The organism is Nocardioides furvisabuli (genome assembly GCF_021083185.1).
Lineage (GTDB): Bacteria > Actinomycetota > Actinomycetes > Propionibacteriales > Nocardioidaceae > Nocardioides > Nocardioides furvisabuli.
Genome location: NZ_JAIGQB010000003.1, coordinates 57,672 through 113,038, shown reverse-complemented (window position 1 = coordinate 113,038; position 55,367 = coordinate 57,672). Strand labels below are relative to the sequence as shown.

The window sequence follows — 55,367 nt, the reverse complement described above, 5'->3', positions numbered from 1 at the left end:
TAGGAGGGGATCACCTGGAAGGCCAGCGCGTCTGCGTCGCGCGAGGCGCCGATCGGGACCACCGCGTCCACCCCGCCGACGTCGTCGATGGCCTGGCCGATCGCGGCCTGCTCGGCGAGCAGGCCGTCCTCGGCGACCGGCGCGGGGAGGTCGGCGACGACGAGCAGGGGACCGTTGAAGCCCTCGCCGAACTTGTCCGCCTGCACCTCGTGGGCGAGGAATCCGGGCGAGTCCTCCGGCTGGGTGGAGCCGTCGGGCAGCCCGAGCCGCATCTGCGTGGCGGGCGCGGCCAGCACCAGCAGGGCGACGACGCCGAGGGCGAGCACGGTCAGCGCGTGACGCGTGGTCATCGGCTCGTCCCGCTCGGTGATCGCGGCGTCGTCCGGAGCCTCGTCACCGGCCGCCAGTCGGGCGCGCTCGCGCTTGCGCAGGATGCGCGGGCCGACGAGGCCGAGGACGGCCGGGGTGAGGGTGACGGCCATGAGGATCGCGACGAGGACGGCGACGGCGCCGACGGTGCCCATCAGCCCGAGGAACCCGACGCCGGTGACGTTGAGGGCCAGCAGCGCGACGATCACGGTCACGCCCGCGAAGACGACCGCGTTGCCCGACGTCCCGTTGGCCAGGCCGACCGAGTCGTGCAGGTCGGCTCCCTGCATCAGCTGGCGGCGGTGCCGGTTGATGATGAAGAGGGAGTAGTCGATGCCGACCGCGAGGCCGAGCATCACGCCGAGGACCGGCGTGACGGAGACGAACTCCACCAGCCCGGAGAACGACAGCGACGCCAGGGACGCCACGCCCACGCCGAGCAGCGCGGTGACGAGGGGGAGCGCCGCGCCCAGCACGGTGCCGAGCACCACGAAGAGCGCGATGGCCGCGATGACGACACCGGCGATCTCCCCCGGGCCGAGGATCGACGGCACGGTCTGGGCGATCTCCTGCGACGGGTGGAGCTCGACGCCCGCGATGTCGGCGCCGGTGGTGAGGTCCTCGATCTCGGTCTTCACCTCGGCGGTGAGCTCGTTGATCGGCACCGTGAAGGTCACGTTGGCCACGGCGGCCGAGCCGTCCTGCGACACCGTCCGGTAGCCGGCAGAGAGCTCGGACAGCACCACGCCCACCTCGAGCGGGGCGGACTCCTGCTCGACCCGCTCGCGCTGCCGGTCGATCTCGGCCTGGCCCTCGTCGAGCTGCTGCTCCGCCTCCGCGAGCTGGTCGCGGATCGAGCGCAGGGTGCCGTCCTCGCGTGCCTGGGCCCGCTGGTCGGTGATCGCCTCGCGGCCGGCGTCGACCTGGGCCTGCGCCGCGTCGAGCTGGGCCAGTCCGTCCTCCAGCTGCCGCTGGCCGTCGGCCACCTGCTCGGCGGAGGAGTCGAGCTGCTCCTGGGTGGCGAAGGGGTCGGTCACGTCGGAGACGTCGTCGACCTCGCCGATCCGGTCGATGAGCGCGGTGATCTCGCGCTGCTGCGCGTCGGTGAAGGCCGAGCCGTCGCTCGTCTCGGCGACGATCGTGCCGTTGCCGCCGCCGGCGCCCTCGAAGTCGCGCTCGAGCTGGCCGGAGACCCGCGTGGTGGGGGTGTCGGGCAGCGTGATCGACGACGACAGGGTGCCGGCGAAGGACACGTACGTCACCGCGGTGACCACCAGGACGCCCAGCCAGGCGCCGATCACGGTCCAGCGGCGCCGCGCGGCGAAGCGACCGATGCGGAAGAGGAGCTCAGCCATGTCGGGGGACGGCCTTTCGGGTATGGGTCTGCGAGGTCGAGGGCGGTCAGCCGGCGTGCCCGGCGCGGAGCCGGTGCAGCAGGCGGTCGAGCAGCCGGTCCCAGGTGGCTCGGGCAGCGGGCGACACCCGGGTGGGAGGTGCGGTCTGCTCCTCGAGCCAGTGCCGCGCGATGGTCGCGAGGCCGCTGGTGAGAAGGGTCAGGGTGAGCTCGAGGTCGAGCGGGTCGAGTCCCGGTGCGCGCTCGAGAAGTCGCTCGCGCAACCGGCCGGCGACGTGCTCGAAGGCGGTGCGCGAGATCGCGTCCGCACGCTCGTCGGCCACGTCGGGACCGCCGAGCACCTGATGGATGCTGACGATCGCGGTCGGCAGGTCGACGTCGCGGGTCGCCTCGCACACCGCGTCGAGCGCGGCCGGGCCACCGGCGGGTCCCGGGGGCAGGTCGGTGGTGCCGCGGTCGACGCCCTCGAGGAGGTCGGTGGTGACCTCGGTGAGGATCTGCTCGCACACCGCGACGAGTAGCTGGTCGAGGCCGGCGAAGTGGTTGAAGACCGTACGCCGCGAGACGCCCGCGAGCGTGGCGACCCGGTCGACGGTGAACCCGTCGGCGCCGTGCTCGGTCGCCAGCTCGCGGGCCGCGTCGACGAGGGCGCGGTGCCGCTGCTCGCGCAGAGGGACATGCTGGTCGGCCGGGCTCACAGAGGAAGTGTTGCACTCAGTGCAAAAGGCTCCCGGGGGTGGGTCAACCCTCCAGCAGCTCGCGCATCGTGGCGATCTCCTCGGTCTGGGAGTCGACGACCTGACCGGCCAGGTCGACGGCCGGCTCGAAGCGGCCGCCCTCCTGCTCGGAGCGGGCCATCTCGATGGCGCCCTCGTGGTGCTCGATCATCATCTCGAGCCACCTCTGCTGGAAGTCCGCGTCAGCGGATCCCTCGAGGTCGTCCATGTCCTCGGCACCCATCATCCCGGGCATGTCGGACCCGCGGTCCTCCATGTCGTCCATGGTGTCCGACATGTCGCCCATGTCGTGGCCGGCGTTGGCGTGGTCGCGCATCGTCTCGGGGACGGGCTCGTCCCAGTCGGTCAGCCAGTCGGCCATCGTCTCGATCTCGGGTCCCTGGGCGGCCCGGATCTCCTCGGCCAGCGCCTGGACGTCGGGGTCGAGCGGGCGCTCGAGGGTCAGGTCGACCATCGAGAGCGCCTGGGCGTGGTGCTGGATCATGTCGGTCGCGAAGGCGACGTCGGCGTCGTTGTGCTCGGTGGGGCTTGTCTCGACGGTCCGGGTCGTATCGGTGTCCTCGCCGCAGGCAGTGGCGCCGAGGGCGAGGGCAAGGCCGAGGGACAGGGCGCCCAGGGTGCGGGGCATGGTGCGGGTGGTCGTGCTCATGTCAGGGGTTCTCCAGGTCTGGTGGGTCGAGATGGCAGGCGGCAGCGGCAGCCGCACGTGCGCCCGGTGGGGGCGCAGGGCAGCCGTGGCGGAGCCGATCAGCACCTGATGACGGAGAACTGCCACGCTGGCGGTGGGCCGGTGGCACGCATCCACGACCTGACGCTCGCGGCGGGCGCGAGGGACTCGAAGGCCCCGACCAGCCTGACCGGGCGCGCGGCGCGCAGCAGCAGGCCAGCGAGCAGCAGGGCGGCGACGGCCAGCATGGCGGCGCACAGCATGAGCAGGTGGTCGGCGTGCTGGCCCGACCCGTGGTCCGAGGTCGCCCCGACCGGGGCGCTCGTCGCGGGCTCGTGAGCATGGCCGTGACCGGCACCGTGGTCCCCGTGCGCCGCGGCGGCGTACGCCTCCGACGACGGGCCCTGGAGGGTGAGCGCGTGCATCCCGAGGATGCCGACCACGAGCGCTGCGACCAGCGCCGCGAGGGCGGTGCGGTGGGTGGCGGGGGTCGGGCGGCTCATCGACCCCGATGCTACGGGCGCCGCTCCAGCCGGGCCCGTCAGGCCAGACCGGGGCAGCCCCTCATGCGGCCGCGGGCGGGGCTGAGGCCGAACCACGTCGACAAGCGCTCGCTCATCCAGCGGATCTCGCGCACCTGCTCGGTGCGGATGGTGCGCGCGAGGTCGGCCACCTCGTCGTGCTCGGCGGCCCCGTGGACCAGCAGGCGTTGCGACATCATCACCGCGGCCATGTGGTGGCCGACCATGTCCTCGAGGAAGGTCCGGTCGAGCCGGTCGCCGCTGAGCCCCGAGAGGTCGCGCATCATCGGCTCGTACGCCGTGTCCGACGGCTCGTCGGCGTACCACTCGTCGAGCCAGGTCTCCATCTGCTCGACCTGCGCGGTCTGGGAGGAGACGATCCGCGCTCCGAGCGCGCGCATCGCCGGGCGCTCGGACCGGGCCAGCTCACCGGCCATCTCGATCGCCTCGCGGTGGTGGGCGACCATCTCGCGGAGGAAGCCGGCCTCGTCGTCGGTGCTCCACGCGCTGGTCATCCCGCCGCCCATCGACCACGCCCCGGCGTCCCGGTGCGGCATCCAGCCGTCGTCGTCGCGGAGGAGCGCCACCCCTGCGACCACGAGCGCGAGCACCGCGACGGCGGCGACGACACCGCTCCACATCCGTCCCACGACGCACCTCCAACAGGTGCTTCCAGCCTGCGCACGGGAACGGGGCGTCGCCAGTGCCGAAGGGCCCGACGAAGCTGTCGGTCGGCCCGCGGCGTACCGAACCCGGAGCTCTGCCGGCCGCACCACGACGGGGGACGACCTGTTCCGTCCGGTCACGGTGACCTTCTCCCGGCCGGTCGCACGCGACGATCTGTGGGGCGACTCTCGGCCGAGGCCCTCGACTCGTCCGGACGCTTCCTCGGCGACGGCTCCCACCGGGTCACCGTCGACCGCTTCGCCTCCGCGCTGGCCGCCGATCTGCCGGGTCCGCGCACGGTCACGGCCGGTGCCGCGTCGCAGCGGGTCACCGGAACGATCTCCGGTGGCGCGCGCGTGGTCGTGGTCCAGGTCCACGCCCCCGCCACCACGCTGCTGACCGAGGCCTCGAGCGGCCCGGGCTCGCTGATGGTGCGCCGGGGCTATCGTCCGACGGGATCGACCTCGTCCTTCCGTCGCCCGCCCGCCGAGCTGCGACGGATGTGGCGTGAGGTCGTGCTCCACGAGGTCGGCCATAGGGTCGGGCTCAGCCACGTCGGCGACCGGCGGCTCGTGATGTACCCCTCGGTCGGTGGCGGCACGAACCGCTTCCGCCACCGCTTCAACAGGGGCGACCTGACCGGCCTGGTGAAGCTCGGCACCGGTACGGGCGGATGCACCGGCGAGCTGACCCGCGGCTCAGCCGGACGTGCCCAGCACGGCCGCGACGATGTCGTCGAGGGTCTGGCCCTCGACGGTCTCGCCGTCGACGAGGACGGCGGGGATCGAGGCGATTCCGTCCTGCATCGCGGTCTCCGTCGCCTCGCTCACCCACGACTCGAACGCCATCGACTCGATCCCGGGTCGCACGCGTGCCTCGTCGGCGCCGGCCTCGACGGCCAGGGCCACGAGGTCGTCGCTGTCGGGGAAGGGACCGGTCTCCGAGGGCTGGTCGTCGAAAAGGAGGGCGCGGAGCTCGGCGGCGACCTCGGGGCCTTCCGCGTCCAGCACCACCGCGAGCGCGTTGGCCGACTCCGGCGAGTAGTCGCTGATGCGCTCGAGGAAGCCGAGCGGCCGGTACTCGACCGTCACGTCTCCCGCGTCGATCGCGGCGTCGAGCCGGTCGCCGACCTCGTGCTGGAGCTGCCCGCAGAAGGGACAGAGGAAGTCCTCGTAGATCACGACGGACCGCGGTGCGCCGGGGTCCCCCAGGGTCAGGCCGAAGTCCGTGCTCGCCCCTGCCGGTGGTCCGTCCACCGGTCCATCCACGACCGGGGGCTCGACCGTCGGCGACGCGCTCGCGGCCGGGTCGGTCGCGGTGTCCTCGTTGCCCGCCGTCAGCACGGCGTACACGCCGATCGGTAGGACGATCAGCAGGACGAGGCCCACCACCGCTCCGATGGCGAGACCCCTGACGCTGATGCCGTGTCCGGGTGCCCCCCTGCGGTCCGGCTCGGGGTGGCCATTCGGCACGGCCGGAGGGATCTCGTCGGGGGGTGTCATGGGTCGTCCTCACTCCAGGGTGGAGCCCGGACGTTAGCCCCTCGAGGTGCCCGACACACGCAGATCGGGCCGGCCCCAGAGGGACCGGCCCGACCAGTCGGCGGTGGCGGTGGGATTTGAACCCACGGTGGGTTTGACCCCACACAACATTTCGAGTGTTGCACCTTCGGCCGCTCGGACACGCCACCGCGCGGAACATTACCGGAGCCTCGCCGCCAGCTGGAAACCGGCGTCGTCCCATGGATCGGTCCACGGATCGGCGGGGTGCCATGGTCAGGGACGGCGTACGGCGGTAACTTTCGCCGCACGCTTGTGCTCGCGCCTCTGCGAGAGGGAAGGAGCGTGGCTGACCATGACCGTCGTACGCCGTGTCCGGGATGTTGCGAGGTCTGCGCTGCCCAGGTCGGTGGGGGAGCGGCTGCCGGCCGCGCCGCCGCCGGAGGTGACCGAGCTCCTCCACGACAAGCGCTTCCAGCGCGCCGTCGCGGAGGCGGCCGACGAGCAGGGACGACCCGAGGAGGAGGTGTGGTCCGAGGTCAAGGGCTACCTCCACGAGATGTCCGCGGCCCACGACGACCGCACCTCCCAGGGCTGGGCGCGGATGGGCGACTGGTTCCTCCGGGCCTACGACGTGCTGGTCGACGAGGACGACATGCAGGAGCTCAAGCGGCTCGACCGCTCGCACAGCCTCGCGCTCGCCTTCAGCCACCGCTCCTACCTCGACGGCATGGTGATCCCGAACGCCCTGTCGTCCCGGCGGTTCTCGCCCACCTACACCTTCGGCGGCGCCAACCTCAACCTGCCGATCATCGGCACCGTGGCCAGTCGGACCGGCCTGATCTTCATCCGACGCTCGACGCAGGAGATCCCGGTCTACCGCCTCGCGCTGCGCTCCTACATCCGCCAGATGGTGACGAACAAGCGCAACATGGCGTGGTCGATCGAGGGCGGCCGCACGCGCACCGGCAAGCTGCGTCCGCCGGTGCACGGGATCCTCAAGTACCTCACGGACACCGTGGACGGCGACGAGGCCCCGGACGTGCAGGTCGTGCCCGTCTCGGTGGTCTACGACCAGCTGCACGAGGTGTCGCTGATGACCGCGGAGGCCCGCGGTGCCAGCAAGACGCCGGAGGACTGGCGCTGGCTGGTCCGCTTCGCGCGTCTCCAGCGCAACCGCCTCGGCCGCGCCTACCTGACCGTCGGCGAGCCGTTTTCGCTGCGCGAGAAGATGGACGAGCTGGCCGCCGAGGGCGTGACCGGGCACCAGGCCGTCGAGCGCGTCGCCCTCGACATCTCCCACCGCCTCAACCGCGCCACGCCGGTGACGGTCACCGCCATCGTGTCACTGGCGCTGCTGGGTGCCGACCGGGCGCTGACCGTCGAGGAGGTGCTCGAGACCGTCGAGCCGCTGGCGGCCTACATCGACGCGCGCAACTGGCCCGTCGCCGGTGCCGCCGACCTGCGGGACCGCTCGACCATCCGCCGCGCGCTCGCCGAGCTGGCACGCAGCGGGGTGCTGACGGCGTACGACCAGGGCACCGAGCCGGTCTGGAAGATCGGCGACGACCAGCACCTGGTGGCCGCGTTCTACCGCAACACCGTCATCCACATCCTCGTCGAGCGGGCGATCGGCGAGCTCGCGCTGCTCACCGTCTCCGAGCTCGAGCCGGACGCCGAGCTGCCGCAGGGCGGCACGCTCCAGGTGGGCTGGGAGGAGGCCAAGCGGATGCGCGACCTGCTGAAGTTCGAGTTCTTCTTCCCGAGCCGCGCGGGCTTCGAGGACGACCTGCGCGCCGAGCTCCGGCTCCTCGTGGGCGAAGGCACCGGATCAGGTCCTGGCGACATGTCCCCCGAGCGCGCCCGCGAGCTGCTCGTCGGCGCGCGCCCGCACCTCGCGCACCTGGTGCTGCGACCCTTCCTCGACGCCTACCTCGTGCTCGCCGACCGGCTCGCCGACCGCGGCGACAGCCCCGTCGACGAGGACGACCTGCTCGCCGACGCACTGGCCGTGGGACGCCAGTGGGCGCTGCAGCGCCGGGTCGCGAGCGCGGAGTCGATCTCGCTGGAGCTCTTCCGCACCGCGATGGCGCTCGCGCGCCACAAAGGCCTGCTCGAGGGCGGCCCGGGCACCGGATCGGCGCGCGAGGCCTTCGCCGCGGAGCTGCGCGAGGCGGTCCGCCGGGTCAACGTGATCGGCGAGATCGCCGGCGAGCCGGTGCAGGTCGTGCTGCCGCAGCCACAGACCCAGCCCGAGACCCAGCCCGAGGCGCAGGCCCACGCCGACGCAGCGTCGCAGGACAGCCGGTGAGCGGGCTCTCGGCCGCAGCGCAGGAGGCGATCGAGGCGATCGAGGCCGGTCCCCAGGGACCGACCGTGGGCGCCTTCTTCGACCTCGACGGCACCCTCGTCGCGGGTTACACCGCGGCCACCTTCTACGGCGACCGGCTCAAGGGCCGCGACGTGTCGCCGGCCGAGTTCCTCCGCACCGTCGTGACCGCGGTCGACGGCGAGCTCGGCGGCGACCCCACCCGCATCGCCCACGTCGCCTTCTCCGCCATGCGCGGGGAGTCCGAGGAGGCCTTCGCCGACCTCGGCGAACGACTGTTCCGGTCCAAGATCGCCGGCACCATCCGCCGCGAGTCCCGCGCGCTCGTGATGGCCCACCAGCGCGCCGGCCACACGGTCGCGGTGGCGTCCGCGGCGACGAAGTACCAGATCGCGCCGGTCGCCCGGGACCTCGGCGTCGAGCACCTCGTCTGCACCCAGCTCGTCGTCGAGGACGGCCAGTTCACCGGCGCCACCGACGGACCGATGCTGTGGGGCCGCCACAAGGCGAGCGGCGTACGCGCCTTCGCGCGCGAGCACGGCGTCGACCTCGCCGATTCCTACGCCTACGGCAACGGCTACGAGGACGTCGCGTTCCTCTCCTCCGTCGGGCACCCCACCGCGCTCAACCCGCACCGTGACCTCCGCGCCGCTGCTGCCCGCCTGGGCTGGCCGGTGCTCGACCTCTCAGACCCGGTCGGCGGCTCGCTCGTCGCGGCCGGTCGCACGGTGGCCGCCCTGGCCGGCATGAACACCGGCGTGGTCGCCGGGCTGGCCTACGGGCTGGCCCGTCGCGACGCCCACGAGGGCCGCAACCTCGCTGTCAGGCTGGCCACCTCGCTGCCGATGGCGCTCGCGGGCGTGGAGGTCGATGTGCAGAACCGCGAGCGGCTCTGGACCCACCGCCCCGCCATCTTCGTCGCCAACCACCAGAGCGCGCTCGACATCCCGGTCCTGGGCAATCTTCTCGAGCGCGACTTCACCATCGTGGCCAAGAAGGAGGCCCGCTGGGACCCGCGGACCTTCGTCGGCTCGCTCGTCATCGACCCGGCCTGGATCGACCGGTCCGACTCCGCTTCGGCCCGCGCGACCCTCGACGGGGTCGTCGAGCGGATCCACGGCGGCACGTCGCTGATGATCTTCCCCGAGGGCACGCGCTCGGCGACGCCGGTGCTCGGACCCTTCCGCAAGGGCGCCTTCCACCTCGCCGCCCAGGCGGGGGTGCCGGTGGTGCCCATCGTGCTGCGCAACACCGGCGAGCTGATGCGGCGCAGCTCCCTGGTGCTCAACCCCGGCGTCGTCGACGTGTGCGTGCTGGAGCCCGAGACCGACTGGAGCGTCGACGACATGAGCGAGCGCATCGCCGCACTGCACGCGAAGTTCGAGCAGACGCTCGCGAGGTGGCCGGCATGAGCGCCGGTGAGGACCTCGAGCGCTGGGGCGGGGCGGCCGCCTGGTCGGCCGGCGCCGAGCTGACGCCGATGCAGACCCTGCTCTGGCGCGCCGAGCGCCACCCCGTGCAGTCGTCCACCACGACCGTGGTGATCGACCTGGACCGGGCGCCGGACTGGAAGCGCTTCGTTGCCGCGACCGAGTGGGGCACCGGGCTCGTACGCCGCCTGCGCCAGCGCGTCGTGGACCCGGTCGTGCCGACCGCGCCGCCGACGTGGGCCGACGACCCGACCTTCGACCTGGGCTACCACCTGCGTCGCGAGCGGGTCTCGAGCCGCGAGGAGATGCTCGCCCAGGCCGCCCAGGTCGCGCTGCGCCCCTTCGACCGCTCCCGCCCGCTGTGGGAGGGCGTGCTCTACGAGGGCGTGCCCGTCGAGGGCGGTGAGGGGGCGGCGTACGTCCTCAAGATCCATCACGCGCTCGCTGACCCGCTCGGGACCGTGCAGCTGCTGTCGATGCTCCAGTCGGGACGACGTGCCCACACCGCGCGCAAGCCGCTCGGCGACGAGGTGGCCGCGCCGGTGGGCGTCGACGGGGTCGAGCTGGCCGTGGCCGGCCTGCGGGCCGACGTCTCGACCCTGCCGGACCTGGCCCGCACGAGCGTGCGGACCCTCGGCCACGCGGCCGTCCGGCCCCAGGCGGTCGTTGCCTCGGCGCTGCGCTACGGCGCGTCGGTGCGCCGGCTGCTGACACAGACCGCCCGTCCCTCGCCCCAGCTGTCGCCGCGCACCGGCAAGAGGTGGACCTTCCTCACCTTCGAGGCGCCGCTCGCTCCGCTGCGCGCCGTCGCCCGGCAGGGCGGTGGCACCCTCGACGACGCCGCGGTGGCGATGGTGCTCGGCGGGCTGCGCCGCTACCACGCACGGCGGGGCAGCGACGTGCGCGAGCTCCCGGTCGGCGTACGCGTCTCCCTCGACCGTGCCGACGACCTCGGCAACCGCTTCGCGCAGGCGCTGATCTCGGGTCCGCTCTCCATCGAGGATCCCGTCGACCGGGTGGCAGCGGTGCGCGGTGAGGTGCTCTCGTTGCACACCGAGCGTGCGCTGGAGGTGCTCGACGCCGCGGCGCCCGTGGTGAACCGGATGCCCGCCTTCGTCGGCGCCTCGGCGCTGCGCACCGCCGTCCCGCCCGACGCCTTCGTGCTGACCCTGCCGGGACCGCCGCGCCAGCGCTTCATGGCCGGGGCCGAGGTGCAGGGGATGTACGTCCTCGGGCCGCTGCCCGGTGCCGCGCTGACCGTCTGCCTGGTGACCGTCGGCGACACCGCCTGCATCGGCGTCAACGTCGACGCCAGCGCGGTCGCCGACCTCCGCAGCCTCGAGGAGTGCCTGGCCGAGGGCGTGGAGGAGCTCACCTCGGCGGGCGGGTAGCCCGCGCCCTCGTCCGCCTATGGTGGGCGAGGTGAAGATCCGTGCGCGCCAGGCGCAGCTCCGCGAGTCCATGTGGTTCGTCCCGGGCGTCATGGTGGTGGCGGCCATCGGGCTCGCCCAGGGCGTCATCGTCCTGGACCTGTGGCTCGACGCGCGCACCGTCGATGTGCTCCCCGAGTCCTTCCTCATCGGGGTCGAGGGCAGTCGGGGCATCCTCGTCGCGATCGGTGGGTCGGTCCTCGCCGTGGCCGCCACCACCTTCTCGATCACGATGTCGGTGATCGCGACCGCGTCGTCGACCTACGGCCCGCGGCTGGTGCGCAACTTCATGTCCGACCGCAGCAACCAGCGGGTGCTGGGGCTCTTCGTCGGCACGTTCGTCTACTGCCTGATGGTGCTGCGACGCGTGCAGGACTCGTCCGACGGCATCACCTTCGTGCCGCACGTCGCGGTCTACGGCGCCCTCCTGCTCGCCCTGGCCAGCGTCGCCGCGCTGGTCTTCTTCCTGCACCACATCTCCGACGTGATCCAGGTCCCGACGCTCGTGCGACGGGTCCGGGCCGAGCTCGAGGCCGCCGTCGACGACCTCTACGGGGACGTCGGTCTCGAGCGGGTCCCCGCCGACGCGCTGGCCGTCGCGTCCGCCGACGTCCTCGCGCCGCGCACGGGCTACGTCACCTTCGTCGACGCGTCGGCCCTGGTCCGGGCCGCAACCGGTGTCGGGGTGGCCGAGCTCGTCGCCACACCCGGCACCCACGTGATGGCGGGTGAGCCGCTGGCGCGGGTCAGCGGGGACGCGGAGGAGATGAGCCGGATCGTGTGCGCCCACGTGCGCGTGGGTGACACGAGGACACCGACGCAGGACATCGAGCTCGCCGTGCAACAGATGGTCGAGATGGCCGTGCGCGCGGTGTCGCCGTCGACCAACGACCCCTACACCGCGCGCAACGTCGTGGAGGAGCTCGCCTCCGGGATGGCCCGGGCCATGCGCCACCCGGCACCGGGCGACGGGTGGGTCGACGACCGGGGCGTCGTCCGCCTGGTCTGGCGCCTGCCCTCGGGCGCTGAGCTGGTCGACCTGGTCTTCGACGACCTCAGGCTCTACGCCGCCGGCGACCCGGAGGTCGTGCGCGCCTCGCTGCGCCTGGCGGGGCGCGTCGTGCGGCTCGCCGCACCGGAGACCGTCGAGCGGGTCCGCGTCCAGGTCGACGAGCTGCTGGCTGCCAGCGAGCGTGAGGGCACGTCGGCCTTCGACCTCGAGCGCCTGCGCGCCAGCCGCGATCAGCTCGGGATCGGGTCGCCCGACGTCGGCCCGATGTAGCAGAGCATCCGGTGGTCGGTGCCCGCCTCGATGTTGCGGAAGCCGTGCCGCTCGTAGAAGCGCCGGGTGTCGGCGTCGACCTCGTCGACGTTGATGTGCATCTCGGGGGAGCCCAGGTCCTGCACGATCCGTCGCGACAGGTCCAGCACCTGCGTGCCGATGCCGCGGTCACGCAGGTCGGGCACGACGTAGAGCTCCTCGAGCTGCGACACCGGTCCGTCGAACCAGATGGCCGGTCGCAGGCTCAGCAGGGCGAAGCCCACGGCCTCCCCGTCGTCGTCGCCGAGGACCGCGACCATCGGCTCGAGACCCAGCAGCCGCGCAAACCGCGCGGCAAGCACCTCCACCTCGTCGGTCTCGGTGTCGAACTCGGTGTTGAAGTCCCACAGGAGCCGGGCGAGCACGGGGGCGTCGTCGGGCGTGGCGCGTCGGACCTCGGTCATGGCTCCTCCCGGGGGTCAGCGATGGCGGGCGAAGAAGGTGTCGAGCAGGGCCGTCGACTCGGCGGCCAGCACGCCCGCCACGACCTCGGGTCGGTGGTTGAGGCGACGGTCGCGGACCACGTCCCAGAGCGAGCCGACCGCGCCCAGCTGGTCGTCGTAGGCACCAAAGACGAGGCGGTCGACCCGCGCGAGCACGAGCGCGCCGGCGCACATGGTGCAGGGCTCGAGCGTGACGACGAGGGTGCAGCCGGTGAGCCGCCACTCGCCGCGCGCGGCCGCGGCGGCACGCAGCGCCACGACCTCGGCATGGCCGGTGGGGTCGCCCTCGGCCTCGCGGGTGTTGCGGCCGGTGCCGATGACGGTGCCGTCGGCGTCGAGGACGACCGCACCGACGGGTACGTCGTCGCCGGCGAGCGCGGTGCGCGCCTCGGTGAGGGCCAGGCGCATGGCGCCGTCCCAGGTGTCCACGCGCGTCATGCCGAGGTGAGGCCCACGGCGTCGTCGAAGAGCTCACCGAAGCCGAGGCGGCGGGCGATGTCGGAGAGCACCTCGTCAGGGTAGGCCTCGACGTCGTCGAGCAGCGCGCCCATGTCGATGGCGTGCAGGCCGAGGTCGGCGAGGAGGTCGAGGTCGCCGGCCGGCTCCTGGATGTCGTCGTCCTCCGGTGGCGGGAGGCCGAGGAAGTCCATCGCCGACTGGGCCAGCTCCCACTCGTCGGCGGCGGTGACGTCGGAGAGCAGCACCCGGGTCGTGGTGTGGTCGACCCGCACGAGCACGAAGAAGTCCTCGTCGACAGCGACCATGCCGACCGCCCCGGACTCGCCCGAGACGTGGCGCAGCGCGTGGCTCAACGCCTCGATGGTCTCGAAGGCAGGGGGGGCGATGTCCTGCACCTGCCAGGCGCCGTCCTCGACGAACGCGGCCAGCGCGAAGTCGATCTCGCCGCTCTGCTCGGACATGACCGGCCTCCCCACCGTCAATCGGACATCCAATGTCGCAGAAACCACAGGGTCCGCCAACCCTCTCGCGGGAGCGATCCGCCGGGACCCGGACCCACTAGGGTGAGCGCCATGCGCCTGCACGTGGTGAACCACCCCCTCGTCTCCCACAAGCTCACCGTCCTCCGCGACGAGAACACCGACTCGCCGACCTTCCGTCGGCTGACCGATGAGCTCGTGACGCTCCTGGCCTACGAGGCGACCCGCGAGGTGCGCGTCGACCCGATGGACATCACCACACCGGTCGGTCCGACCACGGGCGTCTACCTCGCCCAGCCCAAGCCGATGGTCGTCCCGATCCTGCGCGCCGGGCTCGGCATGCTCGACGGCATGATGCGGCTGCTGCCGACGGCCGAGGTCGGATTCCTCGGCATGGTGCGCAACGAGGAGACCCTCGAGGCGTCCACGTACGCCGAGCGCCTGCCCGAGGACCTCTCCGGGCGCCAGTGCTACGTCCTCGACCCCATGCTCGCCACCGGCGGCACCCTCGCCGCGGCGATCCGCTTCCTCACCGACCGCGGTGCCGACGACATCACCGCGATCTGCCTGCTCGTCGCCCCCGAGGGCGTGGCCAACCTCGAGAAGGGCCTCGAGGGCCTCGACGTCCCGGTCACAGTCGTCACGGCCGCGCAGGACGAGAAGCTGAACGAGAAGGGCTACATCGTCCCGGGCCTCGGCGACGCCGGCGACCGGCTGTACGGCGTCGCGCACTGACCCTTCTTCGGTGGTCGAGTAGCCGAGCGAGGAACGAGCGAGGCGTGTCGAGACCCTGCCCCGCTGTCGGACCCCTTCTCTAGACTCGAACGCATGATCGAGAGACTGGAAGCGGGAGCATGGGCCGGGGCAGACGCCCTTGGTCCCGCAGCACTGCTCGCCTCGATCCGTTCGGCCCGGTCTGCTGAGGATGCTGCCGCGGCGGAGCAGCTCGACCTCGCTGCACGCTGGGCTGACCTCCACCCACCGGAGTCGATCCACACTGCAGCCTCGTTCACGGTGGCGGGGTGTGAGCACGAGGAGCCGATCGCCGGACCCGGCACTCCGCTGGTCGCGGAGTTCTGTGTCGCCGAGCTCGGCACTGTCCTGGGCATCACGAGCGTGTCGGCGAAGAAGCTCATCGGTCACGCCCTCGAGCTCCGCCACCGCCTCCCTAGGTTGTGGGCGCAGGTGCACGCCGGACGGGTTCCTGCTTGGCGCGCCCGGGCGGTTGCGGAGGTCACGATCCACTCCACCCCGGCCCTCACCCGGGAAGCAGCCGCGTTCGTCGACAGCCAGGTCGCCGCGGTCGCAGGTCGGATCGGTCCCGCGCAGCTCGACCGGCTGGTCGCCGAGACCATCAAGAGGTTCGACCTCGCCGGTCAGGATCCGGCAGCTGACCCGGAGGACGGGTATCTCCATGTCGACCCGCGCCACGTCACGATCCACGACCAGGACGTCCACTTCGCCGGCACCGTGCGGCTCGAGGCCGAGGTCGACCTCGCCGACGGCCTCGACCTCCACCAGGCCCTCGCCCACCGAGCCGCCACCCTCAAGGCCCTCGGCTCTGTGGAGTCGTTGGATGCACGTCGCGCGAAGGCGCTCGGTGACCTGGCCCGGACGCAAACCGCGCTCGACCTCTTCCAGCACGGACACACCAACCGCTCGGACGACGGGCAGGCTCTGCCGGTCGCGCGGGAAGTCGTGCTCCACGCCCACGTCGACGCCACCCTGTCCGGCGACACCACGATCTTCGGACCGACCGGGCGTCTCGAGGAGGGACAGCGGCTCCTCCTGATCGACCAGCTCAAGGGCTGGTGCGGCGACTCCCGCACCACGATCACCGTCAAGCCGGTCATCGACCTCAACGTCGAGAAGGCCGCGCCGGGCTACGCGATCCCCGACCGGATCCGTGAGCACGTCATCCTCCGCGACCGCACCTGTGTTTTCCCGTGGTGCGATCGCCCCGCCAGGGGATGCGACGTCGACCACGTCACCGAGTACGACCATCACGCCGACGCAGCAGGCCGACCCCAACCCGGACCGACGCACACCGACAACCTCGCTGCGTTGTGCCGGTTCCACCACCGGCTGAAGACCCACTCCGCCTGGCAATACCGGATGGTCGCGCCGGGAGTGTTCGAGTGGACCAGCCCCCACGGTCATCGCTACCGCCGCGACCGCACCGGCACCATCGCACTCGACCCGCCCGACCCCGGTCCACCCGGCATCCCGTCACCGCGAAGATGACCCCGCCCCACACCCCCGCCGCTCCAGCATCGGCGGGCCACAGGCGCGTCTGCAGAACGAAGAACGCTCCCGCCGCGCTGGTCGAGCGGCGGAGGTGGAGCTGCCGCGGCGGGGCCGCGGCACACGACCCGCGGCGCGTGCTACTTTTCTGCCGACTGATCTCCTGACCAGTCCCGGACGAGACGCGCCGTACCCGGTCTGCACGACGACGCCCCGAACAAGGAGGCGTCCCGCTCATGACTTCCCAGACCTCGATCGAGGCACTCGGCGCAGGGCGTGCCCGACGCGCCGTTCGCCACGTCCCAGCGCCGCGCGCATCGACCACCCGCATGCGAGTGCTCACGCGAACCGAGCCACGCGGCCATTACTCCTGCCCACCCACCATGGGAGAGGACGTCCAACCATGAGCACCACCCCGCGCGACCTGATCGAGGGCCGGCCCGTCCTGATCGTCATCGACATCCAGGGCGGGGAGCCGCCTTCCGGCGAGTCAGCCATCCCGTTCATGCCGGGCTACGCAGAGGCCATGGAACGCGTGCCCGCCCTCGTTCGCGCCGCCCGGGAAGGCGGCGTTCCGGTGATCTTCTTCCAGGAAGCCCACCGCCGCGACCTCGTCGATTTCGGTCGGGAGCTCGACGGAGCGGAAGGCGTCCACCTCCTCGAGGGCGATCCCGGGACCGAGCTGGCCACCAACCTCGGTGTCCGAGCCGATGACTACGTCATCCGCAAGCGCCGCTATTCGTGCTTCTTCGGCACCGAGCTCGAGATCCTGCTCAAGGGGCTACGCGCCGACACCCTGTTCCTCGTCGGCGGACACACCGACGTGTGCGTGCACTACACGTTCGTGGACGCACACCAGCACGACTACTTCTGTCGCGTGATCGAGGACTGCGTCGCCGGCTCGAGCCTCGAGGCGCACGACGCGGCACTGCAAGCCATGGAGTACCTGCAGGCCGGCGCTCGCCGCGAAGCGGAGGAAGTCATCGACGCGTTCGGCGCCTACTCCGGCGGCGGGGCCTGACCCTCCCCGAGAGCACCGCAGGCCATCGTCTGGTCGGGAGCGCTGTTCGCCCCACCTCAGATGCGCTTCTCGCACTCCCGGAGCTTCTCGCCCTGGCACACGTCGAACCCGCCCGTGCGCCCCTGCACGATGTCCCTGCCCGGGCCGCCGATGAGGCGGTCATCGCCGAGGCTGCCGGTGAGGGTGTCGTTGCCGGGGCCGCCGTGGATCGTGGCCCTCTGCGTGCCGCACCTTGGCGTGGTCCACGTGCCGAGGCCGCGGTAGCGCACGTCGGCGTAAAGATCGTCTCGGCCCTTCCTGCCACTGATGGTCGTCCGGCACGCGATGACACCGATCCTGTTCGCGCGGTTGGTGCCGATGACGTCGGCGCGCTTGGCGCTCACGACGAGGTCGTCGAAACCGCGTACGCGGATCGAGCTCTCCTTGCCGGCCTTGGTGGCCGTCACCCGCGAACGGCTCAGGTCGGCGCGCACGCGACCGTGGCTGGTGAGCTCGAGCAGCAGCTGGTTGCGACCACCGTCGCCCTTGATCCGCGTCGCCTTCCCGCCCAGGCTGTTGGACTCGTAGGAGTCCTTGCCGCTGCGAAGCGCGATGTTGCGGTCGTACGTCGTCGGTGCGTTGACCTTGACGTGCTCGGCGCCGCTGGTGCCGCGGAACGTGAACATGCCGCGCTCGGCCGTCGTGGTGAAGACCAGCCGGTCGAACTGGCCGGTCCAGGTGAGGGCGGTGTCGTTCCCGGTCACGGTGCCGCTGGCCTTCATGGTGACGTCGCCGGTGGCGGACTCGACGCCCAGGATGCCGCCCGTGCCCACGGACAGGGTGCCCGGAGCGGTCTGGATGCCGCTCCAGACGACCTCGCCGAAGGCGAGGTCGATGGTGTCGGCATTCGGCTGGCCCGCCATGCCGGAGAAGACGGTGCCGAAGCCGCTGGAGCGGATGACGTCCGCCTCGGTGTCGGTGCCGTCGACGGTGCCCGCGTGGATCGTGGATCCGCCGCGGCTGGAGTCGATGAACGTGTCGGCCCCCGCGCCGAGGACGGCGCCGACGCCGCTGTTGGTGAACCGGGGGTCCTCGCCGGTCACGCACACCGCGTCATCGCCGCCGAGCGCGTCGACATGTGTCGCGTCGTTCGTGACGATGACGTCCGCGCCCTCCGTGCCCACGATCTGGGCGCCGGGCGTCCCGACGATGGTCGCCGCCTGTCCCTGACATGTCCCACCCGCTGCGGTGGCCGTGCTGATCGGTGCGAGCAGGGCCGCGCCCAGGAGCGTGGCGGCGGTCAGACTGATGGTCCTCATGGTTCCCCTTGATCGTGGACGAACCCGTGTGACCAGCCATCGGCCCCGAAAGTTGTCGTCACGCACCTCGGCCCCGCGAGGAGACCTCACGGGGCCGAGTGGCGGTGGATCAGGTCAGCCGTTGACGGCGTTCTTGAACGCTGCAGCCGGCTTGAAGGCCGGCGCCTTGCTGGCGGCGATCTCCATGGTCTCGCCGGTCTGCGGGTTGCGGCCCGTGCGCGCCGAGCGCTCACGGGACTCGAAGGTCCCGAAGCCCGGCACGGTCACCTTGTCGCCACCGGCGACGGCGGTGGTGATGGAGGTGATGACGGCCTCGAGTGCCTTGTCGGCCTGGGCGTTGGTCAGCTCGGCGTGCGAGGCGATGGCGTCACGCAGTTCGGTCTTGTTCACGTTGAGCTCCTGCTCGTCGATGTCGGACAGCGGCCATTCAACACCGCTCCCCGCCCGTGGTCGCGCCCGCCTGGCCCCAACGGGTGGGCGCGCTCGCGACGCGCGCCACCTGAGACACGGGTGACAAGAGCCTTCGTTTCGGTACGTTGTGCCCCGGCCCGCACGCCGCTCCGGCCCCGACCAGGTCCCGAGCCCCCACCCAGGAGGCAGCAGTGCGCATCGGCATCCCACGTGAGTCACGACCCGGCGAGACCCTCGTCGCCGCGACGGCGAAGACGGCGGCACAGCTGGTGTCGCTGGGCTACGACGTCGTGGTCGAGCAGGGCGCCGGCGTTGCCGCCGACCAGCCAGACACCGCGTACGCCGACGCCGACATCCACGTCGGCACGGCGGACGAGGTCTGGGCGAGCGACGTCGTGGTGAAGGTCAACGCCCCCACCGACGACGAGGTCGCCCGGCTGCGTCCCGGCGCGACCGTGATCGCACTGATGGCCCCGGCTCGCAGCCCCGAGCTCGTCGAGCGGCTGTCCGCTGCGGGCGTGACCGCGCTCGCGATGGACGCGGTGCCGCGCATCTCCCGGGCGCAGTCGATGGACGTGCTGTCGTCGATGGCCAACGTCGCGGGCTACCGCGCCGTCATCGAGGCGGCCCACGAGTTCGGCCGGCTCTTCACCGGCCAGGTCACCGCAGCCGGCAAGGTGCCGCCGGCGCGCGTCTTCGTCGTCGGCGCCGGTGTCGCCGGGCTCGCCGCCATCGGCGCCGCGGGTTCTCTGGGCGCGGTCGTGCGCGCGTTCGACGTACGCCCCGAGGTGGCCGAGCAGGTCGAGTCGATGGGCGCGCAGTTCGTCACCGTCGACATGGAGCAGGAGGTCTCCTCCGACGGCTACGCCAAGGAGATGACCGCCGAGCAGGAGGCCGCCACCGCGGCGATGTACGACGAGGAGGCGCGCGCCGCCGACATCGTCATCACCACCGCCCTGATCCCCGGCCGCCCCGCCCCGCAGCTCATCAGCGCCGAGACCGTCGCGGCGATGAAGCCCGGATCGGTCATCGTGGACATGGCGGCCGCCAACGGCGGCAACGTCGAGACGACGGTCACGGACGAGCGCGTGGTCACCGCCAACGGCGTGACCGTGCTGGGCTACACCGATCTCGCCGGCCGCCTCGCGGCGCAGACCAGCCAGCTCTACGGCACCAACGTCGTCAACCTGCTCAAGCTGCTCACCCCCGCCAAGGACGGCGAGCTCACCCTCGACATGGACGACGTGGTCCAGCGCGGCATCACGGTCACCCGCGACGGGGACACGATGTGGCCCCCGCCGCCGGTCCAGGTGTCTGCCGCCCCGGCCGGGGCGACGAAGGTGATGCCGGTCGAGGAGGCGCCGGCGCCCCCGCCCGACCCCCGGCGCAAGTGGTACGCAGCCGGTCTCGGGGCCGCGGCCTTCGCAGTGGTGGCCGCGCTGGCCCCGGGCAGCTTCCTGGGCCACTTCACGGTCTTCGCCCTCGCCGTCGTGGTCGGCTACTACGTGATCTCCAACGTCTCGCACGCCCTGCACACACCGCTCATGGCGGAGACCAACGCCATCTCCGGGATCATCCTGGTCGGCGGGATCCTGCAGGTCGGCAGCGACAACCTCGCCGTGATGCTGCTCGCGCTCGTCGCGGTCTTCGTGGCGAGCATCAACATCTTCGGAGGCTTCCTCGTGACGCTGCGCATGCTCGAGATGTTCAGGAAGGACTGACGTGAGCGACTTCCTGGCCTCCGACAACCTCTTCGGCTTCGTCACCGGTGCCTACCTCGTCGCCGGGCTGCTCTTCATCGCCGCGCTGGCGGGCCTGTCCAGGCACGAGACCGCCAAGGTCGGCAACATCGCCGGCATGGGCGGCATGGCGCTCGCACTGGTGGCCACCCTCCTCCTGGCGGCCCAGAAGGCCGAGCTCCTCGACGAGCGCAGCTTCGCCGTCACCCTCCTGCTGGTGCTGCTGATGATGGGCGCCGGCGCGGCGGTGGGAGCCTGGCGCGCCCGCACCGTCGAGATGACCGGTATGCCCGAGCTCGTCGCGATGCTCCACAGCTTCGTCGGTCTCGCTGCCGTGCTGGTCGGCATCAACTCCTACCTGGAGTACGAGGGCTTCGCCGACGGCGTGCACGACGTCGAGGTCTTCATCGGGGTCTTCATCGGCGCGGTCACCTTCACCGGCTCGATCGTGGCCTGGGCCAAGCTGAGCGGACGGATGTCCTCCTCCCCGCTGGTCCTGCCCCGCCGCCACCAGCTCAACCTCGCGGTCATCGTCGTCTCGGTGCTGCTGATGGTGTGGTTCGTCGCGCTCGACGGCGAGCTGGCGCTGGGCCTGGTGCCGCTGCTGGCGATGACGGCCCTCGCGCTGTTCCTCGGCTTCCACCTCGTCGCCGCGATCGGCGGTGGCGACATGCCGGTCGTGGTGTCGATGCTCAACAGCTACAGCGGGTGGGCAGCCGCAGCGGCGGGCTTCATGCTCGGCAACGACCTGCTGATCATCACCGGTGCCCTCGTGGGCTCCTCGGGTGCGATCCTCAGCTACATCATGTGCAAGGCGATGAACCGCTCCTTCGTGAGCGTCATCGCCGGCGGCTTCGGCTCCGACGGCGCCGTCAGCGGGGAGGACCGCGACTACGGCGAGCACCGCGAGATCCAGGTCGCCGACGTCGCCGAGATGCTGGCCGGCGCCTCGTCGGTCGTCATCACCCCGGGATACGGCATGGCGGTCGCGCAGGCGCAGTACCCCGTCGCGGAGATGACCAGGCGGCTGCGCGAGAAGGGCGTCGACGTCCGCTTCGGCATCCACCCGGTCGCCGGCCGGCTCCCCGGTCACATGAACGTGCTGCTCGCGGAGGCCAGGGTGCCCTACGACATCGTGCTCGAGATGGACGAGATCAACGACGACCTCCCCGAGGTGGACGTCGTGCTCGTGATCGGCGCCAACGACACCGTCAACCCCGCCGCGATGGAGGAGCCGGGCTCGCCGATCGCCGGGATGCCGGTCATCGAGGTCTGGAGAGCGCGCGACGTGGTCGTCTTCAAGCGGTCGATGGCCACCGGCTACGCCGGCGTGCAGAACCCGCTCTTCTTCAAGGACAACGCGCAGATGCTCTTCGGCGACGCCAAGGACAAGGTCAACGAGATCGTCGCCGCGCTCGGCTGAGGCTCACTCGCCGGCAATGGCCCGTAGCGCGTCGAGGTGGGCGCGGTACGCCGTGCGCCCGGCGCGCGTGAGGCTCAGCCACGTGCGCGGGCGCTTGCCGACGTAGCCCTTGCGGACCTTGACGTAGCCGGCCGCCTCGAGCTGCGCGACCTGCCGGGACAGCACGGAGTCGGAGACCTCGACGGTGTCGCGCACCAGGGCGAACTCCGCCTCGTCGACGCTGGCGAGCGCCGCGACGATGCTGAAGCGCACGGGTGCGTGGATGACCTCGTCGAGGCCGTGGCGCGCGTGGCTCGAACCGGCGCTCACCGCCGACCGCCGGTGGCGACGACGGCCCCGGCGACCCCCGGCGGCACCGCGACCAGCGAGCTGATGGCCACCACGACGAGGACCCCGGGATCACCGACGTGCTCGAGCCAGTTGAGCCAGCCGAGGACGGGGATGATGACGAGGATCGCGCCACCCAGGCCGAGATAGCCCAGGATCCGGGCGTTGCGCGGCACCGTTCGCGCGACCCGCGCCTGCCACGTCGCGAGGGCGAGCAGGACCAGGACGTAGCCGGCCACCACCACGTCGTCCCACGGTGAGACCTTCACGAGTCGCCCGAGCACGACGTAGGCCGCCAGCACCACCCCGGCTGCCGCGGTGGCCGTGCCGTGGACCCGGCGGTCGTGCGGGTTGTCGAGCGTCGCGGCGCCCCTGAGGGCCTCGTCGGCCTGGCGCGGGCTGATGTCCATGTGTTCTCCCCGGTGTGGTGGACTCCTGTATGGGAGAAAGTACTTTCCAACATGGAAAGTGTCAATGCTGCCGGGTCAGCCCTTCGTGCCACCGGCGGTGAGGCCGGCGACGAGGTGGCGCTGGGCGAAGAAGAACACGATCGCGGCCGGCACGGTGATGAGCACCGCACCCGCGGTGAGCAGCTCCCACCGCGGGCTGAACTGCGGGACGAACTGCTGGAGCCCGGCGCCGAGCGTGTAGTGGTCGCTGCCCTGCATGAAGGCGATGGCGTACGCCACCTCGCCCCACGCGGTGAGGAACGTGTAGAACGCCGTCACCGCCAGGCCCGGACGCGCCAGCGGCAGGATGATCCGCCAGAAGGTGCTGAAGGGGCCGAGCCCGTCCAGCGCGGCGGCCTCGTCGAGCTCGCGGGGGATGGTGTCGAAGTAGCCCCGCAGCATCCACGCGCAGAACGGCACGGCCACCGTGCAGTAGGCGATGATCAACGACAGCTTGGTGTCGATGAGCCCGAGGTTGGCCATGATCGTGTAGATCGGCACGATCAGGATCGCCACCGGGAACATCTGCGTGAGCAGGAAGACCCACATCAGGCCGCGCCTGCCGGGGAAGTTGAAGCGGCTCAGCGCGTAGCCCGCTGTCGCCGACATCGCGATGCCGATGACCATCGTGAAGGCCGCCACGACCACCGAGTTGGCGAACCAGGTCGGGAAGTCGGTCTCGGTCAGCAGGCGGCGGTAGTTGTCGAGGGTGGGGCTGGAGAAGAGCTGGATCTCGGTGCGGCGGATCTCGCTGGCGGGCTTGAGCGAGCTCAGCACGACCCACAGGATCGGGAAGAGCGCGATGAAGGTCGCCACGACGAGCGTTCCGTGCAACGCGATGCTGGCGCCGACCGAGCGGTCGCGGCGGCGGCGCGGGAGCGGCGTACGCGTGCCGGCGACGGTCTCGACGGGGTCGGCGGCCACGGCGGCCGGGGGCATCGTGGTCATCAGAACACCTCTCCCTGCTTGGCCAGCATGCGCTTGTAGGCGCTGGCGTAGACGACGAGGATCGACAGGATCAGTACGCCGTAGGTGGCCGCGAGCGAGTAGTCGCGGATGCCCTCGAAGGCCGCCCGGTAGGCGCCGGTCACCAGGATCTCGGTGGAGCCGGCCGGCTGCCCGCGGGTGACGAAGTAGATGATCGGGAACATGTTGAAGGTCCAGATGGTGCCGAGCAGGACCACCGTGGACGACACCGGGCGCAGACCCGGGAGCGTGATGTTGACGAAGCGCTGCCACGGGCTGGCGCCGTCGATCTCGGCCGCCTCGTAGAGGTCGCCGTTGATCGACTGGAGGCCGCCGAGCAGGGCGACCATCATGAAGGGCACGCCGAGCCAGACGTTGGCCACGATCGCGGTGAACAGCGAGGTCCAGCGCTGCTCGAACCACGCCACCGGGTCGATGCCGACGGCACGCAGCACGCCGTTGACGATGCCGAAGCGCTCGTCGAAGATGAAGCGCCAGGCGAAGGCCGCGACGAAGGACGGCACCGCCCACGGCAGGATCAGCGCGACGCGGTAGAAGCCGCGGAAGCGGAAGTTGCGGTTGAGGATGACGGCCAGGCCCAGGCCGACGCCGTAGTGCAGCGCGACGCAGGCCAGCGTCCACACGAGGGTGTTGGTGAGCTGGAGCCAGAAGCTGCCCTGCGTGCCGGTGAGGATGTCGACGTAGTTGTCGAGGCCGACGAACCGCGCGGCGTCGGGGTTCGGCTCGCAGGTCTCCGCGCCGCCGAGGACCTTGGTGCAGATCTCCTCGCGCTGGTTGGACTCGTTCAGGTCGGTGAACGACTGCCACACGCCCTGCACGAGGGGGTAGAAGACCAGGACGCCCAGCACCACCACGGTGGGCAGCACCATGGCCCACGCGTACCAGTGCTTGTCGAAGCTCTTGCGCAACTGACTGTCTCCGTCGTCGAGAGGTGGTGCGGGTCGGGGCTGGGTCGAGCGGCCGGACCCGGTGGTGCCGGGACCGGCCGCTCGGGATCAGCGGGGTGTCAGCGGAGCGAGTAGTCCGGGACCACGTCGCTCTTGTAGGTGTCGGCGGCCTTGTCCAGCGCGCCCTGGGCGGGCTTGCCCTGGATCAGCACCTCGGTCGCCATCGTGTCGAGCGCGGCGAAGAACTGGCCGCCCTCGGGGATCCACGGGCGCGGCTGCGCCACCTCCATCGCGTCGGCCCACAGGGCCACCCGCTCGTTGGTCACCATGTCGTAGGAGTCGGCGTTGCCGGGGAGCAGGCCCAGCTCGTCGGCGATGAAGGCCTCGGACTCGGCGGAGCTCATGAAGGCGATGAAGGCCGCGGCGGCCTCGGCCTTCTCGTCGTCCATGCCGGAGTAGACGACGTAGTTGTGACCGCCCACCGGGGCGCCCTGGCCGGCGCTGCCGGCGGGGACGGGCGCGACGCCGAGGTTCTCGATGCCACCGAAGTTCGGGTCGTCGCTGATCCCGGCGACCTCCCAGGGGCCGTTGATGATCATCGCGACCTTCTGCTCCTTGAACAGGGTCATCATCGTGCCGTAGGGGTCGTTGGCGGTCGGCTTCACAGCCGTGCCGTCCTTGACCATGCTGGCCGCGACGTCGATGCCGGCTGCAGCCTCGGGGCTGTTGACGGTGATCTCCTGCGCCTCGCTGTCGACGAGGTCGGCGCCCTCGCCGTAGAGGAACGGCAGGAGGAAGTAGCCGCCGGAGTTGAGGTAGATGCCGTCGACCCCGGCCTCGCTCTTGAGGGCCTCGGCCGCCTCGCGGACCTCGTCCCAGGTGGTCGGCGGGGCCTCGGGGTCGAGGCCGGCCTCCTCGAAGAGAGCCTTGTTGTACATCAGGCCGAGGGTGTCGGTGACCTGCGGGACGCCGTAGGTCTTGCCCTCGTAGACGTTGCTCGAGAGCGGGGTCTCCAGGAAGTCGTTCTCCAGCGCGGCGGTGCCGTCGAGGGCGTAGAGGTAGCCGAGCGAGGCGAACTCGGGGGTCCAGGCCACCTCCGCGCGCAAGATGTCCGGTGCGCCGGAGCCGGACTCGGCCGCGGTCTTGAACTTGTTCTGCGTCTGGTCGAACGGCACGGTCTCGTGGTCGATCGTGACGTCGGGGTACTCCTCGTTGAACTTCTTGATCAGCTCGTCGTAGGCGGGCGCCTCGTTGGTGGCGTCCGAGGTGTCCCACCAGGTGAGCTCGGCGCTGAGGTCGCCGGAGGCGCCGTCCGCGTCGCTGCTGCTGGTGTCGGAGTCCCCGCCGTCGCTGCCGCACGCTGCGAGCGTGAGGGCGAGGGCGGCGACGGCGATGCCGGTGGTGCCGGCGGTGGATCGACGCATCGATTTCTCCTGGTGAACGCGCGCCCGAGCCGGGCGCTGTGATGACGGTCACCGGAGGCTAGCAAGAACATGCAGAATCTGAAAGACCTTGCAGTGCGTGTGCAAGTGTCGCGCAGGGTGCTTTCATTGCGCCATGGCAACGCTGGCCCAGATCGCTGCGGAGGCCCGCGTCAGCGAGGCCACCGTCAGCCGTGTGCTCAACTCCAAGCCGGGCGTCAGCGAGAGCACCCGGCAAGCAGTGATCACGGCCCTCGACGTGCTCGGCTACGAGCGCCCCCCCCAGCTGCGCCAGCGCAGCGCCGGCCTGGTCGGCCTGGTGGTGCCCGAGCTGGAGAACCCCATCTTCCCGGCCTTCGCGCAGGTCATCGAGGACGCCCTCGCCCGGCGGCGTTTCACCCCCGTGCTGTGCACCCAGTCGCCGGGCAGCCTGTCGGAGGACGAGTACGTCGAGTCGTTGCTCGACCACGGTGTCGCGGGGATCATCTTCGTCTCCGGCAAGCACGCCGACACCCGCGCCGACCACGACCGGTACCGCGTCCTGCTCGAGCGCGGTCTGCCCGTCGTGTTCATCAACGGCTTTGTCGACGGCATCGACGCGCCCTTCGTCTCCGCCGACGACCGGGTCGCGATGGACATCGCCGTCGCCCACCTCTGCCACCTCGGCCACCGCAGGATCGGCCTGGCCATCGGCCCGGCGCGCTTCATGCCGTCGGCGCGCAAGCACGAGGGCTTCATTGCCGCGCTGGGGCGCCACCTCGGGCTCCCCGAGGTCGAGGCGCGCAGCTGGATCGCGGAGACGATCTTCTCCGTCGAGGGCGGCGCCGCGGCGACCACCCAGCTGCTCGAGCAGGGAGCGACCGCCGTCGTCTGCGGCTCGGACATGATGGCGATCGGAGCGATCCGCGCCGCCCGCACCGAAGGGCTCACCGTGCCCGGCGACGTCTCGGTGGTCGGCTTCGACGACTCGCCGCTCGTCGCCTTCCTCGACCCGCCGCTCACCACCGTGCGCCAGCCCGTCGCGTCGATGGGAGGCACGGCCGTGGCTGCGCTCGCGGACGCCATCGGCGGCGACCCGGTGGCGTCGCGGGAGTACCTCTTCGCGCCCGAGCTCATCATGCGCAGCTCCACCGGGCCGGTGCCGGCCTGACGGCGTACGGTCCGGGGCGTCAGCCCAGCTGCGTGCCGGCGAGCATGCCGATCGCGTAGGTCACGCCCATCGCGAGCAGGCCGCCCGACACGTTGCGGACCACCGCAGGCAGGCGCGGGCTGTAGCCGATCCGCGCGCTGACGAAGCCGGTCAGCGCGAGCGCGGCGACGACGCTGAGCACGGTCACCAGGATGCGTACGCCGTCGGGGACGAAGGCCACGACCAGCAGCGGCAGCAGCGCGCCGATGGTGAACGCGATCATCGAGGCCCAGGCCGCGTGCCACGGGTTGGTCAGGTTGTCGGGGTCGATGCCGAACTCGATGTCGGCGTGGGCGCGCAGCGCGTCCTTCTCGGTCAGCTCCGCGGCGACCCGCTCGGCGGTCGCGCGCGAGAGACCCTTGTCCTCGTACATCCGGGCCAGCTCGGACTGCTCGGTCTCCGGCATCCGCTCGAGCTCGCGCGCCTCGAGGGCGAGGAGCGCCTTCTCGGAGTCGCGCTGGGTGCTGACCGAGACGTACTCGCCGGTGCCCATGCTGAGCGCGCCGGCGGTCAGGGCGGCGATGCCCGCGATCACGATCGCGCCGCTGTCGTCGGTGGCGCCCGCGACGCCCATCACGACCCCGGCGGTCGACACGATGCCGTCGTTCGCGCCCAGCACCGCGGCGCGCAGCCAGTTCAGCCGCGCGCCGACGTGGTCGCCCATGTCGTCGTGGAAGTGCTGGGGCTCTTCGTCCGTTCCGATCTCGAGGCTCACGCCTGCGATCCTCGCCTCGCGACCGGGGCCGCGCAACGAAGGTGAGGCTGTGCTCAGAGCCCCAGGTCGCGTCCGATCAGCATCTTCATGATCTCGTTGGACCCGGCCCAGATCTTCGTCACGCGGGCGTCGCGCCACGCGCGGGCCACGCGGTACTCGTTCATGTAGCCGTAGCCGCCGTGGACCTGCACGCAGTGGTCGAGGACGTCGTTCTGGACCTGCGAGGTCCACCACTTCGCCTTCGCCGCGTCGACCGGCGTCAGCTCCTGCTTGGTGTGCGCGATGACGCACTGGTCCACGAAGGCCTGGGTGACGTCGACGCGCGTGACGAGGTCGGCGAGCAGGAACTGGGTGTTCTGGAAGGAGCCGATCGGCTGGCCGAAGGCCTGGCGGTCCTTCGCGTACTGGACGGTCTCCTCGAGGATCTGCTTGGCGTGGGCGAGGTTGGTGATCGCCGAGCCGAGGCGCTCCTGCGGCAGGAACTGCATCATCGAGATGAAACCGGTGTCGAGCGGGCCGACCAGGTCGTCGTTGCTCACGCGCACGTCGTCGAAGGCGAGCTCCGCGGTGTCGGACTCGTCCTGGCCGACCTTGTCGAGCACGCGACCGACGCTGAAGCCCTCGAGCGTGGTGTCGACGGCGAACAGCGAGATGCCCTTGGCCTTCTTCTCCGGGCTGGTGCGCGCCGCGACCAGCACGATGTCGGCCGACCCGCCGTTGGTGATGAAGGTCTTGGACCCGTTGAGGATCCAGTCGTCGCCGTCGCGGACCGCCGTGGTCTTGAGGTTGGCCAGGTCGGAGCCGCCGCCGGGCTCGGTCATGCCGATGGCGGTGACGATCTCGCCCGACGCGCAGCCGGGCAGCCAACGCGCCTTCTGCTCGTCGTCGGTGAGGTGCACCAGGTAGGGGACGGTGATGTCGGCGTGGATCCCCACGCAGCTCGGCAGGGTCATGTTGACCTTGGCCAGCTCCTCGGTGAGCACCGCGTTGAAGCGGTAGTCGCCCGCCTCGGAGCCACCGAACTCGTCGGGGATCTCCAGGCCGAGGAAGCCCTGCTTGCCGGCCGCGGTCCAGAAGGCGCGGTCCAGGCCGTGGTTGTCGGCGTACGCCTCCAGGTGCGGGGCGACCTCGCGGTCCAGGAACTGCTTGACCGAGGCGCGGAAGGCCTCGTGGTCCTCGTCGTAGATCTCACGCTTCATGCGGCCTATGTTACCCGCGGGTCACCTCAGGCGCCGAACATCGCAACTTGCTGCCAAAGGCGCCACCACGCGCGTAACGTCTCCCTCACTGGCTCGTAGGGGAGCGGGAGCAGCACGTGAGGGAAGACAACGGGGCATTCGTACGCCCGCGAGGACGCGCGTGGGGGAACGACGCCCAGCGCGCGGTCCTGCACGCCATCGCGGAGGACGTCGCCGCCCGCACCGCCCACAAGGTCGTCGCGATCGAGGCGCTCCGCTCCGACGGCTTCCTCGAGTTCGTGGCCATCGCCGGGGACGATGCCGCTCGCGACACGATGCTCGGCAAGGCGTCCCCCCTCGAGCTCAACCACATCCATCACCTCGGCGATGAGATCGCTGGTTGGCGCCACATCCCGAGCGAGCGGCTCGACGACGAGACGCGAGCGTGGCTGGACGAGTACGGCCACAAGCCCGACGCGCCTGCGTCCGACCTGCCCGACGGGTGGGACCCCGACGACCAGATGGTGCGGATGCTCCTCAACGAGGACGGCGAGCTGCGCGGCATGCTCTACCTCGACGAGCCCCTGTCCGGCCTGCGACCGACGCCCGAGAGCGTCGAGGCGATCAACGTCGAGGCGGGCGTGCTCTTCGAGGCCGTGATCAGCATCGTGGAGCGCGAGCTCTACGGCGAGCAGGTGCGCATGGTCACCCAGGCGCGTCGCGCCATCGAGAACGTGCGTCCAGGTCTGGGTGAGGAGGAGCTCCTCGCGGCGCTGTCGGAGGCGATGGTGGAGGCGATGGACGTCGCGACAGTCGACGTGATCTCGGAGGCCACCGTCATCGCCGAGCTCGAGGCCGACCGCGGCGAGGTGACCGAGCTGATGCGGCGCCAGTGGCGACGGCGCGGCCACGTCGTCGTCGAGCGGCAGCTGACGTGGAGCATGCAGGAGGAGTCCATCGAGACCCCGCCCTCGCTCACCCGGCTGCTGGACACCCACGGGCTCGGTTCGGGACTGCTGGTGCCCATCGGCGCCGGCGACGACTACCTCGGCACCTTGGCGATGGGCCGTGCGCCCGACTCGCCGCGGTGGATCGCCTCCGAGATCATGGCCGCCAGCGTCGTGGCCGCCGACATCGCCCGGCTGCTGCTCGAGGCCCGGCTCATGGAGCGCGAGCGCGCCCTCAATGCCGAGCTCCGCGCCACCAACGACTACCGCCGCGACATGGTCATGACGCTGGCCCACGAGCTGCGCAACCCGGTGAGCGTGCTGTGGACCAACCTGGAGCTGTTGACCCTCGAGCCCGACGAGGACGAGCGCGCGGAGTCCGTGCAGGCGATGGACCGCGCCGCGCGGCGGATCGAGGACATGATCGAGGACCTGATGGCGCTCGCCACTGTCAGCGACCCCGAGCGGTCCACCTCCCGGGCGCCGGTGGACCTCTCCGCGATGGTGGGTGAGAGCTGCCAGTTCCTTGCGCCGACCGCGGCCCTGGGCGGCCTGGAGATGCACACCCACATCATCGGCGGCCTCGTCGTCGAGGGCGAGCTGGCCGGCCTGCAGAGGCTGGTGACCAACCTGCTCTCCAACGCCTTGAAGTACACCCCCGCGGGCGGCCGCGTCGACGTACGACTGGCGCCGGACGTCGTCGGCGGGCGCGACGGCGTACGCCTCACGTGTGCCGACACCGGCATCGGCATCGCCGAGGCCGAGCTCGGGGACGTCTTCACCCCCTTCTTCCGCTCGTCACGGCCCGAGGCGCGCCGGCGCCCCGGCACCGGCCTGGGCCTGGCGATCACCGAGCGGGTCGTCACCGGCCACCACGGCACCGTCGAGGTCGAGTCGGTGCTGGGGGAGGGCACGACCTTCGCGGTGTGGCTCCCGGCGGAGGCCGACCAGCGCGAGCGGTGAGGGCCGTGGGATGTCGGACACCGAAGGTCAAGACCTGCGCAAAAACTTCCGGAGTCACCGTCGCCCGCCTACCATCCCCATGGTGGGTGGGAGGGCGAGTGGGTCATGGACAAGGGTGGGTCGGGTGAGCGCAGGACGCGCGACCTGAGCTGGGGCAACGCGCGTGCGCGTGCGCTGATGCACGCCCTCGCCCGCGACGCCGCCACCCGTGCCGGCTTCCGCGTGTGCGCGATCGAGGTCGTCCGCCCCAAGGGCCTGCTGGAGTTCGTCGCCATCTACGGCGACCTCACCAACGCCGAGGTTCGCCTCGGCACCGCATCCCGGCTGTCCGACATGCAGCAGATCTTCGCCGCGGGTGAGCCGTTCGGGCTCTTCATCTGGGTCCCCGAGGAGAGCTTCTCCGACGAGATGCGCGACGAGATGGACGGCGTCATCGTCATCCCCGACATCCCGGTCACGGGCGAGGTGGGCGACTGGCACCCGATGGACATGCTGGTCGCCCGCATCCTCGACGAGCGTGGCGACCTGCGCGCCCTGGTCTACCTCGACGTCCCCGTCGACGGGCGCCGTCCCGACAAGGAGCGGCTCCTGGAGATCTCCGACGAGCTGTCGATGACGCTCAACTCGGTGCTGACCGCCATCGAGCGCGAGGAGTACGCCGACCACATGCGCGTCATCCATGCCACGCGCCGCCTGGCCCGGTCGGATCCCGCGCGCCACGACGTCGGACACCTCCTGCGCGAGGCCCGCTCGACCCTCCTGGGTGCGCTGTCGGTCGACGAGCTCGAGATCCGCGTCTTCATCGACCAGGACACCGACGTCCTCGACAGCCTCGGCCTCCAGATGGCGCCCGAGGTGCGTCGCGCCCTCGACGCAGCCGCGGCGCGGGCGTGGGAAGGCCAGTACGTGCTCGTCATCGAGCCCGAGAGCGTGTGGGGCGACGCCGAGCTGGACACCTACGCGCCGTGGTTCAGCAACGCACTGAACGCCGCCGGGTTCGAGGCGGTCGTCGTCGCGCCGGTCGGGGTCGACGACGAGGTGCTCGGCATGCTGATGTGCGCGCGCCGCACCGGGTCGCGGCGCTGGACCGACGGCGAGGGCGTCGCCGTGCTCGAGCTCGGCCACGACCTGGGCCGCGCCATCGCCAACGCGTACGCCACCCAGCGCGAGCGCCGGCTGCTGACCGAGCTGCGCGACCTCGAGGAGTCGCGACACCGCTTCCTGCGCGAGCTCACCCACGAGATCAACAACCCGATGACGGTCATCTCCGCCAACGCGGAGTTCCTGGCGACCAGCGACTTCGTCGACGAGCGCGACCGCCGGCGGGCGCAGGCGATCCTGCGCGGGAGCGATCGGCTCGGCGACCTGCTCCAGGGCCTGGGGATGCTGTCGCGGGTCAGCGACCCGCAGCACCCGCCCTCGATGCGGCGCATCGACCTGCTGCCGATCGTGGAGGAGACGCTGGCGTCGATGACGGCCGTGGCCGAGCGCCGCGGCATCATGCTCCACCTGGTCGGTGACACCCGCGAGGCCGTCGTGCTCGCCGATCCGCGCGAGATCGCCAGTGCGATCACCAACCTGGTCGACAACGCCGTGAAGTACTCCGACCAGGGTGACGAGATCTGGCTCGGCATCGAACGCCGCGCCGACGGCGGCCTGTCGTTCGTGTGCAAGGACGAGGGCATCGGCATCTCCGAGGCCGACCAGGCCACGCTCTTCACGCCGCTCTTCCGCTCCACCAACGAGGAGGCGTTGCTGCGTCCCGGGACCGGTCTGGGCCTGGGCATCGTGCGCGAGATCATGCAGCGCCACGGTGGATCCGTGGACGTCGACTCGACGCTCGGGCGCGGCACGGCCGTACGCCTGCACTTCCGCCCGCTGTCGCCTGAGCCCACGCCCCGCACCCCCACGCCGCGCGGCGCGGCGAGCTGGCGCACCGGCGACTAGGGGCGCATGACGTCCTCGTCCTCGGGGACCGCGACCTCGAACTCCTCGTCGAACTCCGAGAACGCGATCGCCCCGCCGTCCTGGGTCGAGGTCGACTCGAGGCGTACGACGTGGTGCGGGGCCTCGCTGCGCACCCAGGCCAGCTCCTCGTGCTGGCCCCCGGGGCTTCCGCTGAGCCGGACCACCTTCTGTCCGTCCTCGCTGGTCTCGTCACCCGCGGTGGTCGGCACGTCGCCGGAGAGGTCGTCCGCGCGGCCCCGGCCCTTGCCCTTGCCCGCGCCCTTGCCCTCGCCCTGGCCCTGGCCGCGACTCCCGTCGGACTCGACGAGGTCGACGACCTCGAAGGAACGGAGCAGGTCCTCGAGGTCGCAGAGCCTGCGCATCTCCTTGTCGTCCTCGAAGAGCACCCAGGTCGTGCTCAGCTTCTCGAGGAGGTGGCGGGGCAGCGGGGTGCTGCTCAACCGGTTGTAGGCACCGGACTCCCCCTTGAGCCAGACGCGGTCGCCCACCCGGCGGATGTCGATGTTGCTGCCACCGAGTCGGACCGTCCCGGTGCAGTTGTCCTCACGGTCCAGCCGGAGGTCGATGAAGAACTGGTTGCCCCTCGAGCGCGCCTGCCCGGTGATGCGCATGCTCTGCACGTCCAGCATCGCCTCGCTGGCAGCGGCGACGATCGCGTCGCCGTCCTGCTTGGCGAAGTCGGAGGTGGTCAGGTCGTCGTAGACGCTGCACCCGGTGGCGACGCACGCCACGGACAGCGCGACGACGACCTGGTGGAGCCGGATCCTGCGCATGATGTCTCCCTGGTGACGAGCCGATCGATCACATCACGCGGCAGCGTCGTGCGCAGGCGAACTGACCAAGTCCCCGGGGGAGGTCAGACGAGCAGCTCGTCCACCCACGCGGGGACCAGACGGGTGGCCGGACCGTGGCGCGACTCCGCGAAGTCCGTGGCGCCCGCGCTCGGCTCGAGGTTGAGCTCGAGGGTCGCGCCGCGCGCCCAGTGCACGAAGGCCGCGGCGGGGTAGACGACGCCGGAGGTGCCGATGGAGACGAAGAGGTCGCAGTCCCACAGCGCCTGCTCCACCACGTCCATGCCGTAGGGGATCTCGCCGAACCAGACGATGTCGGGTCGCAGCGTGGCCTCCTCGCAGGTCGGGCACGGTGGCTCGTGGCGCAGCGGCCCGTCCCACCCGTGGCGCGCGTCGCAGGTCGTGCACCACGCCGAGCGCAGCCGACCGTGGATGTGGTGCACCCGCCGCGACCCGGCCCGCTCGTGGAGGTCGTCGACGTTCTGGGTGACGACGAGCAGGTCGTCGCCGAGCGCGTCCTCGAGTCGCACGAGCGCGTGATGGGCCGCGTTGGGGCGGACCCTCGGGAGCGCCGCGCGCCGCTCGTCGTAGAAGCGCTGCACGAGCCCGGGGTCGTCGGCGTACGCCTCGGGGGTGGCCACCTGCATCGGGTCGTGGCCCTCCCACAGCCCGCCGGAGTCGCGGAAGGTCGACAACCCGCTCTCGGCGGAGATGCCGGCACCGGTGAGGACCACGACGCGCACCCGTCCATTACTACCAGCCCCCACCCCTAGGGGGGCGCGAGGTGTGCACCGTGGCCCGGGACTCCGGTAGACAGGCGACCATGACGACCTCGGGAGGGACGTCGGACGCCGTCGCGTTCGTCGGAGACTGGAGCGGGCCCGTGGTGGCGACCTCGGTGCACGCCGGGCACGAGCTGCGCCCGGACATCGCCGCGGCGATGGTGCTCGACGAGACCGAGCGGTTCCGCGAGGAGGACCCCCACACCGACCGCATCGCCGCGGTCGTGCCCGACCGGGTGGTGACCACTCGATCGCGCTTCGAGGCCGACCTCAACCGCCCTCGGCGCGAAGCGGTCTACCGCCGGCCCGAGGACTGCTGGGGCCTGGAGGTGTGGCGCGACGGCGTGCTGTCCGACGAGCTGTTCGAGGGCAGCCTCGAGACGTACGACGCCTTCTACGACGCCCTCGCGCCGCGGCTCGACGCGCTGGCCGAGCGGGGTCCGTTCGTGCTCCTCGACGTGCACTCCTACAACCACCGCCGCGACGGTGCCGGCGCCCCGCCCGCGCCGGCGTCGGACAACCCCGAGGTCAACGTCGGCACCGGCAGCCTCGACCACGACCTCTTCGGTCCGCTGGTGGAGCGCTTCATGGGCGACCTGCGCGACGCCTCGCTCGGCTGCGGTCCCCTCGACGCCCGCGAGAACGTCGCCTTCGAGGGCCGCAATCTCGCGTGGTGGGTGCACGACCGCTATCCCCGGGTCGGGTGCGTGCTGGCCCTGGAGTTCAAGAAGACCTTCATGGACGAGTGGTCCGGCGAGCTCGACGAGGAGCGGCTGCGGCACGCGCAGGAAGGCCTCGCGGCCACACTGCCCGGGCTCCACGAGGAGCTGGGGAGGCTGCGGTGAGCGGTGGCGACGCCGGGGTGAGCGCCGCCGACCTCGCGGTCGACCACCGTCTCGCCCTGCTGTCGCAGAGCTTTCGCTTCCTCCTCGAGGTCACGCCGGTCGACGCCGACGACCTGCGCGACGACTTCCTCGAGGGCCGTGAGCCCGACCCCGGGTTCACCTACCGTGAGCTCGACACCGACCCCGACGTCGTCCGCGCCGAGCTGGACGCGATCGACGTCGGCGAGGTCGAGGACCCGGTGCTGGGCCAGCTCCTGCGCGCCAAGCACCGCGAGATGGAGCTCCAGCTCGACATGCTCGTGGCGCGCGACACCGTCGACTTCCTGCCGCTGAGCGTGGAGCTCTACGGCGCGGTGTCTCCCTCGCTGCGCGCGCAGGCCGAGACGTTGCTCGCGGGCATCACCCGCACCGAGGCAGGCGACGAGGCGTTCGACGCCGAGGAGTTCCTCGCCCTGGCCGAGGACGAGATCGCCCACTACCGCGCCGACGACCCCGACCTCGACATGCACGCCGAGATCCGCGCTGACGTCAACGGCGTGATGGTCTCCGGCGACACCCTGCTCATCGGGCCTGACACCAAGGTGCAGCGCGCCCGGGCCCAGGCGCTGCTCCACCACGAGGTCGGCACCCACCTCGTCACCCAGGCCAACGGCAGCCACCAGCCCATCAAGGTGCTCGGTGTGGGGCTGGCCGGCTACGACGAGACCCAGGAGGGCCTCGCGGTCCTCGCCGAGATCGCGTGCGGCGGCCTGACGGCCTTCCGGCTGCGCCAGCTCGCCAGCCGCGTCGTGACCGTGCACCGGATGATCGGCGGCGCGAGCTTCGCCGAGGCGCACGAGGCGCTGGTCGCCGACGGCTTCCCCCAGGGCAGCGCATGGACGACCGTGATGCGGGTCTACCGCTCCGGTGGGATGACCAAGGACGCCATCTACCTGCGCGGCCTCGTCGAGCTGCTCGAGCACCTCGGCGCCGACGGCTCGCTCGACCAGCTCTGGCTGGGCAAGTTCTCGCTGCGCGACCTGCCGCTCATCGGCGACCTGGAGGACCGCGGCGTGCTGCGCCCGCCCCGGGTGCTGCCGCGCTACCTGGACGACCCGGCGACCCACGCCAACCTGGCCCGCGCGGCCGGGACCGAGGATCTCGCGACACTCCTGGAGGGACACGCATGAAGATCGGATTCGTCGTCAACGACATCGAGACGGAGAAGGCGGAGTACACCACCAACCGCCTCGCCCTGGCTGCCAAGGAGATGGGCCACGAGGCGTGGTACATGGGCATCGGGGACTTCGCCTACCTGCCCGACGGCTCGCTCAGCACCAAGGCCCGTGCCGGCGACGCGAAGTCGTACCGCTCCCTCGAGCGCCACCTCTCCGACGTCCAGAAGCCCGAGGTCGAGCAGCTGCTCGGCCTCGAGGAGTTCGACGTGGTGATGTTGCGCAACGACCCGGCCGACGACGCCGAGTCGGACCCGTGGCGCAACAACGCCGGCGTCGCCTTCGGCCAGCTCATCGCCTCCAGCGGCGTGCTCGTGGTCAACGACCCGACCAGCCTCGCCAACGCGCTGTCGAAGGCCTACTTCCAGCACTTCCCCGAGGTCGTGCGTCCCCGCACGTTGATCTCGCGCGACGAGGACATGATCGAGGAGTTCATCTCCGACCTCGGCGGCAAGGCGGTCCTCAAGCCGCTGCAGGGCTCGGGCGGCGCCGGCGTCTTCCTCGTCGACCGCAAGGAGGCGCCGAACCTCACCCAGATCATCGAGGCCATCTCGCGCGACGGCTACGTCGTGGCGCAGGAGTACCTCCCGGAGGCGGTCAACGGCGACGTACGCATGTTCGTGATGAACGGCCAGCCGCTGGTGCACCAGGGGGAGTACGCCGCCTTCCGCCGCACCAACAAGACCAAGGACATCCGCTCCAACATGTCCGCCGGCGGCAAGGCCGAGAAGGTCACCGTCACCGACGCGATGCTCGAGATGGTCGAGGTCGTGCGGCCCAAGCTCGTCAGCGACGGGATGTTCCTCGTCGGCCTCGACATCGTCGGTGACAAGCTGATGGAGATCAACGTCTTCAGCCCCGGTGGCCTCGGCAGCACGCAGGCGCTCTACGACGTCAACTTCGCTCCCGCGATCATCGCCGAGCTCGAGCGCAAGGTCCACATCCGGCGCCACTACCCCGAGATCGACAACCGGAGCCTGGCGACGAGCTGAGGTCTCAGTCGATACCCCAGGCGTCGCGGAACTCCTCGGGCGTCAGCGTCTCCAGCTGGTGTCGGACCACCTCGAGGAGGACGGCGGCGGCCTCGGGTCCACCGGCCGGCACGCGGAGCTCGAGCCCGCCGTCGCGTCGGCGCCGGACGACGACGACACCTTCGTTGGTCAGGTCGAAGCGACCCCCGGCCATCGCGCACCACAGGTCGAGCGCTCCCGCGGCGACCCGGCCGAGTCGGTCGCGCCGACGCGGCTCGACGTCGGCGGTGTAGACCTCGTCGGCCGTCGCGGGGTCGAGGGTGGCCGTCATGGTGCCAGCCTAGGTCGCTGCCCCGACTCCCCCGCCGATCAGGCGACGCCTGCCGCTGCGCGGCGGGAGTAGGCCCATCCCGGTGGTCGCAGCAGGAACGACCAGCGGTCGTGCCAGGAGTCCGCAGCGGCGACGTCGGCGGCGATGTCGCGCCACTCGTGGGTCGCGATCCGCACCGGGTCGAAGGTGTCGATGTTGGAGGTCAGGCCGTAGACGACCGGCTCGTCCTCCTCCTCGAAGGTGCCGAAGAGGCGGTCCCAGAGGATGAGGATGCTCCCGTGGTTGCGGTCGAGGTAGTCGCGGTTGGAGCCGTGGTGCACCCGGTGGTGCGAGGGGGTGTTGAGGACCTTCTCCACCCACCCGAGGCGCTGGATGGCCTCGGTGTGGATCCAGAACTGGTAGATCAGGTTGATCCCGCGCGCCTGCTCGATGAGCGCAGGCCGTACGCCAGCCAGCGCGAGCAGGCCGTAGGGCACGGTGAGCGTCACGCCCTCGGCGACCGGCTGCCGCAGGGCGGTCGAGAGGTTGTAGCGCTCGCTGGAGTGGTGCACCGAGTGGACCGCCCACAGCCAGCGGCTCTCGTGGCTGAGCCGGTGGTTCCAGTAGTAGATGAAGTCCCAGCCGAGGACCGCTGCCGCGAGCGCCCAGCGCCCGTTGCCGAGGTCGAGCGGTGATCGGGCGTGGAGCCGCTTGCCCGACGTCATCGCCGCCCAGGTCGTCGAGGTGATCAGTGCCGTCGACGCGACCGCGCTGACGGCGAGCCCGCCGTGGACGCGCCGGAGCGCGAGCGGCGTACGGTCCGCCCGGGTCGCCGGCGCCTGCCGGATCGTCGCCAGCTCCTCCTGGACCTCGCGCACGTCGGCGGGCACCGTCTGCGGGGCGGGCAGCGCGCCGTCGCGCACCCGGCGGCGTACGACGTCGCCGACCGTGGTCAGCACCGCAGCCGCGGCGCCGATCGCGAGCAGCGTCCGGCCGTGCCGGCCGACGCCGGGGGTGACCGGGTCCAGCAGGCGGCGCGCGACGTAGGGCGCGGCGAGGCTGCCGAGCCCCATGCTGAGGCTCGCGACGGTGTCGGCCAGCTGGTAGTCGCCCGCGCGGGTGCCGGGCTCGACCGGGTGCGAGCGCTGCCAGGCGTACTCCGCCGCCATCGCGCCGATGAACGCCGGGATCGCGGCGACCGTGAGGTCGATCTTCACGGCGTCATCATGCCGGGCTCAGTAGTACCAGGGGTAGGGCGACCAGTCGGGCTCGCGCTTCTCCAGGAACTGGTCGCGACCCTCCTGCGCCTCGTCGGTCATGTAGGCAAGCCGGGTGGTCTCGCCGGCGAAGAGCTGCTGGCCGACGAGGCCGTCGTCGAGGAGGTTGAAGGAGTACTTGAGCATCCGCTGCGCAGTGGGTGACTTGCCGTTGATCTTGCGGCCCCACTCCAGCGCCTCGCGCTCGAGGTCGGCATGGTCGACGACGCGGTTGACCGCGCCCATGCGGTGCATGGTCTCGGCGTCGTACTCGTCTCCGAGGAAGAAGATCTCGCGGGCGAACTTCTGGCCGACCTGGCGGGCGAGGTAGGCCGAGCCGTAGCCGCCGTCGAAGGAGCCGACGTCGGCGTCGGTCTGCTTGAAGCGGGCGTGCTCGCGACTGGCCAGGGTGAGGTCGGCGACAGCGTGCAGGCTGTGCCCGCCGCCGGCGGCCCAGCCGGGCACGACGCAGATGACGACCTTGGGCATGAAGCGGATCAGCCGCTGGCACTCGAGGATGTGCAGGCGTGCGAGCTTCGCCTTGTCGATGGGGTGGGGCTCGGCGCCCGCGTCCGTGTGCCCGTCGGTCTCGTACTGGTAGCCGGCCCGCCCGCGGATGCGCTGGTCGCCGCCGGTGCAGAAGGCCCACTTGCCGTTCTTCGCGCTCGGGCCGTTGCCCGTGAGGATCACGCAGCCGACGTCGGCCGACTGCCGCGCGTGCTCCAGCGTGCGCAGCAGCTCGTCGACGGTGTGCGGGCGGAAGGCGTTGAGCACGTCGGGGCGGTCGAAGGCGATCCGGACCGTGCCGTGCGCGCGGGCCCGGTGGTAGGTCAGGTCCGTCAGGTCCTCGAAGCCGGGGACGACGACCCAGGCCTCGGGGTCGAAGATCTCGCTGACGCCCTCGATCGCACTCATGGAGTCGGAGGGTAGTTCACCGGCCGATGGTCGCAGGGACCGCGTGCCGCCGACCATTTCCCGGTGGACCATCCGCCACTTCCCGGTGGACTACCCCGGCCGGCCTGGAAGATCGTCGCCGCCAGCGGTGTTGTGGCAGTCATGGCACTGACTGGCACCTATGTCCCGAGCACGTCCGAGTGGGTCCGCGACCAGGTCGAGGAGTACGAGGCGACCGACGGCGAGAAGTCGGGCACGCTCCCGAACACCGACTACCCGATCGTCGTCGTCACCTCCGTCGGCGCGAAGTCGGGCCATCTCCGGAAGAATCCTGTGATGCGCGTCGAGCGCGACGGCGCCTACCTCGCGGTCGCGTCCAAGGGCGGCGCCCCGGACAACCCGGAGTGGTACCACAACTTCGTCGCCCACCCGGAGGTCGAGCTCCAGGACGGCGCGGAGAAGCACACCTACCGCGTGCGCGAGCTCGAGGGCGCGGAGCGCGAGGACTGGTGGCAGCACGCCGTGGCCACGTGGCCGACCTACGCGTCGTACGCCGAGAAGACCGACCGGTTGATCCCGCTGTTCCTGCTCGAGCGCTCCTGAGCGCCAACTAGGCTGGAGTCCTCGGGAAGGGGTTGGTGTGGCTGACACGACTGGACACGGCGCGATCCGCGTCTACCTCCTCGACGACCACACGGTGGTGCGTCGAGGGCTGCGCGCGCTCCTCGAGCTCGAGGACGACGTCGACGTGGTCGGCGAGGCGGGGACGGTCGCGGAGGCGATTCCCCAGATCCTGGAGCTGAGACCCGACGTCGCCGTGCTCGACGGCCGGCTGCCCGACGGCCACGGCATCGACGTGTGCCGTCAGGTGCGCTCGGTCGACCCGTCGATCCGGGCGCTGATCCTCACCAGCTACGACGACGACGAGGCATTGGTGAACGCGATCCTGGCCGGTGCGGGCGGCTACGTCCTCAAGCAGGTCGACGCGAACGTCCTGGTCGACAACATCCGGGCCCTCCGCCAGGGCCGCTCCCTGGTCGACCCCGTCGTCGCGATGCGCGTGATCGAGCGGATCCGCGGTGGCGGCGAGGACGGGCCCACGCGGCTCACCGATGTCGAGTCGCGGATCCTGGACCTGATCGCGGAGGGCCTGACCAACAAGGAGATCGGGGAGCGGCTCTACCTCGCGGAGAAGACGGTGAAGAACCACGTCACCAGCCTGCTCGCCAAGCTCGGGGTGCAGCGCCGCACGCAGGCGGCGGTGCTGGCCTCGCAGCAGCGCCACGCCCGCTCGCGCGCGGGCTGACGTCTCGTGCGCGTGGCGGTCAGGAGTCCTGGGCGCGGTCGCGGATCGCCGTGAGCAGGGAGTCGACCGTGTCATCGGTCGGCGAGGCGGCGTCCTGGTTGGACTGCGCCAGCTGCGCGAGCAGCTCCTCCCGGTGGACCGCGACCGAGCGGGGCGCGTCGATGCCGATCCGGACGACGTCCCCGCGCACCTCGAGCACGGAGACGGTGATGTCGTCGCCGATGACGATGCTCTCACCCGCACGGCGGCTCACGACCAGCATGGCGTCACGCTACCCGAGGGGGGTGGGGCACGCTCACGCGAGCAGCGGTGTGGCGACCGACAGGCCCGGGTCGTCGAGCACGACCTGCACCGCGCGGTGGGTGCGGGTGTCGAGGACCACGGGCGCGGCGAGGTTGGCCGTCGTGCTCGCCAGCGAGTCGCCGGCGGTCAGGACGCACAGCACGACGAGGTCGTCGACCGACGTCGAGCCGAGCTCGCCGAGCACGGACTCGTCGACCTCGGGGGAGTAGTCGGGGAAGAACGGCGCGGGGGGCACGACCAGGAAGCGCAGGCCCGGGTCGTCGAGCGAGGCGAGGCTGCACAGCACACCGTCGTCGTCCACCTGCACCAGGGCGAAACGCTCGCGTCCGGGGAAGCCGGGCAACGGCTGCGCGAGCTCGATCACCGGGATCTCGGGCGCACCGGTCAGGGTCGTGGTCTCCATCGTGGCGATCATCGCAGAAAGTCCATCAGGCTCGGCTGGAGCACGCGGGCCGTAGCTGCCAGGGAGGCCTGGTAGGCCACCTCCTGCATCTTGAGGTCCACCATCGTGCGGGGCAGGTCGGCGTTCTCGATCTCCGCGAGCGAGCCGGTCAGCGACAGCTCGGCGTCCGCGGCCCGGGCCGCGGCCTGCTCGATGCGCAGGGCGCGGGTGCCGACGTCGGCGCGGGCGGCGACGACGCGCTCACCGTCGGTGGCCAGCGACGTCAGCCCGGCCTCGATGCCGGTCACGTCCCCCGCCCGCAGGGCCGCGGAGAGCGCGGTGAGGTGGTCGAAGACGTTGTCGCCGTCGGCGCCGAAGGCGGCCGGGCCCGTCACGGCCACGTCGACGACGACACCGTCGCCGACCGTACGTCGCACCGACCCGGTGTCGCCGGCGAAGGTGACCACCCCGGCCGCCTCGGCGAAGGCGTTCGCGCCGATCGTCGTGCCACCCAGCACCGGTCGGTCGAGGTAGGTCGTGTTGGCCGTGGAGAGCAGCGAGGCGCGCAGCTGGTCGATCTCGGCGGCCAGGGCCTCGCGGGCCTGCGGGCCCGCGGCGCCGCTGATGCCCTGCTGGGCGAGCTCGCGCGCGCGGCGTACGAGATCGGTCGCGGTGCCGAGCACGCTGTCGAGCGTGGCGAGACGCGCCGCGCCGTCGTCGGCGTTGCGGACGTGCTGCTGCTGGGCGGCGATCGCGGAGCGCAGGCGCATCGCGGTGGCAGCACCCGCGGGGTCGTCGGAGGCCCGGTTGAGGACCCGGCCGGTCGACAGGTGCTCCTGGATCTCGGCCAGGCGCGACAGGCTGCCCTGGAGCCGCGCCATGGAGCGGTCCGTCAGCATCGACTGGGTGACGCGGCCGATCGCGGCCATCAGCGCACCAGCCCGGTGCGGTTGATGAGGGTGTCGAGCACCGAGTCCAGGGTGGTCATGACCCGGGCTGCTGCCTCGTAGGCGCGCTGCGCCTGCATCATCGTCACCATCTCCTCGTCGAGGTTGACCCCGGACAGCTGGTCGCGTGCGCCGTCGACCTGCTGGGTGAGGTTGTGCTGGGTGGTCGCGAGCCGTCGGACCGAGGCGACCTCGCTGCCGAGGACCGTGACGAATCGCTGGTAGCCCTGCTCGGGTCCGCCGAGCGCGTCGGCGACGGCGGTCGCGTTGCCGCCGTCGAGGTTCGGCCCGCCACCCGTGCCGGAGGCCGCCACGGTGGCCGGGTCGTCGAGGAGGAGCACGAGCGGGCCACCGGGGGCGGCCGGGTCGACGGCGAAGAACGGCTGCCCGGCGGCGCCCGTGGCGTCGAAGCCCGCCTGGTGGGCGGCGTTCACCGCGTCGGCCAGCGCCTGGGCGACGGCCTCGATGTCCGCGCGCAAGCGGGGAAGGGTGGCGCTGATGAGCTCGGCACTGCCGCCGACCTCGCCCCGCAGCCCGGCGACGGCGGTGGTCGCGCCGACCGGCGGGGTGACCGCCAGGCCCAGCGGGAGCCCGTCGGCAGTGCCGTCGGGGTTGATCCCGGACGTCACGTCCAGGCGTCCGGCCCGGTTGCCGGCGACCAGCGCGACGCCGCCGACGGTGACGTCGAGCCCGCCCTGACCGTTCTCCACGGCGGTGCCGCCGGTGAGCTGGGCCAGGCGCAGCGCCAGCTGGTCACGGGCGTCCAGCAGTCCCGAGGGGTCGTTGCCGGAGAGCCGTGCCGCGGTGATCGCCTCGTTGGTCGCCGCGAGCTCGACGGCGAGCGTGTTGGTCTCGCCCACGTCGGCGAGCAACCCCATCCGCTGGTCGGCCTTTTCGGTCTCCACGGTGCGGCGTTGCGCAGCCACCGCCTCGACGAGGGTCCGCGACGTCGCCAGCACCTGCGTGCGCACGGCGGGGGAGTCGGGGTTGTTGGCCAGGTCGTGCCAGGCCTTGCGCACGCCGGTGAGCGCGCTGGAGATGCCGTCCCCCGCGGGCTCGCCGAGCGAGGCCTCGACGCGGGCCAGGGCCGCGGCGCGGGTGTCGAGGTAGGACCGGGTGCCGTGCTCGCGCCGCGCGCGTGAGTCGAGCAGCGGGTCGACGAGGCGGTCCACCGACCCGATGCGTACGCCGTCTCCGTGGCCGTCGTAGCGGCTCCACATCGCCGGCTGGGCGGGGGCGCCCGCGGCGACGCCGACCACGCGACGGCGGGCGTAGCCGTCCGTGGTCACGTTGGCGATGTTGCCGCTGGCGACCTCCATCACCGCCTGGTGGTAGCGCAGGGCGCTGGCGGAGGTGCTGATCGAGCCGAAGGTGCCGCTCACCTCACAGGCTCCTGTCCACGAGCCGGTTGCGCAGCGGGTCGGCGGTCGCGGTGCCGTCGGCGCCGTAGCCGTCGACGGAGTCCCCGAGGGAGAGCAGCGTCTCGCGGGCGGAGCGGTAGCCGGCCGAGATGAGGTGCTTGTTGGAGTCGGCGAGCGTGGTGATCTCGCTGGTGAGCGCCACGAACGCCTCGCGGTGCTCGGTGAGGATCGTGCCCCACGGCTCGTCCGCGGCCTCGGCGAGCGCGGCCAGGCTCGGGTTCGCGCTCATCCCCGCCGCCTCGGCGGCCTCGTCCGCGGCCACCGCTCGCAGGACCTCGGTCTCGCGGACGGTGCCCAGGAGCGAGTCGATGTCGCGGGTGGCGTGGGACAACCAGCGGCTGCGGCCGCTGGCCAGGACCAGCTGCTCGACCTCGAGGCGGTAGTGGAGCTCCTCGAGCAGCTCGCGCTCGCGCCACAGCACCAGCGAGAGGCGCTCCATGGTCGCGAAGCGGTCGTCGATGAGGTTCACGCCGGACTGATCGACCGTCGGGAGGGCCACCTGAGGAGTTCGCCCGACATCGAGGACGACCCGAGGCCTCCGTGGCGGGCAGCCCGCCCGTGTGCCGGGTCATGGCGACGCGCGTGGACGGGGCAGGCCGCCATGGCCCGATCGGGCCATGTGCGTCAGGACCTGGGTCCCCGATGTTGATCCCGGTTGGACCACGCCGGGCATTTCGGCAACGAGAAGTCCACAAACTGGTCAACTCTCTCCTCCGTGCACCCCCACGCGACTGACGCCTTCCCCGCTCCGTCCCACCCTGCGACGCTCGACCCGTCCCCCGCCGCGGACCCGGTCCCCACCGTCGACGAGCTGGTGACGACGCACATCCCGCTCGTCGGACACCTCGTCCGTGAGGTCCTCTCGCGCGTCCCCGGGCACGTCGACCGCGACGACCTGACCTCGGCGGGACTCACCGCCCTGGTCCAGGCGGCGAGGGGCTTCGAGCCTGAGCGGGGGGTGCCCTTCGCGCGCTACGCCTCCACCCGCGTGCGCGGCGCGTTGCTGGACGAGCTGCGCGGCGTCGACTGGGCCACGCGGGCCGTACGACGCACGGCCCGCGACCTCGACGAGGTCCGCGCGCGCCTGGCCCAGAGCCTGGGACGGGTCCCCACGGACGCGGAGGTCGCCTCCGCCCGAGGCATCGGGGTGGACGACGTGATCGCCAACCGCGAGGACCTCGCCCGTGCCAAGGTGATGTCGCTGCAGGCCGCGGACGCCCAGGGGGCGTACGCCGATGCGCTGGTCTCGACGACGCCCACCCCCGAGCAGGCGCTCGAGCACGCCGAGCTCCTCGCCTACCTCGGCGACGCGGTCTCCGAGCTCCCCGAGCGGCTGCGTCGCGTCGTCGAGGGCTACTTCCTCGCCGAGCAGCCCATGGCCGAGCTGGCCGAGGAGCTCGGTGTCACCGAGTCGCGGATCTCCCAGCTGCGCGCCGAGGCCATGGTGCTGCTGCGCGACGCCATCAACTCCCAGCTCGACCCGCTGCTGGTGCCGGCGCACGAGCGACCCGGCGGGGTGGCTGCCCGTCGTCGCGAGGCCTACTTCGCCGCCGTGGCCGAGCGGCACGCGAGTGTCAGCGCCTTCAGGCCCCGCGTCGCGACCAGCGCCTGAGCGGTCGGTCCGGGCAGGTCCGGCGAAAAAGCTCGTCGAACCTCTCAGGTGGGCCGCCGGCCCGCCGAACAGGACGTCGACGGAGTCCACGGACGGACTCCAGCACGTGATCCACCACCACGGAAGGAAACCATCATGGGTCTTCGCATCAACCAGAACATCGACGCCGCCAACTCGTACCGCAACCTGTCGGTCACCCAGGGCCAGATGTCCAAGTCGCTCGAGAAGCTGTCCTCGGGCTTCCGCATCAACCGCGCTGCCGACGACGCCGCCGGCCTCGCGATCTCGGAGGGCCTGCGCTCGCAGGTCGGTGGCCTCAAGGCTGCTGTCCGCAACGCCCAGGACGGCATCTCCGTCGTCCAGACCGCGGAGGGCGCCCTCACCGAGGTGCACTCGATCCTGCAGCGGGTCCGCGACCTCACGGTCCAGGCGTCCAACACCGGCTCGGTGGACGACACCGCGCGCGGCTACATCGCCGAGGAGGTCACCCAGCTCAGCGAGGCGTTGACCGACATCGCGGAGCGGACCAACTTCAACGGCACCAAGCTGCTCGACGGCACCAACGCGTCGCTGACGTTCCAGACCGGCGCCAACGAGGGTGAGACCGTCAACGTCGACCTCACCAACGTCTCGGCGGTCGCCACCGCAGTCGCGACGGTGGGCACCAACCTGGCCGCGGCCGGCTACGACCCGACGACGGCCACGGACCTGAGCGCCATCGACTCCCAGATCAGCGACGTCTCGGCCGCTCGCGCCACCCTGGGTGCGTCGCAGAACCGCTTCGAGAGCACCGTCAACTCGCTCAACGTGGCGGTGGAGAACCTCTCCGCCTCCGAGAGCCGGATCCGCGACACCGACATGGCGCAGGAGATGATGAGCTTCACCCGCTCGCAGATCCTGTCCCAGGCCGGCACCGCGATGCTCGCGCAGGCCAACCAGGCCTCGCAGGGCGTCCTGCAGCTCCTGCGCTGACGCCTGGTCCGACACCCCTCCGCACTGACGGGTGGGCCGGCACGACCGGCCCACCCGTCCGTCACACCGGTCGGCCCGAGGAGGCACGATGAGCGGTTCAGCCAGCATCAGCGGCCTGGCCAGCGGCCTGGACACCGCCACCTTGATCTCGCAGCTCATGCAGCTCGAGGCGGCACCGCAGACCCGGCTCAGGAGTCGCGCCAGCCGCGAGCAGCTCGAGGTCAACGCCCTCCAGACGCTCAACGCGCGGATCGCCTCGCTCGCCACCCAGGCGCGCGACCTGACCCGACCCACGAGCTGGAACGCCCTCACCGCCACCTCCACGCTCACTGCCGTCTCGGTGGTGGCCGGCCCGACGGCGACGCCCGGGGGCTTCTCCCTGCGGGTCGACCGCACGGCTGCTGCCCACCGGCTCGAGCACGCCTCGGCGGTGGGCCTCGACGCCGCCGGGACGACCCCCGCCTCGGTGCGTCTCGACCGTCTCGACGGCACGGCGCCGCTCGACCTGACGACCGACGGCACGCTCCGCGGGCTGGTCTCGGCGATCAACGACCCTCTCAACGCCACCGGGCTGCGGGCCACCGCGGTGCGAGTCGGCGCTGACGAGTTCCGGCTGGTCGTGGAGTCGGCAGGCACGGGCGCGGCAGGGGACTTCAGCCTCACCGACGCCTCGAGCGGCGACGCGCTGCTCGGGGGCGCCGTCGTACGTCCCGGGCGCGACGCCCAGGTCACCGTCGGCGAGGGGATCATGGTCACCTCGACCACCAACACCTTCGCTGACCTGGCTCCCGGGCTCACCGTCACGCTCGGCGCGGCCGCGACGGGATCCGGCGAGGTCTCCGTGGCCGCGGACCCCGACGCGATGGTGGCCAGGGTGAAGTCGGTGGTCGAGGCGGTCAACGCCACGCTCGCCGAGATCGACTCGCTGACCGCCTTCAACCCCGCCGGTAAGACCGCGGGCCTGCTCAACGGCGACTCGGGGGTGCGCGACGTGCGCTCCGTCCTGCTCGCAACCGTCTTCTCCGGTGACGGCGCGACCATGGCCGACGTCGGGATCCAGACCGACCGCACGGGTCGTCTGGTCCTCGACGAGGCCAGGCTGCGCGAGAGCTTCGTGGCCGATCCGGCGGACGTCCGGTCCCGCCTGGCCGGCGGTTCGGGGCTGATGGACCGCATCGCCGCCGCAGCGTCCGCGGCGAGCGACAAGTACACCGGCTCGCTGACCACCGCCATCGCGGGTCGCACCACCTCGATCCGTCGTCTCAACGACGGCGTCGAGGCCTGGGACGACCGCCTGGAGATGCGGCGCGCCACCCTCACCCGGCAGTTCACCGCCCTCGAGACAGCCCTCAGCCAGATGAACAGCCAGTCGGCCTGGCTGGCGGGCCAGATCTCCTCCCTCCCGACCTCGGGAAGCTAAGGACAGCACCATGGCCTACCCCACCCCCGCCGCCTACGTGCAGGCATCGGTCGAGACCGCCAGCCCGGCCCGCCTGCTGGTGATGCTCTACGACCGGCTCGCCCTCGACTGCCGCCGCGCGCTCGCCGCCCAGCAGGTCGGCGACCACGCCACGGCCCACACCCAGCTGCTGCACGCGCAGGACATCATCGCGCTGCTCCAGTCGTCGCTGCGCCCGGACGTCTGGGACGGCAGCCCGGCCCTCAGCGGCCTCTACTCCCACCTCATGGTGCAGCTCGTGCGCGCCAACGTCGACCGCGACACCGACAAGACCACGCACTGCCTCGAGCTCGTCGAGGGTCTCGCGGAGGCGTGGCGGGAGGCGGCGGTCGAGACCGCCGTCTCGGCATGATCGGCCGCTCGCCGGCCGGTGACCAGGGCCGCGGCGGGCCGACCCCCGCTGCGGCGACGACGACGGTGGCCTGGCAGCGGGCGCTCGCCGGTCTCGAGCTCGAGGTCCGGCTGGCGGAGCTGCTCGTGGCGGACCCGTCCCGCGTCCCGGACGGCGTACGGCCCGCCTGGACACCGCCGCCCGTCGAGGGACCGGTGCCGCCCGCGCTGCGTGAGCAGGCCCACGACCTGCTCCGGCGCCAGGACGAGGTGCGCGAGGAGCTCGCGCGGGCCCTCGAGCGCTCGCACCAGGACCTCGACCGGGCACGCCGCTCGACGCCGGCGCAGCGCCCCCACGGTCCGGCGTACGTCGACGTCTCTGCCTGACGACGTCTCCGCCTGACGAACGGCCCGCGCGGGTGGTGCGGCATGGCCCGTTCGGGTGGTGCGGGCGGGGCCCGTTGGTCCCGATCTTCACGCTGGGCCCAAGACTGCTGAAAGTTTTCCTCAAGGGGAGCAGGCGGGGGCCGATGCGGAGGGGGAGCACGGAGCGCTCACCCCCACCGCCGACGGACCGGCACCGATTTCTCCTGCAGGAGTCCCCGTGTCCCTCGGCATGCCCGACGCCGTCACGTCCGTGCTCGCCACGGCCCTCGACGGCCTCGCGACCCGGCAGAACGTGATCGCCCACAACATCGCGAACGTCGACACCCCCGGCTTCCGCGCCACGAACGTCGACTTCGAGTCCTCGTTGTCCGCGGCGATCGAGCGCGGCCGGATGGCCGTCGGCGGCGTGACCGCGGTCGCCACCTTGACCAACGCCCCGGTGGGCGCCGACGGCAACAACGTCGACCTGCGCCACGAGTCGCTCTCGGCGGTGCAGTCGCAGTTCCAGTACCAGATGATGACCCGTGCGGTCTCCGACCACTACGCGCTCGTCACCACCGCGGCCGGCAGCTTCTGATGGGCGCCTTCGACATGCTGCGCATCGCCAACAGCAGCCTGGGCATGCACCAGACCTGGCTGGACGCCCTCGCGCACAACATCGCCAACGCCAACACCGTGCGCGCGACGGGCGAGGACGCCTTCCAGGAGCAGATGGTCGTGGCCACCGCGCGCCCGGAGGGCGGTGTCGACGTCAGCGGCATCGAGCTCGGTGACGCGCAGGGCGTGCTGACCTACGCCCCCGACAGCCCCCTCGCCGACGCGGACGGCAACGTCCGGCTGCCCGCGATGGACATGTCGGTCCAGATGACCTCGCTCGTGCAGGCGCAGCGCGGCTTCCAGGCCTCGGTCCAGGTGACCAAGACCGCCCAGGACACCTACACCGCCGCGCTCCAGATCGGGCAGCGCTGATGAGCATCGGCGGCATCGAGGCGATCGGCGGCTTCATGCCCCTCGCCGCGCCGGCTGTCACGGCACCGACAGCGGGTGCGTCCGCGGCGGTCACCTCCGCCCGCGGCGCCGACTTCGGCAGCATGGTGCTCGACGGTCTCGAGCGCCTCGAGGGCGTCCAGGACACCGCTGACTCCCTCGCCGTGCGCGCGGCGTCGGGCACCCTGCCCAACATCCACGACTACACCCTGGCCGCCACCGAGGCCGACGTGGCCACCAAGCTCACGGTCGCGGTGCGCAACAAGGCCATCGAGGCGTTCTCCGAGATCATGCGGATGCAGGTCGGATGAGGGCCGGTCTCACGCGCGCGCTCGAGCGCCACCGCCGTACCTTCTCCTCGTTCAGCCCCGGCCAGAAGGTCGTGGCCGTCGTCGGGACCGGCGCCCTGCTCCTCGCCGCCGTCATGGTCTTCCGCTGGGCCTCGGCCCCGTCGTACTCCCCGCTCTACTCCAACCTGTCGGCCGAGGACGCCTCTGCGGTGGTCGAGCAGCTCGCCGCCGACGGCGTGCCTTACCAGATCGGCGGCGGCGGCGGCACGATCTCGGTCCCCCGGGACGAGGTCTACTCGACCCGCATCGCGCTGAGCGGGGAGGGCATCCCCTCGGGGGCCGGCGACACCGGCTACGCACTGCTCGACGGCCAGGACATCTCCACCTCGCAGTTCAAGGAGCAGACCGACTTCAAGCGCGCGATGGAGGGCGAGCTCGCCTCGACCGTCGAGGCCATCGACGGGGTGGAGACCGCCGTGGTGCACCTGGCGCTGCCGCCCAAGCAGGTCTTCGTCGAGGAGCAGGACCCTGCGACCGCCTCGGTCCTGGTCGCCACCCGTGGCGGCACCAGCCTCGGGCCCGACCAGGTGCAGGCGATCGTCCACCTCGTCGCCTCCAGCGTCGACGGCCTCGACCCGGCGCGCGTCACCGTCGCGGACTCGACCGGGCAGGTCCTCTCGGACGACGCCGACTCCGCGGGCGGCTCGGGCAGCCGCAACCGGCAGGTCCAGGACTACCAGGACCAGCTCGAGGGCAAGGCCCAGGCGATGCTCGACCGGGTCTTCGGCCCCGGCAACTCCTCCGTCCAGGTCACCGCGGTCCTCGACTTCGACCGCGTGGTCACCGAGACGACCACCTACGGGCGCGCGAAGTCCCCGGTGCTGTCGGAGTCGGTGCAGGAGGAGAGCTACTCCGGCACCGCGGCCCCCGGCACCACCGGTGGTGTCGTGGGACCGGACACCCAGCTCGAGACCGGTGGTGCCGGCGACGACGGCAGCTACTCGAACTCCTCCACCGTGCGCGAGAACGGCGTCGACAAGGTGGTCGAGCAGTCGGAGACCGCCCCGGGCTCGGTCGAGTCGCTGCACGCCGCGGTGGTGGTCGACACCAACTCCAAGGTGGCCGTGGACGCCAGCGAGATCGACGCGATCATCTCCTCGGCCATCGGCATCGACCTCGAGCGCGGGGACACCATCGAGACCTCCAACCTGCCCTTCGACACCTCGGTCGAGGACGCCAACGCCGCGGCGCTCGAGGCCGCGGCCGCCGAGGCCGCGACGGCGAGCCGCAACGCCTGGCTGCGCAACGGCGCGCTGGGCGGCCTGGTTCTGATGTTCGTCGCGCTCGCGTGGCTGCGCTCGCGCCGCACCACGCAGGCCCGCGAGGACGCGACGTCCTACGTGGTGGAGCAGCTGCGCCAGGAGCAGGTCGCCCGCGCGGCCCAGCTCAGCCGCGCCTCGGACGAGGCGCCCACCGCTCTCGCGCTCGCTCCTGCGGTCGAGCCGGTCGACGGCATGCGCGACGAGCTCGTGGCCCTGGTCGAGCGCCAGCCCGACGAGGTCGCCTCGCTGCTGCGCGGCTGGCTGGTGGAGCGTCCCTGATGACCGTGATGACCGGACAGGGTGCGCGCAAGGCAGCCATCGTGCTGGTGCGCCTGGGCAAGGACCGCGCCGCGCAGGTCCTGGCGCACATGAGCGAGGAGGAGATCGAGGCGGTCTCCTCCGAGATCGCCCAGCTCGCTGCGGTCGAGCCCAGCGAGACCGAGTCGGTGATGGGGGAGTTCTCCGCGTTGCTCGGCGCCCGCCAGCACATGCTGCAGGGCGGCATGGACCTCGCGCGGGACCTGCTGCAGCGCTCGCTCGGCGACGAGCGCGCCGAGGAGGCCGTGCAGCGCCTCCACGCGCGGGCCGTCCAGCTGCCGTTCCAGTTCCTGGGCCGGGCGGACCCGGCCCAGCTGCGCTCCTTCATCCGGGAGGAGCACCCGCAGGTGATCGCGATCGTGCTCGCGCACATGAGCGCCGAGAAGGCCTCCCTCGTCCTCTCGGGCCTCGCTCCCGACCTCCAGGCCGAGGTGGCCCACCGCATCGCGGTGATGGACCGCGCCAACCCCGACGCCGTGCGCGTCGTGGAGACGGTGCTCGCGCGCCGGCTCGCCTCGGTCCTGCAGCCCAGCACCACCTCGCGCGTCGGCGGCCTCGGTCCGCTGGTCGACATCATCAACCGGGCCGACCGCTCGACCGAGCGCCAGATCGTCGACGGCCTCGAGTCGCTGGACTCCGGTCTGGCCGAGGAGGTCCGCAGCCGGATGTTCGTCTTCGAGGACGTCGTGGGCCTCTCGGACCGCGACGTGCAGCAGGTCCTGCGGCAGGTCGACACCGCGGTCCTCGCGCTCGCGCTCAAGGGCGTCGCCCCCCAGGTGCGCGACAAGATCACCGCCAACCTGTCCGAGCGTGCCGCGGAGAACGTGCTGGAGGAGGTCGAGATCCTCGGCCCCGTACGCCTCACCCAGGTCGAGGAAGCCCAGCAGTCCATCATCGCCACCATCCGCTCCATGGAGGAGCGCGGCGACGTCGTGGTGCGACGAGGAGGCGACGATGAGTTCGTCGACTGACCTGCTGCCGGTGCCCGAGGTCCCCGAGCTCGCCGGCCTGCGCCTGCCGCAGCTGCGTCCCGTCGAGCCCACCCGCGCCGCGGCGCGGGCCCAGGGCTACGCGGTCGGGTGGGCCGAGGGACGGCGGGCAGCCGAGGCCGCCGTGCAGGCCGAGGCCGAGGAGCTGCGCCGAGCCGCCGCCGCGGATGCCGAGCGTCGTGACGCGGACAACGCCGCCGCGGTCGCGGCGCTGCGTGAGGCCGCCGCGGGCGCCCGCGCGGTCCTCGCCGAGGCGTGCCGGCGGGTGGACGAGCAGGCGGCCGTCCTGGCGCTCGAGCTCACCCGCACCCTGCTGGGCGACGTCGTGCCGGACCCGGCCGCTGTCGTGGGACGCGTCGTGGGGCTGCTGCCCGAGCACCCGGTCGCCACGGTGCGACTGCACCCCGACGTGGCCGCGGTGGCCGGCGACCTGCGCGACCTCGGGGTCGTCGTGGTCGCCGACCCGACCCTCGGGCCGGCGGACGCCCTCGCGCACGCCGGGGACCACGCCGTCGACCTCCGGGTCGACCAGGCGCTCGCCCGGCTGGCGGAGGTGCTCCGGTGAGCACCGACGTCCGTGCCCGCGCGCTCGCGGCGATCGCCCCCCAGCGTCTCGGCCTGGTGGCAGAGGTGCTCGGCCTGCGCCTGCGGGTCACCGGCCTGTCCGCCGCAGTCGGCGACCTGGTGGCGGTCGGTGAGGCCGTGCCCGTCCTGGCCGAGGTGGCCGCCAGCGACCCGGCCGGGCTGACCTGCCTCCCGCTCGGCAGCACGACGGGGCTGCGCGTCGGCGACGCCGTACGCCACACGGGCGGCCCGCTGCTGGTGCCCGTCGGCGACGAGCTGCGCGGTCGCGTCCTCGACGGCCTGGGGCGTCCGGTCGACGGCGGTCCGTCGCTGGCGCACCTGCGCCAGGTCGAGGTCACCCAGGCCGCGCCCGCGGCGCTGAGCCGGCCGCGTATCGACCACCAGCTCGGCCTGGGCGTGCGTGCCCTCGACGCACTCATCCCCTGCGGACGGGGTCAGCGCATCGGCATCATGGCCGGCTCCGGGGTCGGCAAGTCGAGCCTGCTGTCGATGGTCGCGCGGGGCACCGACGCGGAGGTGTCGGTCATCGCGCTCGTCGGCGAGCGCGGCCGCGAGGTGCGCGAGTTCATCGAGAACGACCTGGGCCCCGCGGGCCTGGCCCGCTCGGTGGTCGTCGTGGCGACCTCCGACGCCCCGCCGGTCGAGCGGCTGCGCGCCGCCGGCGTCGCGACCCGGATCGCCGAGCACTTCCGCGACGCCGGCAAGCACGTCGTGCTGATGATGGACAGCCTGACCCGCGTGGCGATGGCGCAGCGCGAGATCGGTCTGTCCGCGGGCGAGCCGCCCGCGACGCGTGGCTACCCGCCGAGCGTGTTCACCCTGCTCCCGCAGCTGCTCGAGCGCGCCGGCACCTCGGCGACGGGCAGCATCACCGGGCTCTACACCGTGCTGGTCGAGGGAGACGACATGCAGGACCCCATCGGCGACACCGCCCGCTCGATCCTCGACGGGCACGTCGTGCTCTCGCGCCGGCTGGCGACCTCGGGCCACTTCCCCAGCATCGACGTGCTGGAGTCCGTCTCGCGCGTGGAGCGCGCCGTGACGCGGCACGAGGAGCGTGCCGACGCGACCCGGCTGCGGCGCCTGCTCGCCGCCCACCGCTCGGTCCGCGAGCTCGTCGAGATCGGTGCCTACGTCCCCGGCGCCGACCCCGACGCCGACGTGGCGATCGCCCGGATGCCCGCCATCGACGCCTTCCTGCGCCAGGACATGGACGAGTCCACCGGCACCGCCGACACCTGGCAACGGCTCCGGGAGCTGGTGGCCTGATGGCGCGCACCCCTGACACCGACCCCGACGCCGGGATGCGTGCGGTCGCGCGCGTGCGCGGCGTGCGCGAGCAGGACAGCCGCCTGGGCCTGGCCCAGGCCTCCGCCGACCTGCACGAGGCCGTACGCCGTCTCGACTCGTTCGCGGCCCGGCTGGTCGAGACCCACGACCCCGAGGTGGCAGACCCCGCGTCCTTCGCCGCAGCCCGCGCGGTCGCCGCCGGCGCCGCGCTCGACGTCAGCACCTCGCGCGCCGCCCTGGCCTCGTCGACCATGCTGCACCTCGCCGCACGCGAGCACTGGCAGCGGGACCGCACCCGGGTGGCCGCGGTCGAGCTGCTGCTCGAGCGACGCGCCGAGCGACGGCGTGCCGAACGGCTGCGCCGCGAGCGGGTCGAGGTCGATGACCTGGTCGCGGCCCGATGGCTACGTGCCGAGTCGACTCCCGGTGCGGCAGGAGCGACGCGATGAGCATCACCGACGTGACGGCGAGGATCTCGCAGATCCAGGCACAGCTGGCGATGCTCCCCGGCGCCGGTGCGCGGACCTCCGGGA

59 protein-coding genes, 1 tRNA gene and 1 riboswitch (2 of these 61 cut by a window edge) are annotated in these 55,367 nt (G+C 71.9%); of the genes, 31 read left to right on the top strand and 29 right to left on the bottom strand.

The annotated features are described in order from the left end of the window. From K4G59_RS06915 to K4G59_RS06885, 7 genes are all read right to left on the bottom strand, one after another. Positions 1 to 1,724, bottom strand: partial view of an MMPL family transporter gene (locus K4G59_RS06915; protein WP_231250237.1) — the 5' portion only. The gene continues 778 nt to the left of window position 1, outside the view; the window shows 1,724 of its 2,502 coding nt (coding positions 1-1,724); the start codon lies at positions 1,722 to 1,724; its stop codon lies beyond the left edge, outside the window. Between the two features lie 46 nt (positions 1,725 to 1,770). Further along, positions 1,771 to 2,421: a TetR/AcrR family transcriptional regulator gene (locus K4G59_RS19955; protein ID WP_372461793.1), complete on the bottom strand. Its 651-nt coding sequence runs from the start codon at positions 2,419 to 2,421 to the stop codon at positions 1,771 to 1,773. Between the two features lie 43 nt (positions 2,422 to 2,464). Continuing rightward, positions 2,465 to 3,109 (bottom strand): DUF305 domain-containing protein, encoded by a 645-nt coding sequence (locus K4G59_RS06905; RefSeq protein ID WP_231250236.1) that lies wholly within the window; start codon positions 3,107 to 3,109, stop codon positions 2,465 to 2,467. Positions 3,110 to 3,207: 98 nt separating this feature from the next. Next, entirely contained in the window at positions 3,208 to 3,630 is a 423-nt protein-coding gene (locus K4G59_RS06900) for a DUF6153 family protein (protein WP_231250235.1), read from the bottom strand. Positions 3,631 to 3,668: 38 nt separating this feature from the next. Then, positions 3,669 to 4,289, bottom strand: a complete 621-nt coding sequence (locus K4G59_RS06895) for a DUF305 domain-containing protein (protein WP_231250657.1) — start codon at positions 4,287 to 4,289, stop codon at positions 3,669 to 3,671. Between the two features lie 723 nt (positions 4,290 to 5,012). Further along, positions 5,013 to 5,816 (bottom strand): DsbA family protein, encoded by an 804-nt coding sequence (locus tag K4G59_RS06890; protein WP_231250234.1) that lies wholly within the window; start codon positions 5,814 to 5,816, stop codon positions 5,013 to 5,015. Between the two features lie 101 nt (positions 5,817 to 5,917). Beyond that, positions 5,918 to 6,004, bottom strand: a tRNA-Ser gene (locus tag K4G59_RS06885). Between the two features lie 164 nt (positions 6,005 to 6,168). Here K4G59_RS06885 and K4G59_RS06880 point away from each other — a divergent pair. Genes K4G59_RS06880 through K4G59_RS06865 form a run of 4 tightly spaced genes read left to right on the top strand, consistent with a single transcriptional unit; the run spans position 6,169 to position 12,284 of the window. Further along, positions 6,169 to 8,124: a lysophospholipid acyltransferase gene (locus K4G59_RS06880; protein WP_231250233.1), complete on the top strand. Its 1,956-nt coding sequence runs from the start codon at positions 6,169 to 6,171 to the stop codon at positions 8,122 to 8,124. Further along, positions 8,121 to 9,554, top strand: a complete 1,434-nt coding sequence (locus tag K4G59_RS20420) for an HAD-IB family hydrolase (RefSeq protein WP_231250232.1) — start codon at positions 8,121 to 8,123, stop codon at positions 9,552 to 9,554. Before K4G59_RS06880 ends, K4G59_RS20420 begins: the two co-directional genes overlap by 4 nt. After that, on the top strand, positions 9,551 to 10,963 hold the full coding sequence (locus tag K4G59_RS06870; protein WP_231250231.1) for a wax ester/triacylglycerol synthase domain-containing protein: 1,413 nt from the start codon (positions 9,551 to 9,553) through the stop codon (positions 10,961 to 10,963). The genes K4G59_RS20420 and K4G59_RS06870 overlap by 4 nt, the downstream gene beginning before the upstream one ends. A gap of 31 nt (positions 10,964 to 10,994) precedes the next feature. Next, positions 10,995 to 12,284: a DUF2254 domain-containing protein gene (locus tag K4G59_RS06865; protein WP_231250230.1), complete on the top strand. Its 1,290-nt coding sequence runs from the start codon at positions 10,995 to 10,997 to the stop codon at positions 12,282 to 12,284. Here K4G59_RS06865 and K4G59_RS06860 read toward each other — a convergent pair. From K4G59_RS06860 to K4G59_RS06850, 3 genes are read right to left on the bottom strand one after another with little or no spacing between them, the layout of a single operon-like run. Next, positions 12,245 to 12,727 (bottom strand): GNAT family N-acetyltransferase, encoded by a 483-nt coding sequence (locus tag K4G59_RS06860; RefSeq protein WP_231250229.1) that lies wholly within the window; start codon positions 12,725 to 12,727, stop codon positions 12,245 to 12,247. The genes K4G59_RS06865 and K4G59_RS06860 overlap by 40 nt on opposite strands. A 15-nt stretch (positions 12,728 to 12,742) precedes the next feature. Next, positions 12,743 to 13,204, bottom strand: coding sequence for a nucleoside deaminase (locus tag K4G59_RS06855; RefSeq protein WP_231250228.1), 462 nt, complete (start codon positions 13,202 to 13,204; stop codon positions 12,743 to 12,745). Further along, a complete protein-coding gene (locus K4G59_RS06850; RefSeq protein ID WP_231250227.1) occupies positions 13,201 to 13,686 on the bottom strand; it encodes a tRNA adenosine deaminase-associated protein in 486 nt (161 codons plus the stop codon). The genes K4G59_RS06855 and K4G59_RS06850 overlap by 4 nt, the downstream gene beginning before the upstream one ends. Positions 13,687 to 13,797: 111 nt before the next feature. Here K4G59_RS06850 and upp point away from each other — a divergent pair, with 111 nt between their 5' ends. The 3 genes from upp (at position 13,798) to K4G59_RS06835 (ending at position 16,969) form a co-directional block, all read left to right on the top strand. Next, the gene (gene upp / locus K4G59_RS06845) at positions 13,798 to 14,439 is read left to right on the top strand and encodes a uracil phosphoribosyltransferase (protein WP_224279618.1); all 642 of its coding nucleotides are present in this window, start codon (positions 13,798 to 13,800) and stop codon (positions 14,437 to 14,439) included. Positions 14,440 to 14,532: 93 nt separating this feature from the next. Then, positions 14,533 to 15,948, top strand: coding sequence for an HNH endonuclease signature motif containing protein (locus K4G59_RS06840; protein WP_231250226.1), 1,416 nt, complete (start codon positions 14,533 to 14,535; stop codon positions 15,946 to 15,948). A gap of 150 nt (positions 15,949 to 16,098) precedes the next feature. Next, positions 16,099 to 16,163: riboswitch (guanidine-III (ykkC-III) riboswitch) on the top strand. Between the two features lie 188 nt (positions 16,164 to 16,351). Continuing rightward, positions 16,352 to 16,969, top strand: coding sequence for a cysteine hydrolase family protein (locus tag K4G59_RS06835; protein WP_231250225.1), 618 nt, complete (start codon positions 16,352 to 16,354; stop codon positions 16,967 to 16,969). A gap of 56 nt (positions 16,970 to 17,025) precedes the next feature. Here the strand turns inward: K4G59_RS06835 and K4G59_RS06830 are convergent, their stop codons facing one another. Beyond that, a complete protein-coding gene (locus tag K4G59_RS06830; protein WP_231250224.1) occupies positions 17,026 to 18,267 on the bottom strand; it encodes a hypothetical protein in 1,242 nt (413 codons plus the stop codon). 114 nt (positions 18,268 to 18,381) lie between these two features. Next, on the bottom strand, positions 18,382 to 18,657 hold the full coding sequence (locus K4G59_RS06825; RefSeq protein WP_207083501.1) for an HU family DNA-binding protein: 276 nt from the start codon (positions 18,655 to 18,657) through the stop codon (positions 18,382 to 18,384). Between the two features lie 212 nt (positions 18,658 to 18,869). Here K4G59_RS06825 and K4G59_RS06820 point away from each other — a divergent pair, with 212 nt between their 5' ends. Continuing rightward, a complete protein-coding gene (locus K4G59_RS06820) occupies positions 18,870 to 20,399 on the top strand; it encodes a Re/Si-specific NAD(P)(+) transhydrogenase subunit alpha (RefSeq protein WP_231250223.1) in 1,530 nt (509 codons plus the stop codon). 1 nt (position 20,400) lies between these two features. After that, complete coding sequence (gene pntB, locus K4G59_RS06815) at positions 20,401 to 21,840, top strand: Re/Si-specific NAD(P)(+) transhydrogenase subunit beta (RefSeq protein WP_231250222.1); 1,440 nt, start codon at positions 20,401 to 20,403, stop codon at positions 21,838 to 21,840. A gap of 3 nt (positions 21,841 to 21,843) precedes the next feature. On the opposite strand, the gene K4G59_RS06810 is transcribed toward pntB, so the two are convergent. From K4G59_RS06810 to K4G59_RS06790, 5 genes are all read right to left on the bottom strand, one after another. After that, entirely contained in the window at positions 21,844 to 22,149 is a 306-nt protein-coding gene (locus K4G59_RS06810) for a winged helix-turn-helix domain-containing protein (protein WP_231250221.1), read from the bottom strand. Beyond that, entirely contained in the window at positions 22,146 to 22,577 is a 432-nt protein-coding gene (locus K4G59_RS06805) for a hypothetical protein (RefSeq protein ID WP_231250220.1), read from the bottom strand. Before K4G59_RS06805 ends, K4G59_RS06810 begins: the two co-directional genes overlap by 4 nt. Before the next feature lie 75 nt (positions 22,578 to 22,652). Beyond that, positions 22,653 to 23,564 carry a sugar ABC transporter permease gene (locus K4G59_RS06800; protein WP_231250219.1) on the bottom strand — a complete coding sequence of 304 codons (912 nt, stop codon included), beginning with the start codon at positions 23,562 to 23,564 and terminating at the stop codon, positions 22,653 to 22,655. Continuing rightward, on the bottom strand, positions 23,564 to 24,511 hold the full coding sequence (locus K4G59_RS06795; RefSeq protein ID WP_231250218.1) for a carbohydrate ABC transporter permease: 948 nt from the start codon (positions 24,509 to 24,511) through the stop codon (positions 23,564 to 23,566). The genes K4G59_RS06800 and K4G59_RS06795 overlap by 1 nt, the downstream gene beginning before the upstream one ends. Positions 24,512 to 24,609: 98 nt before the next feature. Next, positions 24,610 to 25,914: an extracellular solute-binding protein gene (locus K4G59_RS06790; protein WP_231250217.1), complete on the bottom strand. Its 1,305-nt coding sequence runs from the start codon at positions 25,912 to 25,914 to the stop codon at positions 24,610 to 24,612. A 133-nt stretch (positions 25,915 to 26,047) separates the two neighbouring features. Between K4G59_RS06790 and K4G59_RS06785 the strand changes: the two genes are divergently transcribed. After that, positions 26,048 to 27,061, top strand: a complete 1,014-nt coding sequence (locus tag K4G59_RS06785) for a LacI family DNA-binding transcriptional regulator (protein WP_231250216.1) — start codon at positions 26,048 to 26,050, stop codon at positions 27,059 to 27,061. A gap of 19 nt (positions 27,062 to 27,080) precedes the next feature. Here K4G59_RS06785 and K4G59_RS06780 read toward each other — a convergent pair whose 3' ends face one another. Both K4G59_RS06780 and K4G59_RS06775 read right to left on the bottom strand, forming a co-directional pair. Continuing rightward, positions 27,081 to 27,815 (bottom strand): VIT1/CCC1 transporter family protein, encoded by a 735-nt coding sequence (locus K4G59_RS06780; RefSeq protein ID WP_231250215.1) that lies wholly within the window; start codon positions 27,813 to 27,815, stop codon positions 27,081 to 27,083. 53 nt (positions 27,816 to 27,868) lie between these two features. Then, positions 27,869 to 29,014 carry an acyl-CoA dehydrogenase family protein gene (locus K4G59_RS06775; RefSeq protein ID WP_231250214.1) on the bottom strand — a complete coding sequence of 382 codons (1,146 nt, stop codon included), beginning with the start codon at positions 29,012 to 29,014 and terminating at the stop codon, positions 27,869 to 27,871. A gap of 116 nt (positions 29,015 to 29,130) precedes the next feature. On the opposite strand from K4G59_RS06775, the gene K4G59_RS20415 reads away from it, so the two are divergent. Both K4G59_RS20415 and K4G59_RS06765 read left to right on the top strand, forming a co-directional pair. Beyond that, positions 29,131 to 30,903: a sensor histidine kinase gene (locus K4G59_RS20415; protein WP_231250213.1), complete on the top strand. Its 1,773-nt coding sequence runs from the start codon at positions 29,131 to 29,133 to the stop codon at positions 30,901 to 30,903. 105 nt (positions 30,904 to 31,008) lie between these two features. Then, positions 31,009 to 32,850, top strand: coding sequence for a sensor histidine kinase (locus K4G59_RS06765; protein WP_231250212.1), 1,842 nt, complete (start codon positions 31,009 to 31,011; stop codon positions 32,848 to 32,850). Here the strand turns inward: K4G59_RS06765 and K4G59_RS06760 are convergent. After that, positions 32,847 to 33,644, bottom strand: coding sequence for a hypothetical protein (locus K4G59_RS06760; RefSeq protein WP_231250211.1), 798 nt, complete (start codon positions 33,642 to 33,644; stop codon positions 32,847 to 32,849). The genes K4G59_RS06765 and K4G59_RS06760 overlap by 4 nt on opposite strands. Positions 33,645 to 33,727: 83 nt before the next feature. After that, positions 33,728 to 34,405: an NAD-dependent deacylase gene (locus K4G59_RS06755; RefSeq protein ID WP_231250210.1), complete on the bottom strand. Its 678-nt coding sequence runs from the start codon at positions 34,403 to 34,405 to the stop codon at positions 33,728 to 33,730. An 80-nt stretch (positions 34,406 to 34,485) separates the two neighbouring features. Here K4G59_RS06755 and K4G59_RS06750 point away from each other — a divergent pair, with 80 nt between their 5' ends. From K4G59_RS06750 to K4G59_RS06740, 3 genes are read left to right on the top strand one after another with little or no spacing between them, the layout of a single operon-like run. After that, complete coding sequence (locus K4G59_RS06750; RefSeq protein WP_231250209.1) at positions 34,486 to 35,289, top strand: N-formylglutamate amidohydrolase; 804 nt, start codon at positions 34,486 to 34,488, stop codon at positions 35,287 to 35,289. Then, a complete protein-coding gene (locus tag K4G59_RS06745; protein WP_231250208.1) occupies positions 35,286 to 36,458 on the top strand; it encodes a peptidase MATCAP family protein in 1,173 nt (390 codons plus the stop codon). The genes K4G59_RS06750 and K4G59_RS06745 overlap by 4 nt, the downstream gene beginning before the upstream one ends. Next, entirely contained in the window at positions 36,455 to 37,495 is a 1,041-nt protein-coding gene (locus K4G59_RS06740) for a glutathione synthetase (RefSeq protein ID WP_231250207.1), read from the top strand. Before K4G59_RS06745 ends, K4G59_RS06740 begins: the two co-directional genes overlap by 4 nt. A gap of 4 nt (positions 37,496 to 37,499) precedes the next feature. Here the strand turns inward: K4G59_RS06740 and K4G59_RS06735 are convergent, their stop codons facing one another. The 3 genes from K4G59_RS06735 to K4G59_RS06725 are packed head-to-tail and all read right to left on the bottom strand — an operon-like array spanning position 37,500 to position 39,955. Then, the gene (locus K4G59_RS06735) at positions 37,500 to 37,805 is read right to left on the bottom strand and encodes a hypothetical protein (protein ID WP_231250206.1); all 306 of its coding nucleotides are present in this window, start codon (positions 37,803 to 37,805) and stop codon (positions 37,500 to 37,502) included. Between the two features lie 38 nt (positions 37,806 to 37,843). Next, the gene (locus K4G59_RS20410; RefSeq protein WP_231250205.1) at positions 37,844 to 39,001 is read right to left on the bottom strand and encodes a sterol desaturase family protein; all 1,158 of its coding nucleotides are present in this window, start codon (positions 38,999 to 39,001) and stop codon (positions 37,844 to 37,846) included. An 18-nt stretch (positions 39,002 to 39,019) separates the two neighbouring features. Beyond that, entirely contained in the window at positions 39,020 to 39,955 is a 936-nt protein-coding gene (locus tag K4G59_RS06725; protein WP_231250204.1) for a 1,4-dihydroxy-2-naphthoyl-CoA synthase, read from the bottom strand. Positions 39,956 to 40,096: 141 nt separating this feature from the next. Between K4G59_RS06725 and K4G59_RS06720 the strand changes: the two genes are divergently transcribed. Then, entirely contained in the window at positions 40,097 to 40,537 is a 441-nt protein-coding gene (locus K4G59_RS06720) for a nitroreductase family deazaflavin-dependent oxidoreductase (protein WP_231250203.1), read from the top strand. A 37-nt stretch (positions 40,538 to 40,574) separates the two neighbouring features. Beyond that, entirely contained in the window at positions 40,575 to 41,240 is a 666-nt protein-coding gene (locus K4G59_RS06715) for a response regulator (RefSeq protein ID WP_231250202.1), read from the top strand. A 19-nt stretch (positions 41,241 to 41,259) separates the two neighbouring features. On the opposite strand, the gene csrA is transcribed toward K4G59_RS06715, so the two are convergent. From csrA to flgN, 5 genes are read right to left on the bottom strand one after another with little or no spacing between them, the layout of a single operon-like run. Continuing rightward, complete coding sequence (csrA, locus tag K4G59_RS19930) at positions 41,260 to 41,502, bottom strand: carbon storage regulator CsrA (protein ID WP_269209786.1); 243 nt, start codon at positions 41,500 to 41,502, stop codon at positions 41,260 to 41,262. 33 nt (positions 41,503 to 41,535) lie between these two features. Next, the gene (fliW, locus tag K4G59_RS06705) at positions 41,536 to 41,946 is read right to left on the bottom strand and encodes a flagellar assembly protein FliW (protein ID WP_231250201.1); all 411 of its coding nucleotides are present in this window, start codon (positions 41,944 to 41,946) and stop codon (positions 41,536 to 41,538) included. Positions 41,947 to 41,954: 8 nt separating this feature from the next. Next, entirely contained in the window at positions 41,955 to 42,854 is a 900-nt protein-coding gene (gene flgL, locus K4G59_RS06700) for a flagellar hook-associated protein FlgL (protein ID WP_231250200.1), read from the bottom strand. Then, positions 42,854 to 44,254 carry a flagellar hook-associated protein FlgK gene (gene flgK / locus K4G59_RS06695; protein ID WP_231250199.1) on the bottom strand — a complete coding sequence of 467 codons (1,401 nt, stop codon included), beginning with the start codon at positions 44,252 to 44,254 and terminating at the stop codon, positions 42,854 to 42,856. Before flgK ends, flgL begins: the two co-directional genes overlap by 1 nt. Before the next feature lies 1 nt (position 44,255). Next, the gene (gene flgN, locus K4G59_RS06690) at positions 44,256 to 44,762 is read right to left on the bottom strand and encodes a flagellar export chaperone FlgN (RefSeq protein WP_231250198.1); all 507 of its coding nucleotides are present in this window, start codon (positions 44,760 to 44,762) and stop codon (positions 44,256 to 44,258) included. A 246-nt stretch (positions 44,763 to 45,008) separates the two neighbouring features. Between flgN and K4G59_RS06685 the strand changes: the two genes are divergently transcribed. The 14 genes from K4G59_RS06685 to K4G59_RS06620 form a co-directional block, all read left to right on the top strand. Continuing rightward, on the top strand, positions 45,009 to 45,905 hold the full coding sequence (locus K4G59_RS06685; protein ID WP_231250197.1) for a sigma-70 family RNA polymerase sigma factor: 897 nt from the start codon (positions 45,009 to 45,011) through the stop codon (positions 45,903 to 45,905). A gap of 135 nt (positions 45,906 to 46,040) precedes the next feature. Next, complete coding sequence (locus tag K4G59_RS06680; RefSeq protein WP_231250196.1) at positions 46,041 to 46,877, top strand: flagellin N-terminal helical domain-containing protein; 837 nt, start codon at positions 46,041 to 46,043, stop codon at positions 46,875 to 46,877. 88 nt (positions 46,878 to 46,965) lie between these two features. Beyond that, on the top strand, positions 46,966 to 48,297 hold the full coding sequence (gene fliD / locus K4G59_RS06675) for a flagellar filament capping protein FliD (protein ID WP_231250195.1): 1,332 nt from the start codon (positions 46,966 to 46,968) through the stop codon (positions 48,295 to 48,297). Positions 48,298 to 48,307: 10 nt separating this feature from the next. Then, positions 48,308 to 48,688 carry a flagellar export chaperone FliS gene (gene fliS, locus K4G59_RS06670; RefSeq protein WP_231250194.1) on the top strand — a complete coding sequence of 127 codons (381 nt, stop codon included), beginning with the start codon at positions 48,308 to 48,310 and terminating at the stop codon, positions 48,686 to 48,688. After that, complete coding sequence (locus K4G59_RS06665) at positions 48,685 to 49,053, top strand: hypothetical protein (protein WP_231250193.1); 369 nt, start codon at positions 48,685 to 48,687, stop codon at positions 49,051 to 49,053. The genes fliS and K4G59_RS06665 overlap by 4 nt, the downstream gene beginning before the upstream one ends. 217 nt (positions 49,054 to 49,270) lie before the next feature. Next, positions 49,271 to 49,630, top strand: coding sequence for a flagellar basal body rod protein FlgB (flgB, locus tag K4G59_RS06660; RefSeq protein ID WP_231250192.1), 360 nt, complete (start codon positions 49,271 to 49,273; stop codon positions 49,628 to 49,630). Next, positions 49,630 to 50,022: a flagellar basal body rod protein FlgC gene (locus tag K4G59_RS06655; protein ID WP_231250191.1), complete on the top strand. Its 393-nt coding sequence runs from the start codon at positions 49,630 to 49,632 to the stop codon at positions 50,020 to 50,022. Before flgB ends, K4G59_RS06655 begins: the two co-directional genes overlap by 1 nt. Then, positions 50,022 to 50,351, top strand: a complete 330-nt coding sequence (gene fliE, locus K4G59_RS06650; protein ID WP_231250190.1) for a flagellar hook-basal body complex protein FliE — start codon at positions 50,022 to 50,024, stop codon at positions 50,349 to 50,351. The genes K4G59_RS06655 and fliE overlap by 1 nt, the downstream gene beginning before the upstream one ends. Then, entirely contained in the window at positions 50,348 to 51,931 is a 1,584-nt protein-coding gene (fliF, locus tag K4G59_RS06645) for a flagellar basal-body MS-ring/collar protein FliF (RefSeq protein ID WP_231250189.1), read from the top strand. The genes fliE and fliF overlap by 4 nt, the downstream gene beginning before the upstream one ends. Next, positions 51,931 to 52,941: a flagellar motor switch protein FliG gene (fliG, locus tag K4G59_RS06640; protein ID WP_231250188.1), complete on the top strand. Its 1,011-nt coding sequence runs from the start codon at positions 51,931 to 51,933 to the stop codon at positions 52,939 to 52,941. Before fliF ends, fliG begins: the two co-directional genes overlap by 1 nt. After that, positions 52,925 to 53,524 carry a FliH/SctL family protein gene (locus K4G59_RS06635; protein WP_231250187.1) on the top strand — a complete coding sequence of 200 codons (600 nt, stop codon included), beginning with the start codon at positions 52,925 to 52,927 and terminating at the stop codon, positions 53,522 to 53,524. The genes fliG and K4G59_RS06635 overlap by 17 nt, the downstream gene beginning before the upstream one ends. Further along, entirely contained in the window at positions 53,521 to 54,813 is a 1,293-nt protein-coding gene (locus tag K4G59_RS06630; protein WP_231250186.1) for a FliI/YscN family ATPase, read from the top strand. The genes K4G59_RS06635 and K4G59_RS06630 overlap by 4 nt, the downstream gene beginning before the upstream one ends. Further along, positions 54,813 to 55,283, top strand: coding sequence for a hypothetical protein (locus K4G59_RS06625; RefSeq protein ID WP_231250185.1), 471 nt, complete (start codon positions 54,813 to 54,815; stop codon positions 55,281 to 55,283). Before K4G59_RS06630 ends, K4G59_RS06625 begins: the two co-directional genes overlap by 1 nt. After that, positions 55,280 to 55,367, top strand: the start of a protein-coding gene (locus K4G59_RS06620) for a transglycosylase SLT domain-containing protein (protein WP_231250184.1). Its footprint extends 884 nt past the window's final position; 88 of the gene's 972 nt are visible here — the first part of the coding sequence; its start codon is at positions 55,280 to 55,282; the stop codon falls past the right edge of the window. The genes K4G59_RS06625 and K4G59_RS06620 overlap by 4 nt, the downstream gene beginning before the upstream one ends.

Coding starts and splice junctions, on each gene's coding strand:
- K4G59_RS06905 (WP_231250236.1), bottom strand. CDS start 3,109: ATGAGCACGACCACCCGCACCATGCCCCGCACCCTGGGCGCCCTGTCC.
- K4G59_RS06900 (WP_231250235.1), bottom strand. CDS start 3,630: ATGAGCCGCCCGACCCCCGCCACCCACCGCACCGCCCTCGCGGCGCTG.
- K4G59_RS06895 (WP_231250657.1), bottom strand. CDS start 4,289: ATGTGGAGCGGTGTCGTCGCCGCCGTCGCGGTGCTCGCGCTCGTGGTC.
- K4G59_RS06890 (WP_231250234.1), bottom strand. CDS start 5,816: ATGACACCCCCCGACGAGATCCCTCCGGCCGTGCCGAATGGCCACCCC.
- K4G59_RS06880 (WP_231250233.1), top strand. CDS start 6,169: ATGACCGTCGTACGCCGTGTCCGGGATGTTGCGAGGTCTGCGCTGCCC.
- K4G59_RS06870 (WP_231250231.1), top strand. CDS start 9,551: ATGAGCGCCGGTGAGGACCTCGAGCGCTGGGGCGGGGCGGCCGCCTGG.
- K4G59_RS06860 (WP_231250229.1), bottom strand. CDS start 12,727: ATGACCGAGGTCCGACGCGCCACGCCCGACGACGCCCCCGTGCTCGCC.
- K4G59_RS06855 (WP_231250228.1), bottom strand. CDS start 13,204: ATGACGCGCGTGGACACCTGGGACGGCGCCATGCGCCTGGCCCTCACC.
- K4G59_RS06850 (WP_231250227.1), bottom strand. CDS start 13,686: ATGTCCGAGCAGAGCGGCGAGATCGACTTCGCGCTGGCCGCGTTCGTC.
- upp (WP_224279618.1), top strand. CDS start 13,798: ATGCGCCTGCACGTGGTGAACCACCCCCTCGTCTCCCACAAGCTCACC.
- K4G59_RS06840 (WP_231250226.1), top strand. CDS start 14,533: ATGATCGAGAGACTGGAAGCGGGAGCATGGGCCGGGGCAGACGCCCTT.
- K4G59_RS06835 (WP_231250225.1), top strand. CDS start 16,352: ATGAGCACCACCCCGCGCGACCTGATCGAGGGCCGGCCCGTCCTGATC.
- K4G59_RS06830 (WP_231250224.1), bottom strand. CDS start 18,267: ATGAGGACCATCAGTCTGACCGCCGCCACGCTCCTGGGCGCGGCCCTG.
- K4G59_RS06805 (WP_231250220.1), bottom strand. CDS start 22,577: ATGGACATCAGCCCGCGCCAGGCCGACGAGGCCCTCAGGGGCGCCGCG.
- K4G59_RS06800 (WP_231250219.1), bottom strand. CDS start 23,564: ATGACCACGATGCCCCCGGCCGCCGTGGCCGCCGACCCCGTCGAGACC.
- K4G59_RS06790 (WP_231250217.1), bottom strand. CDS start 25,914: ATGCGTCGATCCACCGCCGGCACCACCGGCATCGCCGTCGCCGCCCTC.
- K4G59_RS06785 (WP_231250216.1), top strand. CDS start 26,048: ATGGCAACGCTGGCCCAGATCGCTGCGGAGGCCCGCGTCAGCGAGGCC.
- K4G59_RS06775 (WP_231250214.1), bottom strand. CDS start 29,014: ATGAAGCGTGAGATCTACGACGAGGACCACGAGGCCTTCCGCGCCTCG.
- K4G59_RS06765 (WP_231250212.1), top strand. CDS start 31,009: ATGGACAAGGGTGGGTCGGGTGAGCGCAGGACGCGCGACCTGAGCTGG.
- K4G59_RS06760 (WP_231250211.1), bottom strand. CDS start 33,644: ATGCGCAGGATCCGGCTCCACCAGGTCGTCGTCGCGCTGTCCGTGGCG.
- K4G59_RS06750 (WP_231250209.1), top strand. CDS start 34,486: ATGACGACCTCGGGAGGGACGTCGGACGCCGTCGCGTTCGTCGGAGAC.
- K4G59_RS06740 (WP_231250207.1), top strand. CDS start 36,455: ATGAAGATCGGATTCGTCGTCAACGACATCGAGACGGAGAAGGCGGAG.
- K4G59_RS06735 (WP_231250206.1), bottom strand. CDS start 37,805: ATGACGGCCACCCTCGACCCCGCGACGGCCGACGAGGTCTACACCGCC.
- K4G59_RS06725 (WP_231250204.1), bottom strand. CDS start 39,955: ATGAGTGCGATCGAGGGCGTCAGCGAGATCTTCGACCCCGAGGCCTGG.
- K4G59_RS06720 (WP_231250203.1), top strand. CDS start 40,097: ATGGCACTGACTGGCACCTATGTCCCGAGCACGTCCGAGTGGGTCCGC.
- csrA (WP_269209786.1), bottom strand. CDS start 41,502: ATGCTGGTCGTGAGCCGCCGTGCGGGTGAGAGCATCGTCATCGGCGAC.
- fliW (WP_231250201.1), bottom strand. CDS start 41,946: ATGGAGACCACGACCCTGACCGGTGCGCCCGAGATCCCGGTGATCGAG.
- flgL (WP_231250200.1), bottom strand. CDS start 42,854: ATGGCCGCGATCGGCCGCGTCACCCAGTCGATGCTGACGGACCGCTCC.
- K4G59_RS06680 (WP_231250196.1), top strand. CDS start 46,041: ATGGGTCTTCGCATCAACCAGAACATCGACGCCGCCAACTCGTACCGC.
- fliD (WP_231250195.1), top strand. CDS start 46,966: ATGAGCGGTTCAGCCAGCATCAGCGGCCTGGCCAGCGGCCTGGACACC.
- fliS (WP_231250194.1), top strand. CDS start 48,308: ATGGCCTACCCCACCCCCGCCGCCTACGTGCAGGCATCGGTCGAGACC.
- K4G59_RS06665 (WP_231250193.1), top strand. CDS start 48,685: ATGATCGGCCGCTCGCCGGCCGGTGACCAGGGCCGCGGCGGGCCGACC.
- K4G59_RS06655 (WP_231250191.1), top strand. CDS start 49,630: ATGGGCGCCTTCGACATGCTGCGCATCGCCAACAGCAGCCTGGGCATG.
- fliE (WP_231250190.1), top strand. CDS start 50,022: ATGAGCATCGGCGGCATCGAGGCGATCGGCGGCTTCATGCCCCTCGCC.
- fliF (WP_231250189.1), top strand. CDS start 50,348: ATGAGGGCCGGTCTCACGCGCGCGCTCGAGCGCCACCGCCGTACCTTC.
- fliG (WP_231250188.1), top strand. CDS start 51,931: ATGACCGTGATGACCGGACAGGGTGCGCGCAAGGCAGCCATCGTGCTG.
- K4G59_RS06635 (WP_231250187.1), top strand. CDS start 52,925: ATGAGTTCGTCGACTGACCTGCTGCCGGTGCCCGAGGTCCCCGAGCTC.
- K4G59_RS06625 (WP_231250185.1), top strand. CDS start 54,813: ATGGCGCGCACCCCTGACACCGACCCCGACGCCGGGATGCGTGCGGTC.